55 protein-coding genes (1 of these 55 running past the window's edge) are annotated in these 55586 nt (G+C 73.0%); 16 read left to right on the forward strand and 39 right to left on the reverse strand.

Annotated features, from left to right (window positions below; translation table 11 throughout):
* Positions 1-304: 304 nt before the first annotated feature.
* The 3 genes from AC5L35_RS34120 to AC5L35_RS34130 are packed head-to-tail and all read right to left on the reverse strand — an operon-like array spanning position 305 to position 2813.
* Positions 305-1750: a DUF2252 domain-containing protein gene (locus AC5L35_RS34120; RefSeq protein WP_495063876.1), complete on the reverse strand. Its 1446-nt coding sequence runs from the start codon at positions 1748-1750 to the stop codon at positions 305-307.
* Positions 1751-1779: 29 nt separating this feature from the next.
* A complete protein-coding gene (locus tag AC5L35_RS34125) occupies positions 1780-2388 on the reverse strand; it encodes a LysE family translocator (RefSeq protein ID WP_495063877.1) in 609 nt (202 codons plus the stop codon).
* Complete coding sequence (locus AC5L35_RS34130) at positions 2385-2813, reverse strand: DUF2000 domain-containing protein (RefSeq protein WP_495063878.1); 429 nt, start codon at positions 2811-2813, stop codon at positions 2385-2387. Before AC5L35_RS34130 ends, AC5L35_RS34125 begins: the two co-directional genes overlap by 4 nt.
* Before the next feature lie 60 nt (positions 2814-2873).
* On the opposite strand from AC5L35_RS34130, the gene AC5L35_RS34135 reads away from it, so the two are divergent.
* Positions 2874-3374, forward strand: coding sequence for an Lrp/AsnC family transcriptional regulator (locus AC5L35_RS34135; RefSeq protein WP_495063879.1), 501 nt, complete (start codon positions 2874-2876; stop codon positions 3372-3374).
* 84 nt (positions 3375-3458) lie between these two features.
* On the opposite strand, the gene AC5L35_RS34140 is transcribed toward AC5L35_RS34135, so the two are convergent.
* The 13 genes from AC5L35_RS34140 to AC5L35_RS34200 form a co-directional block, all read right to left on the reverse strand.
* Positions 3459-4343, reverse strand: a complete 885-nt coding sequence (locus tag AC5L35_RS34140) for an ABC transporter substrate-binding protein (protein WP_495063880.1) — start codon at positions 4341-4343, stop codon at positions 3459-3461.
* Between the two features lie 54 nt (positions 4344-4397).
* Entirely contained in the window at positions 4398-5618 is a 1221-nt protein-coding gene (locus AC5L35_RS34145) for a multidrug effflux MFS transporter (RefSeq protein WP_495063881.1), read from the reverse strand.
* A 99-nt stretch (positions 5619-5717) separates the two neighbouring features.
* The gene (locus tag AC5L35_RS34150) at positions 5718-6860 is read right to left on the reverse strand and encodes an acyl-CoA dehydrogenase family protein (RefSeq protein ID WP_495063882.1); all 1143 of its coding nucleotides are present in this window, start codon (positions 6858-6860) and stop codon (positions 5718-5720) included.
* Positions 6853-8034 (reverse strand): acyl-CoA dehydrogenase family protein, encoded by a 1182-nt coding sequence (locus AC5L35_RS34155; protein ID WP_495063883.1) that lies wholly within the window; start codon positions 8032-8034, stop codon positions 6853-6855. The genes AC5L35_RS34150 and AC5L35_RS34155 overlap by 8 nt, the downstream gene beginning before the upstream one ends.
* Before the next feature lie 164 nt (positions 8035-8198).
* Positions 8199-9596 (reverse strand): rhamnulokinase, encoded by a 1398-nt coding sequence (locus AC5L35_RS34160; RefSeq protein WP_495063952.1) that lies wholly within the window; start codon positions 9594-9596, stop codon positions 8199-8201.
* A 47-nt stretch (positions 9597-9643) separates the two neighbouring features.
* The gene (locus tag AC5L35_RS34165; protein WP_495063884.1) at positions 9644-11098 is read right to left on the reverse strand and encodes an arabinose isomerase; all 1455 of its coding nucleotides are present in this window, start codon (positions 11096-11098) and stop codon (positions 9644-9646) included.
* A gap of 26 nt (positions 11099-11124) precedes the next feature.
* Entirely contained in the window at positions 11125-13161 is a 2037-nt protein-coding gene (locus AC5L35_RS34170) for a bifunctional aldolase/short-chain dehydrogenase (protein ID WP_495063885.1), read from the reverse strand.
* A gap of 89 nt (positions 13162-13250) precedes the next feature.
* Positions 13251-14438 (reverse strand): L-rhamnose isomerase, encoded by a 1188-nt coding sequence (gene rhaI, locus AC5L35_RS34175; protein WP_495063886.1) that lies wholly within the window; start codon positions 14436-14438, stop codon positions 13251-13253.
* Positions 14435-14824, reverse strand: coding sequence for an L-rhamnose mutarotase (locus tag AC5L35_RS34180; protein ID WP_495063887.1), 390 nt, complete (start codon positions 14822-14824; stop codon positions 14435-14437). The genes rhaI and AC5L35_RS34180 overlap by 4 nt, the downstream gene beginning before the upstream one ends.
* Positions 14825-14854: 30 nt before the next feature.
* A complete protein-coding gene (gene rhaS, locus AC5L35_RS34185) occupies positions 14855-15952 on the reverse strand; it encodes a rhamnose ABC transporter substrate-binding protein (protein ID WP_433280565.1) in 1098 nt (365 codons plus the stop codon).
* 13 nt (positions 15953-15965) lie between these two features.
* Positions 15966-17030, reverse strand: a complete 1065-nt coding sequence (locus AC5L35_RS34190) for an ABC transporter permease (protein WP_495063888.1) — start codon at positions 17028-17030, stop codon at positions 15966-15968.
* Positions 17017-18072, reverse strand: a complete 1056-nt coding sequence (locus AC5L35_RS34195; protein ID WP_495063889.1) for an ABC transporter permease — start codon at positions 18070-18072, stop codon at positions 17017-17019. The genes AC5L35_RS34190 and AC5L35_RS34195 overlap by 14 nt, the downstream gene beginning before the upstream one ends.
* Positions 18069-19583: a sugar ABC transporter ATP-binding protein gene (locus AC5L35_RS34200; RefSeq protein WP_495063890.1), complete on the reverse strand. Its 1515-nt coding sequence runs from the start codon at positions 19581-19583 to the stop codon at positions 18069-18071. Before AC5L35_RS34200 ends, AC5L35_RS34195 begins: the two co-directional genes overlap by 4 nt.
* A gap of 266 nt (positions 19584-19849) precedes the next feature.
* Here AC5L35_RS34200 and AC5L35_RS34205 point away from each other — a divergent pair, with 266 nt between their 5' ends.
* From AC5L35_RS34205 to AC5L35_RS34220, 4 genes are read left to right on the forward strand one after another with little or no spacing between them, the layout of a single operon-like run.
* A complete protein-coding gene (locus AC5L35_RS34205) occupies positions 19850-20866 on the forward strand; it encodes a LacI family DNA-binding transcriptional regulator (protein WP_495063953.1) in 1017 nt (338 codons plus the stop codon).
* A 19-nt stretch (positions 20867-20885) separates the two neighbouring features.
* Positions 20886-21698, forward strand: a complete 813-nt coding sequence (locus tag AC5L35_RS34210; RefSeq protein ID WP_495063891.1) for a (Fe-S)-binding protein — start codon at positions 20886-20888, stop codon at positions 21696-21698.
* Positions 21695-23164 (forward strand): LutB/LldF family L-lactate oxidation iron-sulfur protein, encoded by a 1470-nt coding sequence (locus tag AC5L35_RS34215; protein ID WP_495063892.1) that lies wholly within the window; start codon positions 21695-21697, stop codon positions 23162-23164. The genes AC5L35_RS34210 and AC5L35_RS34215 overlap by 4 nt, the downstream gene beginning before the upstream one ends.
* Positions 23161-23796, forward strand: a complete 636-nt coding sequence (locus AC5L35_RS34220; RefSeq protein ID WP_495063893.1) for a LutC/YkgG family protein — start codon at positions 23161-23163, stop codon at positions 23794-23796. The genes AC5L35_RS34215 and AC5L35_RS34220 overlap by 4 nt, the downstream gene beginning before the upstream one ends.
* Before the next feature lie 80 nt (positions 23797-23876).
* On the opposite strand, the gene AC5L35_RS34225 is transcribed toward AC5L35_RS34220, so the two are convergent.
* The 5 genes from AC5L35_RS34225 to AC5L35_RS34245 are packed head-to-tail and all read right to left on the reverse strand — an operon-like array spanning position 23877 to position 27672.
* The gene (locus AC5L35_RS34225; protein WP_495063894.1) at positions 23877-24764 is read right to left on the reverse strand and encodes a dihydrodipicolinate synthase family protein; all 888 of its coding nucleotides are present in this window, start codon (positions 24762-24764) and stop codon (positions 23877-23879) included.
* A gap of 37 nt (positions 24765-24801) precedes the next feature.
* Positions 24802-25056, reverse strand: a complete 255-nt coding sequence (locus tag AC5L35_RS34230; RefSeq protein WP_495063895.1) for a hypothetical protein — start codon at positions 25054-25056, stop codon at positions 24802-24804.
* A 30-nt stretch (positions 25057-25086) separates the two neighbouring features.
* Positions 25087-25854 (reverse strand): ABC transporter ATP-binding protein, encoded by a 768-nt coding sequence (locus AC5L35_RS34235; protein WP_495063896.1) that lies wholly within the window; start codon positions 25852-25854, stop codon positions 25087-25089.
* Positions 25847-26635: an ABC transporter permease gene (locus AC5L35_RS34240; RefSeq protein ID WP_495063897.1), complete on the reverse strand. Its 789-nt coding sequence runs from the start codon at positions 26633-26635 to the stop codon at positions 25847-25849. Before AC5L35_RS34240 ends, AC5L35_RS34235 begins: the two co-directional genes overlap by 8 nt.
* Positions 26632-27672, reverse strand: coding sequence for an ABC transporter substrate-binding protein (locus AC5L35_RS34245; protein ID WP_495063898.1), 1041 nt, complete (start codon positions 27670-27672; stop codon positions 26632-26634). The genes AC5L35_RS34240 and AC5L35_RS34245 overlap by 4 nt, the downstream gene beginning before the upstream one ends.
* A gap of 699 nt (positions 27673-28371) precedes the next feature.
* Between AC5L35_RS34245 and AC5L35_RS34250 the strand changes: the two genes are divergently transcribed.
* Positions 28372-28512, forward strand: coding sequence for a hypothetical protein (locus tag AC5L35_RS34250; RefSeq protein WP_169396424.1), 141 nt, complete (start codon positions 28372-28374; stop codon positions 28510-28512).
* A gap of 81 nt (positions 28513-28593) precedes the next feature.
* Here the strand turns inward: AC5L35_RS34250 and AC5L35_RS34255 are convergent, their stop codons facing one another.
* From AC5L35_RS34255 to AC5L35_RS34270, 4 genes are all read right to left on the reverse strand, one after another.
* Positions 28594-29796, reverse strand: coding sequence for an ROK family protein (locus AC5L35_RS34255; RefSeq protein ID WP_495063899.1), 1203 nt, complete (start codon positions 29794-29796; stop codon positions 28594-28596).
* A complete protein-coding gene (locus AC5L35_RS34260; protein ID WP_495063900.1) occupies positions 29793-31268 on the reverse strand; it encodes a sugar ABC transporter permease in 1476 nt (491 codons plus the stop codon). Before AC5L35_RS34260 ends, AC5L35_RS34255 begins: the two co-directional genes overlap by 4 nt.
* On the reverse strand, positions 31268-32041 hold the full coding sequence (locus AC5L35_RS34265; protein ID WP_495063901.1) for an ATP-binding cassette domain-containing protein: 774 nt from the start codon (positions 32039-32041) through the stop codon (positions 31268-31270). The genes AC5L35_RS34260 and AC5L35_RS34265 overlap by 1 nt, the downstream gene beginning before the upstream one ends.
* A gap of 83 nt (positions 32042-32124) precedes the next feature.
* Positions 32125-33240 carry a sugar ABC transporter substrate-binding protein gene (locus AC5L35_RS34270; protein WP_495063902.1) on the reverse strand — a complete coding sequence of 372 codons (1116 nt, stop codon included), beginning with the start codon at positions 33238-33240 and terminating at the stop codon, positions 32125-32127.
* A gap of 320 nt (positions 33241-33560) precedes the next feature.
* On the opposite strand from AC5L35_RS34270, the gene AC5L35_RS34275 reads away from it, so the two are divergent.
* Positions 33561-35240, forward strand: coding sequence for a CocE/NonD family hydrolase (locus AC5L35_RS34275; RefSeq protein ID WP_495063903.1), 1680 nt, complete (start codon positions 33561-33563; stop codon positions 35238-35240).
* A 168-nt stretch (positions 35241-35408) separates the two neighbouring features.
* Here the strand turns inward: AC5L35_RS34275 and AC5L35_RS34280 are convergent, their stop codons facing one another.
* Positions 35409-36233, reverse strand: a complete 825-nt coding sequence (locus tag AC5L35_RS34280; protein WP_495063904.1) for an N-acyl homoserine lactonase family protein — start codon at positions 36231-36233, stop codon at positions 35409-35411.
* A 48-nt stretch (positions 36234-36281) separates the two neighbouring features.
* Positions 36282-36461 carry a hypothetical protein gene (locus AC5L35_RS34285; protein ID WP_495063905.1) on the reverse strand — a complete coding sequence of 60 codons (180 nt, stop codon included), beginning with the start codon at positions 36459-36461 and terminating at the stop codon, positions 36282-36284.
* Positions 36462-36771: 310 nt separating this feature from the next.
* On the opposite strand from AC5L35_RS34285, the gene AC5L35_RS34290 reads away from it, so the two are divergent.
* A complete protein-coding gene (locus tag AC5L35_RS34290) occupies positions 36772-37365 on the forward strand; it encodes a hypothetical protein (protein ID WP_495063906.1) in 594 nt (197 codons plus the stop codon).
* A gap of 283 nt (positions 37366-37648) precedes the next feature.
* Here AC5L35_RS34290 and AC5L35_RS34295 read toward each other — a convergent pair whose 3' ends face one another.
* Positions 37649-38524 carry an EamA family transporter gene (locus AC5L35_RS34295; protein ID WP_495063907.1) on the reverse strand — a complete coding sequence of 292 codons (876 nt, stop codon included), beginning with the start codon at positions 38522-38524 and terminating at the stop codon, positions 37649-37651.
* Between the two features lie 288 nt (positions 38525-38812).
* Between AC5L35_RS34295 and AC5L35_RS34300 the strand changes: the two genes are divergently transcribed.
* Positions 38813-38998, forward strand: coding sequence for a DUF7455 domain-containing protein (locus AC5L35_RS34300; RefSeq protein ID WP_169396434.1), 186 nt, complete (start codon positions 38813-38815; stop codon positions 38996-38998).
* Between the two features lie 117 nt (positions 38999-39115).
* On the opposite strand, the gene AC5L35_RS34305 is transcribed toward AC5L35_RS34300, so the two are convergent.
* Positions 39116-40831, reverse strand: a complete 1716-nt coding sequence (locus AC5L35_RS34305; protein WP_495063908.1) for a DEAD/DEAH box helicase — start codon at positions 40829-40831, stop codon at positions 39116-39118.
* A gap of 430 nt (positions 40832-41261) precedes the next feature.
* On the opposite strand from AC5L35_RS34305, the gene AC5L35_RS34310 reads away from it, so the two are divergent.
* The gene (locus AC5L35_RS34310; protein ID WP_495063909.1) at positions 41262-42977 is read left to right on the forward strand and encodes a PHA/PHB synthase family protein; all 1716 of its coding nucleotides are present in this window, start codon (positions 41262-41264) and stop codon (positions 42975-42977) included.
* A gap of 13 nt (positions 42978-42990) precedes the next feature.
* On the opposite strand, the gene AC5L35_RS34315 is transcribed toward AC5L35_RS34310, so the two are convergent.
* The 4 genes from AC5L35_RS34315 to AC5L35_RS34330 form a co-directional block, all read right to left on the reverse strand.
* Positions 42991-44214 (reverse strand): alpha/beta fold hydrolase, encoded by a 1224-nt coding sequence (locus tag AC5L35_RS34315; protein WP_495063910.1) that lies wholly within the window; start codon positions 44212-44214, stop codon positions 42991-42993.
* Between the two features lie 64 nt (positions 44215-44278).
* Complete coding sequence (locus tag AC5L35_RS34320) at positions 44279-45070, reverse strand: SDR family NAD(P)-dependent oxidoreductase (RefSeq protein WP_495063911.1); 792 nt, start codon at positions 45068-45070, stop codon at positions 44279-44281.
* Positions 45071-45092: 22 nt separating this feature from the next.
* Entirely contained in the window at positions 45093-45740 is a 648-nt protein-coding gene (locus AC5L35_RS34325; RefSeq protein ID WP_495063912.1) for a class I SAM-dependent methyltransferase, read from the reverse strand.
* Between the two features lie 26 nt (positions 45741-45766).
* Complete coding sequence (locus AC5L35_RS34330) at positions 45767-46015, reverse strand: DUF3039 domain-containing protein (protein ID WP_169396440.1); 249 nt, start codon at positions 46013-46015, stop codon at positions 45767-45769.
* Positions 46016-46025: 10 nt separating this feature from the next.
* Between AC5L35_RS34330 and AC5L35_RS34335 the strand changes: the two genes are divergently transcribed.
* Positions 46026-46988 carry a pseudouridine-5'-phosphate glycosidase gene (locus AC5L35_RS34335; protein WP_495063954.1) on the forward strand — a complete coding sequence of 321 codons (963 nt, stop codon included), beginning with the start codon at positions 46026-46028 and terminating at the stop codon, positions 46986-46988.
* Positions 46985-47875: a carbohydrate kinase family protein gene (locus tag AC5L35_RS34340; protein ID WP_495063913.1), complete on the forward strand. Its 891-nt coding sequence runs from the start codon at positions 46985-46987 to the stop codon at positions 47873-47875. Before AC5L35_RS34335 ends, AC5L35_RS34340 begins: the two co-directional genes overlap by 4 nt.
* Here the strand turns inward: AC5L35_RS34340 and AC5L35_RS34345 are convergent.
* The 3 genes from AC5L35_RS34345 to AC5L35_RS34355 form a co-directional block, all read right to left on the reverse strand.
* On the reverse strand, positions 47862-48176 hold the full coding sequence (locus AC5L35_RS34345; RefSeq protein ID WP_495063914.1) for a DUF3099 domain-containing protein: 315 nt from the start codon (positions 48174-48176) through the stop codon (positions 47862-47864). The genes AC5L35_RS34340 and AC5L35_RS34345 overlap by 14 nt on opposite strands.
* Before the next feature lie 150 nt (positions 48177-48326).
* Positions 48327-48755, reverse strand: coding sequence for an ArsR/SmtB family transcription factor (locus AC5L35_RS34350; protein ID WP_495063915.1), 429 nt, complete (start codon positions 48753-48755; stop codon positions 48327-48329).
* Between the two features lie 51 nt (positions 48756-48806).
* The gene (locus tag AC5L35_RS34355; RefSeq protein WP_495063916.1) at positions 48807-49406 is read right to left on the reverse strand and encodes an HhH-GPD-type base excision DNA repair protein; all 600 of its coding nucleotides are present in this window, start codon (positions 49404-49406) and stop codon (positions 48807-48809) included.
* A 57-nt stretch (positions 49407-49463) separates the two neighbouring features.
* On the opposite strand from AC5L35_RS34355, the gene AC5L35_RS34360 reads away from it, so the two are divergent.
* A complete protein-coding gene (locus AC5L35_RS34360; RefSeq protein WP_495063917.1) occupies positions 49464-51032 on the forward strand; it encodes a DUF7782 domain-containing protein in 1569 nt (522 codons plus the stop codon).
* The gene (gene dtd / locus AC5L35_RS34365) at positions 51029-51454 is read left to right on the forward strand and encodes a D-aminoacyl-tRNA deacylase (RefSeq protein ID WP_495063918.1); all 426 of its coding nucleotides are present in this window, start codon (positions 51029-51031) and stop codon (positions 51452-51454) included. The genes AC5L35_RS34360 and dtd overlap by 4 nt, the downstream gene beginning before the upstream one ends.
* Before the next feature lie 165 nt (positions 51455-51619).
* On the opposite strand, the gene AC5L35_RS34370 is transcribed toward dtd, so the two are convergent.
* Both AC5L35_RS34370 and AC5L35_RS34375 read right to left on the reverse strand, forming a co-directional pair.
* Positions 51620-52018 (reverse strand): hypothetical protein, encoded by a 399-nt coding sequence (locus AC5L35_RS34370; RefSeq protein ID WP_495063919.1) that lies wholly within the window; start codon positions 52016-52018, stop codon positions 51620-51622.
* A gap of 97 nt (positions 52019-52115) precedes the next feature.
* Complete coding sequence (locus AC5L35_RS34375) at positions 52116-52571, reverse strand: helix-turn-helix domain-containing protein (RefSeq protein WP_495063920.1); 456 nt, start codon at positions 52569-52571, stop codon at positions 52116-52118.
* A 211-nt stretch (positions 52572-52782) separates the two neighbouring features.
* Between AC5L35_RS34375 and AC5L35_RS34380 the strand changes: the two genes are divergently transcribed.
* Positions 52783-54084, forward strand: coding sequence for an alpha/beta fold hydrolase (locus AC5L35_RS34380; protein WP_495063921.1), 1302 nt, complete (start codon positions 52783-52785; stop codon positions 54082-54084).
* Positions 54085-54228: 144 nt separating this feature from the next.
* Positions 54229-55284, forward strand: a complete 1056-nt coding sequence (locus AC5L35_RS34385) for a sigma-70 family RNA polymerase sigma factor (protein ID WP_495063922.1) — start codon at positions 54229-54231, stop codon at positions 55282-55284.
* Between the two features lie 80 nt (positions 55285-55364).
* Here AC5L35_RS34385 and AC5L35_RS34390 read toward each other — a convergent pair whose 3' ends face one another.
* Positions 55365-55586: the 3' portion of an amidase family protein gene (locus tag AC5L35_RS34390; RefSeq protein ID WP_495063923.1), read on the reverse strand. 1911 nt of this gene lie beyond the right edge of the window; 222 of the gene's 2133 nt are visible here — the last part of the coding sequence; its start codon lies beyond the right edge, outside the window; its stop codon occupies positions 55365-55367.

Here is a 55586-nt window from a genome sequence, read left to right on the forward strand (position 1 = left end):
CAAACTGGCATAAAACCAATTCATGATAAAGCTCGACACACTGTTGAGTTCTCAAAAGACACCCGCACACCATCCACAACCACAAAAGGCCATGATCTGGGGCGTGTTTCCCACAGTACACCCACCCGATCTAGCGAGATCCGGGGGCCCCTGTGAGGGGCGATCAGCGAGCCCTGTTGACCGGGGCCTCTAGGGCCTTCGTTCTGTCCGGCGTCTCGCTGACTTGTAAGAGATTACACGGGCTGTCGAGGGGGTTTCACCCGGGGGGGTGTTTCGCGTTTCCCCTGGTAGGCGCCCTGCACGGCTAGATCCCCCGTTCGATGGGCAACGCGCCCCGCGCGACGGCCGCGACGAGCGCGGCGTGGTCGGCCTCGGTCTGGTCGGCGTACGCCTGGGCGAACCGGCACATCGCATCGTCCAGGTTGTCTCCGCGCCCGACGTAGCCCGCGATCATCGACGCCCCGCTGGTGCGCGCATGCCCCTTCCCGAGCAGGTGCCCGACGACGCCCCCGTAGTCGGCGAGCGCGGCAGGGTCGATCGCGTCGATCGCGACGGTGCCCTTCATGTTGCGGAACTGCCGGACGTAGTACTGGTGCACGTCGTCGTGCTGACCCGGCGCGGTGGCCCAGCCCAGCAGCGGGTCGCTGACGGTCTGCAGCGCCTGCTGGTACTCCACGACCCGCTGCCCCTGGTGGGCGTGCCAGGCCGACTCGCCGTGCACGTACCGCGCCAGTACCGATCGGCGCGCCTGCTTGAGCTGCAGGAACACCACGTCCTCCGGCGAGGAGCCCTCGAGGAGGGCCACGTACGCACGCAGGCCGACGCTTCCCACGCCCACCACCTTGTTGGCGATGTCGACCACCGTGTAGCCACCCAGCACGCGGCGCCAGTGCGGGGCGAGTGTCTCCAGGTACTCGTCGAGCGCGGCGGCCAGTACCTCGGCCTCCCCGTCGGGCACCCGCGTGATCAGCGGTGGTTCCTCGACGATCCGGCGCCTGCCCGCGATCTCCTCGGTGAAGCGCGGCAACGCGCGGTCGCTGGTGCGCTGCCGGGCCCGCTTGGCGGCCCGCTCCACCTCGGACCGCAACGGGCCCGAGCTCTCCTGCACGAGCCGGTCGACGTCGAGGCGCTCGTAGGAGCGCGCCAGCAGCGGCAGGTCGGCGAGGTAGCGCACCTCCTCGCGGTAGGCCGTCACACACGACCGCACGGCGTTCTCGCAGTCGTCCTCACGGGCGCCGTTCTGCCGGCCTGCCACCCAGATGCTCGCGACGAGGCGACGCAGGTCCCACTCCCAGCACCCCGGGTGGGCCTCGTCGAAGTCGTTGAGGTCCATCACGAGGTCGCGCTCCGGCGAGGCGTAGAAGCCGAAGTTGCCCAGGTGGGCGTCGCCGCAGACGACGGGGGTGATGCCGGTGGCCGGCAGGTGGGCGACGTCTTCGGCCATGACGACCGCCGTGCCGCGCAGGAATCCGTAGGGCGAGGCGGCCATCCGGCCGACCCGGATCGGCACCAGCCGGCCTACCCGGCCCTCGTGGCTGTCCATGATCTGTTGCACCGGGTCGGGCCGGTCGCTCGGCGCCTTCCAGTCACCCAGCGAGGAACGCGGGACGCGCTTGCGGATCGCCTTGCCGAGCGCGTACCGCTCGGCTCGAGCCACGGGCCGCTGCCGCAACGAGGCGTACGGGGTGCCGTCGGCGTCGGCGAGAACGGTGTGCGGGCGGACCCGTCCGAGGTCAGCGGGGCCGGTCACGAGATGGATGCTACGCCCGGGAGGCCGCGTCAGCCGAGTATGACGGCGACGGCGACCGCGACCAGCGCGGTCCCGGTGACGGCGTTCACGGCCCGTCGACCACGCGCGTGGCCCAGCCTGCCCCGGCTCCGCCCGGCCAGACCGATCACAAGGGTCCACCACAGCACCGCGATGACGACGACGGTGGCCGCCAGCAGCAGGATCTGCCCGATTACGCCGCGATCCGGCACCACGAACTGCGGGAGGAGGCCGAGGAACAGCAGCAGCGCCTTGGGGTTCAGCAGGTTCCCGGCCAGCCCGTCGACGTACGGACGGCCGGAGCGCTGCGGCGTGGCGTGGGCCTCGCGGGACGCCGGGAGCGCGGACCACAGGGCCTGGAGTCCGAGCAGGACCAGGTAGACCGCACCGGCCACCCGGATCCCGGTGAGGACGCCCGGGTGTGCCGCGACCAGCGCCGACAGGCCGACGGCCGCCGCCGTGGTGTGCACGGCCAGACCGGTGACGATCCCGCAAGCGGCACTGACACCGTGGCGCGGGTCCACCAGTGCGTGCCGCACCACCACGGCGAAGTCCGGCCCCGGGGTGCACACCAGCACGAGCAGGACCCCGACGAACGCGATCCACCGCTCGAACGTCATCGGACGGCCTCGGTCACGGGGTCGCCCAGTGGGCGCAGGCCACGGGTGAGCCCGCGGACGAGGCGGTCCGGGCCGAGCAGGGCCAGTCCGTGAATCTGCACCTCGGCCGCCGGGGTGGCGGCCATCTCCGCGGCGAACTCGGAGTAGGTGCCAGCCACCCTGGCGAGGTCGGGAAAGGCCAGCGCCGTCACGCCGACGGCGTGGGCGGCTGCCCGCAGCTCGACGAGCTCGGCCGCCGGAGCCGCCAGCACGGGCACGACGATCTCCGCGATGGCGGCCCAGCGGGATCCCGTGGCATCGACGAGGCCAGGGCCGAGCTCGACATCGCCCCGGGCGCCGATCGAGGCGCCCAGCACGGCCGAGGCGTTCGCGATCAGCCACCGCGGGGCAGCGGGGTCGAGGACGAGCACACAGCGTGAGGTCATGCCCGAGAATCTCGTGCTCTGTCCGCGCTACGGCAAGCTCGACCGGATAATGTCCGGGCCATGCCCCAAGAACTGTCGCTCGATCCGGTGGATTGGCGGATCCTGCACCATCTGCAGGACGACGCGTCGATCACCAACAAGGAGCTCGCCGAGCGCGTGCGCCTGCCGACGTCGTCGTGCCACGAGCGCGTCCGGCGGCTGCGCGCGCTCGGTGTCGTCACCGCCGTCCGCGCGGTCGTCGACCCGGCAGCGGTCGGCCGGGGCCTGCAGGCGTTCATCGCCGTACAGCTCCGGCCGCACCGGCGCGAGCTCGTGGAGGCCTTCACGAACGCCGTCCTCGCGCTCCCCGAGACGCTGGCGCTCTACAACGTCTCGGGACCGGAGGACTTCTTCGTGCACGTGGCCGTGGCCGACAGCGGCCACCTGCAGCGGCTCATCGTCGACCACCTCGCCACCCGGCCGGAGGTCGGGCACGCCCAGACGCACCTGATCTTCGACCGGCCACTGGTCGCGCCCGTCCGCCCGACAGCGGCCGAGCAGAGCAGGCGCAGTGGCGGGTAGCCGAGCCGGCGCAGGTTCAGGAAAGCCACTTTGCTGCCCTGTGCGGGCCGGAAAGTGGCTTTCCTGAACTTCCCCCGGGGCACCTCAGCGGAGCAGGGCCACCCGGCCGGGGGGTGGGTCGGGGACCTTCTCCGGGTGCAGCACCCACGCCAGTGTCTCGACGCCGTCCACGAGCCGCGGCCCGGCCCGCACGACGTAGGACGCGGAGTCGATCGCCACGACCGGTCGTCCCGGGAACCGGTCGCGCACGGCAGCGGCCTGCTCCACGGCCGCGTCGAGGCCGAATCCGCACGGCGCGACGACCACGACGTCGGCCGCCAGGGCGGTCACCTCGTCCCAGGTCGCCTCGGCCGACCGGCCTCCCGCGGTTCCGCCCACCGGCTCCCCTCCGGCGAGCCGCACCAGCTCCGGCACCCAGTGGCCCGGCAGGTAGGGCGGGTCGACCCACTCGAGCACGAGCACGCGCGGCCGTGGGCATCCGGCCACGGCGCGGGTCACCGCCGCGAGGCGGTCGCGCAACGAGCCGACCAGCGCCGTGGCGCGGTCCGTGGCCCCGATGCACCTGCCGACCTCGGTGATCGCGTCGAGCACGTCGTCGACGCCGTGCGGGTCGATCGAGAGCACCTCGGCGGTGCCGCCGATCGCTGCCAGCGCCTCGTTCAGGGCGCCGGCGGGCAGGGCGCACACCTGGCACAGGTCCTGGGTGAGGACGAGGGTCGGGGCCAGCGCCGCGAGCCTGCCCCGGTCGAGCTCGTAGATAGGGAGCCCGCGAGCGCTCCGGTCGCGGACCACCGCGTCGATCGTGGCGGGCGGGAGGCCCGGCGGCAGGACCGTGTCCACCACGACGGCGGCCCGGTCCCGGATGCCGGCCGGCTCGTCACACTCGAACGTCACGGCCACCAGATCGTCGACGCGGCCGAGCGCCGCCACCATCTCGGTGGCCGCCGGCAGCAGCGATGCGATCCGCATCGGCCCACCGTAAGCCGGTGCTCGCCACCCGGCTCACCGGCGCGAGCCGGGGTGTCAGACCGCCCCCTCGGGCACGGGGACGTGGGCCCGGCGCATCGCGAGGAACACGAGGGCCGCGGCCAGCGCCGTCGCGAGGATCGTCAGGGCCATCACCGCCGCCGTGACCCCGCCCAGCGACGCCAGCGGCGGCACGACCGCGGCGAAGGTGAACTGCAGCAGGCCGAGCAGCGCCGAGGCGGTGCCTGCGCGGCCGCCCTGACCGGCCAGGGCGAGCGCGGTGGCGTTCGGCAGGAGCAGCCCGGTGCACGACACCAGCACGAGGAGCGGCACCAGCAACGCCCACACCGACCGCGAGGCGAGCGCCCCCACGAGCAGCGCCACAGCGGCGACGAGGGCGATCACGACGCCGGTGCCCACCAGCCTGCGGGGCCCGACCCGGCCGACCAGCGCCGCGCTCACCCGCCCGGCGACCACGATCCCCAGCCCGTTCACGGCGAACACCACGGCGTAGGTCTGCGGGGACAACGCGCCGTCGAGCGCACCGGCGTCCTGCAGGACGAAGCTGCCCATCGCGATGTAGGTGAACATCGCGCACATCCCCAGCCCCAGCACGAGTGACGGGAGCAGGAACGTCCGGTCCCGGCTCACCTCACGGAGCACCACCGCCGTGGCGCGCAGACCGCCCGCGCGCCGGTCGGGGGGCGCCAGCGTCTCGCGTTGCGTGAGGGCCGCGACGAGCAGCACCAGTCCGATCACCGCGAGAGCAGCGAACACCCCGCGCCAGTCGGTGAACCGCAGCAGCTGCCCTCCCAGCACGGGACCGACGATGGGCGCGGTTCCGTTCACGAGCATGAGCAACGCGAACACCCGCGCGGCCGCGTCGCCGTCGTAGAGGTCGCGGACCATGGCCCGGGCGACCACCAGCCCGGCCCCACCCGCGAGGCCGGTGAGCAGTCTCAGCACCAGCAGCGTCTCGATCGACGGGGCGAGCGCGCACAACCCGGTGGCGACCACGAACAGCGCGACGCCCACGAGCAGCGGGCGGCGCCTGCCCACCCGGTCGGTCAGCGGTCCGACCAGCAGCTGCCCCAGAGCCAGACCGATCATGCACACCGACAGCGACAGCTGCGCCGACGCATCCGGCACGCCCAGCTCGTCTGCGAGCTGCGGCAGCGCCGGCAGGTACAGGTCGAGGGCGAGCGGGCCGAACGACGACAGTCCGCCGAGGGCGAGCACCCGTCCGATCGGTACCCGGATGCGGGGAACGGTGGTCATCAGTACTTCCTACGGCCTCGTCCCTCTCGTGGCGCCGTTCGGTGGTCCGGCTCACGCCGGGTGATGTTCGCCCGACGAGGAGGGCCATCGGAACCGGCCTCAGCCGGTGGCCACGCGGACGCCTCCCGATGCGGATGCCACGTCGAGCACCAGCTCCGCGATCCGCTCCCGGTGCTCCGCCGCGCTGCCCAGCAGGGCCGCGTCGGTGACGGCGCGTTTGAGGTACAGGTGCGCGGCGTGCTCCCACGTGAAGCCGATGCCACCGTGCAGCTGCACGCTCTCCTGCGCCACCCGCTGGTAGGCCTCCGAGCACGTGGCCTGCGCGACGGCGACGGCGAGATCCGGGTCGTCGATTCCGTCCTGCAGCACCCATGCCGCGTGGTAGGCCGTTGACCTGGCGTGCTCGACGAGCACCAGCATGTCGGCGCACCGGTGTTTCACGGCCTGGAACGAGCCGATCGGGCGGCCGAACTGCAGGCGGGTGCCCGCGTAGGCGACCGTGCGGTCGAGCATCCGCTGCGCGCCCCCCACCTGCTCGGCGGCCAGCAGCGCGCCGCCGACCCGGAGTGCGGTGGTGATCGCCTGCTCGGCGGCTGCTCCCACGGCGAGCGCACGCGCGGGCGTGGCCGAGAACCGCACGCCGGCCTGCCGGCGCGTCCGGTCCAGAGTGGACAGCGGGATGCGCTCGCCGCCGTCGACGAGGAAGAGCCCGACCTCCTCGCCTGTACGCGCCGCGACGAGCAGCACGTCCGCCGTGCCGTCGACGACCTGCCGCACCTCGCCGGTGAGCGCACCGTCCGCCTCGGTGACCGTCAGCAGTGCGGGGTCGAACCGGCCGCCGCGGTCGGGCACGGCGAACGCCGCCGTCCGCGTGCCCTCGACGAGCGACGCCAGCAGGTCCTCGTCGAGCCCCGACCCGGCCAGTGCCACGAGCGCGGGCACCGCGAGCCCGACGGTGCCGAGCAGCGGGCCGGGCACCAGCGCCGCCCCGAACTCCTCGGCCACCACGGCCTGGTCCACGAGGCCACCACCCGCCCCGCCCAGCTCCTCGGGCACCGCCAGCCCGAGCACCCCCAGCTCGGCGCCGAGCCGCGCCCAGAGCGCCGGGTCGTGGCCGGTGTCGGACTCCGTCAACCGCCGCACCGTGTCCTCGCCGAGGCGCTCGGCGCAGAACTGGCGGACGGCCCGCCGGAGGTCGTGCTGCTCCGGGGTGAGAACGAACTCGGCAACCGCGTCAGCCACGCGGCACCTCCTTCCACGGCTTGCCGGCATCGGCTCGCAGGTCGCCGGGCAGCCCGAGGATCCGCTCGCCCAGAATGTTGCGGAGCACCTCGGAGGTGCCGCCTTCGATCGTGTTCGCCCGCGAGCGCAGGAAGCGCTGCTGGACCGGGCCCCGGTAGTCGTCGTCCCGCTCGGCGTTGCGCTGTGTGTAGTCGCCGTACAGCGTGGCCTCCGGGCCGATCAGCTCCATGCAGAACTCGTAGACGTGCTGGTTCAGCTCGGCCGACACGAGCTTGGCGATCGAGCCCTCCGGGCCGGGCGAGCCGGACGTCGCGGAGCGCCGGGCGCGCTCGTCGGTGAGCCGCTGGGCCTCGGCGCGGGTCCACAGCGCCGCCAGCTTGTCGCGGAGCACGGGGGTGTGCCGCTCCGGGTACCGCGCCCACAGCTCGACGGCGTCGGCGATGGCCCCGGCGCCACGGACGGACGACGACCCGCCGATGGCCGACCGCTCGTTCATGAGCGTGGTCATCGCGACCCGCCAGCCGTTGCCGACCGCACCGAGCCGGTGGGTGTCGGGGATGCGGGCGTCGGTCAGGTAGACCTCGTTGAACTCGGCCTGCCCGGTCATCTGCCGCAGCGGCCGCGTCTCGACGCCGGGAGCGTGCATGTCGAGCACGAAGTAGGTGAGGCCCTTGTGCTTGGGCTGGTCGGGGTCGGTGCGGGCGATCAGCAGCGCGTAGCGGGCCCGGTGGGCGAAGCTCGTCCACACCTTCTGCCCGTTGACCACCCACTCGTCGCCGTCGAGCACCGCGGAGGTGGCGAGCCCGGCCAGGTCGGAGCCCGCACCCGGCTCGCTGAACAGCTGGCACCAGATGTGCTCACCCGTCGCCAGCGGGGGTAGCAGTTCCTGTGCCAGCTCGCGGGACCCGTGTTCGAGCACCGTGGCCGCGGCCATGCCGTGGCCGATCGGGTTGAGGAAGAACGGGTTGGGGCCCCCGGCGCCCTGCAGGATCGCGTTCGCCCGTGCCTGCAGGCCCCGCGAGACGCCGAGCCCGCCCAACCCCTCGGGGAAGTGCACCCAGGTGAGCCCGGCTGCGAAACAGGCGGCGAGGAACTCCCGGGCGTCCACTCTGCGCGGGTCGTGCTCCTCCACCACCTCGTGGGCGGCCTTCTCGACGCGCGCCCTGTCGTCCATGACACCTCCGTGCGGAGCAGCGAGACGGTCAACGCTGACCGTAACGGATGCGATCGCGCGGCACAGCGACTCCCGACCCCGACCCCGACCCCGTTGCAGCAAAGCCACTTTCATGCAACGTCGTTGCGTGAAAGTGGCTTTGCTGCAATCCCGGGCCCCGCGCCCTACTGGTGGACGCGGCGTTCGGCGGCCGCCCACGCGGACTCGTCGCCGCTCGGCTCGTGGCGGACAAGCGGCTGCGTGGCGCGCAGTAGCCTTCGCAACTCCGCGAGGCCGCCCTCCACCGCGCCGAGCGCGCGGGCCTGGACCAGGACGTTGCCCAGCGCCGTGGCCTCCACCGGCCCGGCGACCACGGGGAGACCGCACGCGTCGGCGGTCAGCCGGCAGAGCAGCGCGTTGCGCGCGCCCCCGCCCACCACGTGCACGACGTCGACGGCGCGGCCCGAGAGCTCCTGCGCGTCGCGCACCGCCCGCCGGTGCGCGAGGGCGAGGCTGTCGAGGATGCAGCGCACGATGGCCGCCCGGCCCTGCGGTGGGGTCTCGCCGCGCCGCGCGCAGGCCTCCGCGATGCGCGCCGGCATGTCCCCCGGCGGCAGGAAGGCGGGGTCGTCGGCGTCGACCAGCGCCGCGAACGCCGGGACCTGCGCCGCCTCGGCGAGGAGGGCGGCCAGGTCAGCGCCGGGCCACGCCCGCAGGCACTCCTGCAGCAGCCACAGGCCCATGACGTTGCGCAGGTAGCGCACCGAGCCGTCGATGCCCAGCTCGTTGGAGAAGTTCGCCGCGCGTCCGGCCTCCGACAGCACCGGGGCGTCGAGCTCGACGCCGACCAGCGACCAGGTGCCGCAGGAGACGTAGGCGAAGCGCTCGCCCGTGGCCGGCACCCCCACCACCGCCGACGCCGTGTCGTGCGACCCGACCGCGATCAGCGGCACCGGCCCGGCCAGCCCGGTCTCGGCGAGCACGTGTGGCGCCAGCTCCCCGACCCGCTCCCCCGGCTCGACCAGGGGTGCGAACAGCCCGGCGTCGATTCCGGTCCGGGCCATCAGGTCCGACGCCCAGGTCCGAGCCTTGACGTCGAGCAGGCCGGTGGTGGAGGCGTTGGTGAGCTCGGCCCGGCGGACCCCGGTGAGCCAGTACCCGAGCAGGTCCGGCATCAGGAGCAGGTCACGGGCCGCCGCGAGCTGCGGTGAGCCGGCCGCCGCGACGAGCTGGTAGATCGTGGTGAACGGCAGCTCCTGCACACCGTTGGTGGCGTACAGGTCGGCGGCCGGGACCGTGGCGTGCACCCGGGCCGCCACGCCGTCGGTGCGCGCGTCCCGGTAGTGCACCGGGTTGCCCAGCAACGAGCCGGAGGCGTCGAGCAGGCCGTAGTCGATGGCCCAGGAGTCGATGCCCACGGCGTCCAGCGGCGCCTGCGCCCCGGCGGCGCGCAGGCCGTCCAGGATGCCCCGGTAGAGCGCCGGCGCGTCCCAGTGCAGGGTGTCGCCGAGGCGGACGGGGCCGTTCGGGAACCGGGCCGCCTCCGTGAGCTCGAGCCGGTCGGGACCGACCTCGGCCGCCATCACCCGGCCGCTCGACGCCCCGAGGTCGACGGCGGCCACGCGTGCGTTCACCAGAGCCGCACCTCGACGAACTCCAGCCCCACCAGGTCCGCCACGGCGGCGAGGTCGGGCACCCGGTGCCCCGTGCCGAGAGCCCAGTGGTGGTCGACGCCCGAGGCGCTCCAGACGTCGGTCCACTCTCCCGGGTCGCCCCCGAAGTCGACCCGGGAGGTGGTGTTCCCGATCTGGAGCAGCGGGCCGGCCACCACCTCGCCCTCCGCTGCCACCAGTACGTACCGCCCGTCCGGGCGCTGCCCGAGCCCGCACAGGGTGACCGGCCCGTGGCGCACGTCGAACTCGACGGACACCCCCCGGCCCCGTTTGCCGTGGTACACCCCGAGCCCGCGCAGCAACGGCCGGCGCGCGCTGATCGCCAGGTGCGCCGGGCCGTCGTGGCCCATCTCCACCACGCCGTCCACGAAGTCCAGCGCCTGCAGCTCGGTGAACGAGCCGCCCGCCCCGAGGCGGTCCATGACGAGCATGGCGATCGAGTTGCGCAGCTCGTACTCCCCCGCCGTCGGCACGCCGCGAGCGGTGAGCAGCGAGGCGCCGAGGATCAGACCGGCGCCGAGCGTCTCGTGCTGCTCGCCGCCCAGGCCTCGGTGGTAGTAGGCGAGCGAGTCGAGCGCGAAGTCCTCGACGAGCCGGTCGAGACCGACCGAGACCCGCGCGCCCCACTCCAGGTCGGCGGGCTCGACGGAGGCGTCGACGTCGAACACCTCCCGGGCCAGCGCGACCCGGTCCCGGGTCTGCTCGTCGGTGACGTCCTCGACCCGTACGCGCAGGTCGTCGAGCTCCAGCACCTCGACGTGACCGCCCAGCTGCCCCGACACCGACGTGAGGTCCGTGGCGACGTCGAGCATGCCCGGGTAGAGATGGCCCATCAGCCCGTGCCGCCCGTTGCGCAGCGCCCCGCGCACCCCGGCCGCCGAGACCCAGCGGGCGATCCGCGCCCAGGCGCGCTCGTCCTCCAGGTAGCCCGACACCGACCGGAAGTCGACGCCTGCGCGGTCGAACGCGTTGGCCATCTCCGGCAACGGGCAGGCCCCGCAGTAGGCCAGCCAGGCCCCGGTGTCGAAGGTGGCGTGGTCCATCCGCGCCGTGGGCTGCAGGTTGATCAGCAGCACCGGCGCCCCGCTGCGCTGCGCGACCGGCACCAGCATGGAGGCCGTCATGTAGGTGGTCAGGAAGCCGACGATCAGATCGCAGCCGGCGACCCGCAGCTTCTCCGCGGCCACCGCGCCCTCCTGCGCGTCGGAGATGAAGCCGACGTCGACCACGTCCACCTCGTCGCCGAGCCCCCGCAGGCGCTCCGACACGCGCTCGGCCGACCTGCGTAGCTGCGGGAGCAGGTCGGGGAACTGCGGCCAGTACGCGCCGAGCCCGCCGGCCACGAGCCCGACGGTGGTGCGGCGCGAGGTGGTCCGCACGAGCCCGGTGGGGGTCTCGAGCACCGAGGTCATGACATTTCCTCCTGGGTCGGCCTGCGTCAGCGCAGGAACGCCGCGGCGACGCCGGCGTCGACGGGGACGTGCAGGCCCGTGGTGTGGGAGAGGTCGCCGCCGGTGAGCACGAACACCGCGGCGGCGACGTGCTCGGGCAGCACCTCGCGCTTGAGCAGCGTGCGCTGCGCGTAGAACTCGCCGAGTTTCTCCTCCGGCACGCCGTACACCGCGGCGCGCTTGGCGCCCCAGCCACCCGCGAAGATCCCCGAACCGCGGACGACGCCGTCCGGGTTGACGCCGTTGACCTTGATGCCGTGCTCGCCCAGCTCGGCGGCCAGCAGCCGGACCTGGTGGGCCTGGTCGGCCTTGGCCGCCCCGTAGGCCACGTTGTTGGGGCCGGCGAAGACCCCGTTCTTGCTCGCGATGTAGACGATGTCGCCGCCCATACCCTGCGCGATCATCGCGCGCGCCGCCGTGCGGGCGACGAGGAACGAGCCCTTGGCCATGACGTCGTGCTGGAGGTCCCAGTCGGCCTCGGTGGTGTCGAGCAGCGGCTTCGAGATCGACAGCCCGGCGTTGTTCACCACGAGGTCGACCCCGCCGAACGCCAGCGCGGCCGCGTCGACGGCAGCGGCCACCGCCTCGGCGGAGGTGACGTCGGCCGTCACCGGCACCGCGACGTCGGTGGTGCCGAGCTCGGCGGCCACGGTGGCGGCGGACGGGCCGTCCCGGTCGGCGACCACGACGCACGCGCCCTCCGCCGCGAGGCGCCCCGCGATGGCACGGCCGATCCCGGAGCCCGCCCCCGTCACGAACGCCACCCGGCCGGCGAGCGGCTTCGGCTTCGGTCGCCGCGCGAGCTTGGCCTCTTCCAGCGCCCAGTACTCGATGCGGAACTTCTCCGCCTCCGGGATGGGCGCGTAGGTGGAGACGGCCTCGGCGCCGCGCATCACGTTGATCGCGTTGACGTAGAACTCGCCTGCGACGCGGGCGGTCTGCTTGTCGGCGCCGAAGCTGAACATGCCGACCCCGGGCACGAGCACGATCGCGGGGTCGGCCCCGCGCATCGCCGGGCTGTCGGCGGTGGCGTGCCGCTCGTAGTAGGCGCGGTAGTCCTCGCGGTAGGAGGCGTGCAGCTCGCGCAGCCGCGCGATCGTCTCGTCCAGCGGCGCCGCCGGGGGCAGGTCCAGCACCATCGGCCGGACCTTCGTGCGCAGGAAGTGGTCGGGGCAGGACGTCCCGAGGGCGGCGAGGGGCTCCAGCTTCTCGCGCGCGAGGAAGTCGAGCACCGTGGCGCTGTCGGTGAAGTGGCCGACCTGGCGGCGGTCGGTGGAGGCGAGCCCGCGGACCACCGGGGCCAGCGCGGCGGCCCGCGCCCGGCGCTCGGCCTCGGGCAGCGGCCCGTACCCGGGGCGGATCGCTCCGAACGGCTCCGCGGCCCCGCGCTCGTCGATGTAGCGGGTGGCGGTGGCGATGATGTCGAGGGAGTTGGCCTCGCACTCCTCGCTGGTGGCACCCCATGCCGTGATGCCGTGCCCGCCGAGGATCACGCCGACCGCCTGCGGGTTGGCCCGCTTCACGGCGGCGATGTCCAGGCCGAGCTGGAAGCCCGGGCGCCGCCACGGCACCCACACGACCCGGTCGCCGAAGATCTCCTTGGTGAGCGCCTCGCCGTCGGCGGCGGTGGCGATCGCGATGCCGGCGTCGGGGTGCAGGTGGTCGACGTGGTCGGCGTCGACGAGGCCGTGCATCGCCGTGTCGATCGACGGCGCCGCGCCGCCCTTGCCGTGGGCGCAGTAGTCGAAGGCGGCGACCATCTCGTCCTCGCGCTCGACGCCGGGGTAGACGTCGACGAGCGCGCGCAGCCGGTCCAGGCGCAGCACCGAGAGCCCCGGCTCGGTGAGGGTGCCGAGGTCTCCCCCCGAGCCCTTGACCCACATGAGGTCGACCGGCGCGCCGGTGACCGGGTCCTCGGCGGTGCCCTTGGCGGAGGTGTTGCCACCGGCGTAGTTGGTGGTGGTCGGGTCGGCGCCCAGCCGGTTGCTCCGAGCGAGGAGCGCCTGGACGGTGGGGTGAGTCATGGTCCCTTCCGGGGTCGACGGGGTTGCAGCAAAGCCACTTTCACGCAACCTGGTTGCCGCAACGTGGCTTTGCTGCAACCAGGCAGGGCCTACGCGCCCCAGCCGGCCTGCCGGCCGCCGACCCGGTCACGCTCGATCTGCTGCTGGTAGCCGGAGCGGTGGTAGGCGGCGATCGGGTCGGGGTCGAGGCCGGACTCCTCGCGCAGCTGCGCGAGCAGGGGCCGGACGTCGGTGTTGTAGGCGTCCATCAGCACGGCGTTGGCCGCGAGCACGTCGCCCGAGAGCTGGGCGGCGGCGAGCGCGTCGGCGTCCACGAGCAGGGCTTTCGCGGTGGCCTCCTGCACGTTCATCACCGAGCGGATGATCGCCGGGATCTTCGTCTCGATGTTGTGGCACTGGTCGAGCATGTACGCGATCCCCAGCGCCGGATCGAGCGCGCCGCCCTGCACGATCTCGTGCAGGATCCGGAAGAGCTGGAACGGGTCGGCCGCGCCCACCATCAGGTCGTCGTCGGCGTAGAAGCGCGAGTTGAAGTCGAACGCGCCGAGCTTCCCGGCCCGCAGCAGGAACGCCACGATGAACTCGATGTTCGTGCCGGGGGCGTGGTGGCCGGTGTCGATGCAGACCTGCGCGCGCGGGCCCAGCTCGAGGCAGTGCGCGAACGCCGTGCCCCAGTCCGGCACGTCGGTGGTGTAGAACGCCGGCTCGAAGAGCTTGTACTCGAGGATGAGCCGCTGGCTCTCGCCCAGCCGGTCGTAGGTCTCCCGCAGTGCCTCGGTGAGCCGGTCCTGCCGCGCCCGGATGCTGTCCTGGCCCGGGTAGTTGGTGCCGTCGGAGAACCACAGCTTGAGGTCGCGCGAGCCCGTGGCGTCCATGATGTCGACGCACTCGAGCAGGTGGTCGATCGCCTTGCGCCGCACCCGCGGGTCGGGGTTGGTGACGCTGCCGAGCTTGTAGTCGTCGTCCTGGAAGACGTTGGCGTTGATCGTGCCGAGCGCGACTCCCTGGTCGGCGGCGTACGCGGCGAGCGCGCGGTAGTCGTCCACCCGGTCCCACGGGATGTGCAGCGCGACGCTGGGCGCGGCGCCGGTGAGGCGGTGCACCACGGCGGCGTCCGCGATCTTCTCCTCGGGCGAGCGCGGCACGCCCGCCTGCGCGAAGACCTTGAACCGGGTGCCGGAGTTGGCGTAGCCCCAGGACGGGGTCTCGATCCGGAGCTGCGCCAGCCCCTGCTTCACCCCGTCCGCGACGGCGGGACGGCTGGCGGTGCTGGTCATGGTGTGGTCTCCGATCCGGAACGGCGCGCAGGGGTGGGCGCGGGGTTGCCGTGGTGAGCGAGCTGGTCCTCGAGGTGGAAGATCTCGTCGAGCAGGAGGAAGCCCTCGTCCGGGCCGCGGCCGTCGAGCCCGGTGAAGAACTGCTGCATCTCGGCCTGCCACCGCGCGTTCACGTCGGTGGCCGCCATCGCCTGCTGGGCGGCGGTGAGGTCGTCGGCCTCGACGTAGCCGATGAGCAGCCCGTCGGGCCGCAGGAAGAGCGAGTAGTTGTGCCAGCCGGCGTCCCGCAGTGCGACGAGCATGTCCGGCCACACCGCCCGGTGGCGCTCCCGGTACTCGTCCAGCCGGTCGGGCCGGACCTGGAGCTGGAAGCAGTAGCGCGGCACCGGACGGTCCTCTCGTGGCCGGGATGCGGGTCAGAAGTTGAACTGGTCGATGTTCTGGGCGTTGAACACCGTGGGCGGGCCCAGGACGATCTCGCCGTCGGCGCCGATCGTGTACTTGCCGAGCTTGCCCGCGGTGAACGTCTCGCCCTGCTTGCCGGTGATCTGTCCCGACGCGAGGGCGGCCCCGGCGTAGCCGGCGAGGTAGCCGATGTCGGCGGGGTTCCACAGGGCGAACTGCGACACGGTGCCGTCCTTGACGAACTCCCGCATCTGGTTGGGCGTGCCCAGCCCGGTGACCGCGACCTTGCCCTTGTAGCTGGAGCTGCTGACGTACCGCGCGGTCGCGGCGATGCCGACCGTGGTGGGCGAGACGATCGCCTTCAGGTTCGGGTAGGTCTGCAGCAGGCCCTGGGCCTCCTGGAACGACTTCTGGTCGTCGTCGTTGCCGTACACGGTGGCCACCAGCTTCATGCCGGCGTTCTCGGGCTTCTTGAGCTCCTCCTGCACCACCGCGATCCAGGCGTTCTGGTTGGTGGCGTTCGGGGTGGCGGACAGGATCGCGATGTCACCCTGGCCGCCGGTGAGATCGTGGGTCATCTTGACGAGCGTCTCGCCGATGCCCTGCGTGGTGGCCTGGTTGACGAAGACGTCGCGGCACTGCTTCGCGGCGTCGGAGTCGAAGGCGACGACCTTGATGCCGGCGTCCCGGGCCTGGTTGAGCGACGGGCACACCGCGTTCGGGTCGTTGGCGGCGATGCCGATGACGTCCTGCTGCTGCTGGATGAGCGTGTTGATGTAGCTGACCTGCGACGACGCGCTCGCGTCGTTGGGGCCGACGAGCTTGTAGTCGCCCTTGAGCTCCGTGACGGCCGTCTGACCGCCGCCCGCCTCGATGTCGGAGTACGGGTTGTTCAGCTGCTTGGGCAGGAAGGCGATCTTGAGTCCCTCGCGGATCGGCGCGTCCGGGTTGGCGGTGGCCGCCGCGGCGCCGGTGGAACCGCCGGTGTCACCGGCGGACGAGTCGCGGGTGGTGCCGCCGCAGGCCGAGAGGCCGACGGCGAGCACCAGCCCGACCGCGACAGGGGCGAGCCTGCGGACGGAGCCCGGTCTGGTGGAGCGCAGGGACATGGTGGTTTCCCTTTCAGGAGGACCGGACGGCCGGCGTCGGTGACGGTGCGGGGTCGGGATTCGGGGAGGCGGGCGGCGGCGGGTCGGGCCGCCTGCGTCGCCGCAGGGCGGCTTGCGCGTTGCTCGCCAGGTTGGGCGCGAGGACGGAGACGATGAGCAGCAGACCGGTGACGACGCTGAGCGCCTCGTTGGAGACGTCGGCCAGGCGCAGCGCGTTCTGCAGCGAGGTGAGCAGGAGCGCACCGGCGATGACCCCCCAGAGGGTGCCCCGGCCGCCGAAGATCGAGACCCCGCCGAGCAGCACCGCCGCGACGACGGCCAGTTCGAGGCCGGTGCCGTTGTCGGCACGGGCGCTGGAGTAGCGCAGCGTCCACAGCACCCCGGCGAGCGCCGCGACGGCGCCGCTGACGACGTAGAGCCAGAACTTGACGCGGGTGACGCGGGTGCCGGAGAACCGGGCGGCTTCGGCGTTGGCGCCGATGGCGAACAGTGACCGGCCGAACGGGGTCACGTGCAGCACGATCGCGAAGACGAGCCCGAGCACGACGAGCGGGATGAGCAGCAGCGGGATGCCCGTGTCGCCGATGCGACCGGTGACCAGGTCGGTGTAGCTCTCGGGGAACTCGGCCACGGCGCGGTCTCCGAGTACGACGAACGCGAGGCCGCGGTAGAGGGCCAGGGTGCCGATCGTGACCGCCAGCGACGGCAGCCCGAACACGGTGACGAAGGTGCCGTTCACCGCGCCGAGCACCGCGCCGAGGAGCACGCAGACCGGGATGATCGTCTCGATCGGGAGGCCGCCCTCCCACATCGCGCCCATCACGGCGCTGGCGAGCCCGAGCGTGCTCGCCACCGAGAGGTCGATCTCCCCGGTGACGATGATCAGGGTCATCGGGAGGGCCATCAGGGCGATCGGTGCGAGGTCGAGCACCAGGAAGGAGAAGTTGCGGCTCGACGCGAAGTTGTCGACCGTGAACGACGTGATGATCACGAACAGGATCAGCACGCCGATGATCGCGGCGTCCCAGGAGGTGAGCCTGCCGAGCAGGCGCCGGGCGGACAGGTCAGGAGACGACATGGGATTCCCTCCGGCGCAGCGAGGCGGCGATGCGGGCGGCCACCACCCGGTCGGTGCCGATGGCGAGCAGGATCAGCGCCCCGACGATGGCCTGCTGCCAGAACTGGTCGATGCCGAGCACGGGTAGCGCGCTGCCGATGGTGGTGAGCAGGAGCGCGCCGATCGCGGCACCCCAGATCGTGCCGCTGCCCCCGAAGACGGCCACCCCGCCGACCACGACGGCGGCGACGACGTTGAGCTCCATGCCGGTGCCCGCGGAGGCGTCGATCGTGCCGAAGCGGGCGGCGAACAGCACCCCGGCGAGCCCGGCGAGCGCGCCGCTCACCACGAACGCGGCCAGGGTGCGGCGCCCGACCGGGATCCCGGCCAGCCGCGCGGCCTCGGGGTTCGAGCCCATGGCGTAGAGCTCCCGCCCGGCGCGGTAATTGCGCAGGTACAGCCCCGCCACCACGACCACGACGAGCGCGATGAGGATGAGCCACGGCACCCCGAGCACGCCTGCGGTGCCGAAGGCCAGGAACCCGGGCGGCAGCTTGTCGGCGTTGATCTGCTGGCCGCCCGCCCAGAAGAAGCCGATCCCGCGGTAGACGTACAGCGTGCCGAGCGTGACGACCAGCGCGGGGACGTTCCCGAACCGCACGAGCACGCCGTTGACGAGGCCGCAGACCGCCCCGAAGGCCAGCCCGACCAGCAGCGCGACCACCACCGGTACACCGGGAGCCGCCTGCAGCAGCGACCCCACCGCGAACGCGGAGAGCCCGAGCACGGAGCCGACCGAGAGGTCGATGTTGCGGGTGATCACGACGACGGCCTGCCCGACGGCGAGCACGACGATGATCGCCGCGGCCAGCACGAGGTCGCGGATGCTCTGCCCGGAGAGGAACCGGGGGTTGACCACGGCGGTCACCACCACGAGCGCGGCGAGCGCGATGACGATGCCGAGCTCGCGGGCCCGCAGGATGAGCCCGACACGCGACTCGGCGGCCTTGTCGTGCTCGACGGACGGCGCCGGGCCGGTGGACGTGGGTGGCGCGGTGGTCATGCCGCCGCCCCCTGCCCGGTGGCCGCGAACATCACGGTCTGCTCGGTGGCCTCCGCGCGCGGTAGCTCGGCCACCAGTTCTCCCTCGCGCATCACGAGCACGCGGTCGGCCATGCCGAGCACCTCGGGCAGTTCGGAGGACACCATCACGATCGCGACGCCCTCGGCCGCGAGGTCCGACAGCAGCCGGTGCACCTCGGCCTTGGTGCCGACGTCGATGCCGCGGGTGGGCTCGTCGACGATCAGCACGCGCGGCTGTGTGGAGAGCCATTTGGCCAGCACGACCTTCTGCTGGTTGCCGCCCGAGAGCCGGCCGGCGGGGTCGGTCAGGTGGGAGTACTTCGTCTGCAGGCGCGCCGCCCAGTCGCGGGCGAAGCGCCGCTCCGCTCCCCCGACGAGCAGGCCGAGCTTGGCGAGGCTGCCCAGCCGGGTGGAGGTGATGTTGCGCTCGATCGAGGCGTCGAGAACGAGGCCCTGCTGCCTGCGGTCCTCCGGCACGAGCGCGACGCCGGCGCGCATGGCCGCCGCGGGCGACCCGCCGCGCAGCGACTTCCCGTCGACCCGCACCTCGCCGGAGTCCCGCGGGTCCACCCCGAAGACGGCCTGCACCACCTCCGAGCGCCCGGCCCCGACCAGGCCCGCGAGCGCGACGATCTCGCCGGCGCGCACCTGGAACGACACGTCGGCGAAGACACCGGCGCGGGTGATGCCCTCCACCTCGAGCACGACGTCCCCTGGGACGACGTCGTGCTTGGGGAAGAGGGTGTCCAGCGGCCTGCCGACCATCCGGCGCACCATCTCGTCGACGGTCAGCTCGGCGAGCGGGTCGGTGGAGACGTGGGCCCCGTCGCGCATGATCGTGACGCGCTGGCACAGGGCCGTGATCTCCTCGAAGCGATGGGAGATGAACAGCAGCGCCGCGCCGCCCGCGCGCAGCGACTCGGCCACGGCGAACAGGCGCTGCACCTCCACGCCCGTGAGCGCGGCGGTCGGCTCGTCCATCACGATCACGCGGGCGTCGAGCGACAGCGCCTTGGCGATCTCGACGATCTGCTGGTCGGCGATGGACAGGCCGCGGGCGGGCCGGTCGGGGTCGATGGCCACCCCCAGCTGCGTGAAGTAGGCGGCGGCGCGGGCGTTCATCGCGCGGCGGTCGATCCGGCGCCCCGAGCGCAGCGGCTGGCGGCCCATGAAGATGTTCTCGGCCACCGACAGGTCGGGGAAGAGCGCCGGCTCCTGGTAGATCACCGCGATGCCGGCGGCCAGCGCGTCGGCGGGCGAGTGCAGCTCGACCGGCTGCCCGTCGAGCTCGATCGTTCCCGTGTCGGGGCGGTGCAGCCCGGCGAGCATCTTGACGATCGTCGACTTGCCTGCGCCGTTCTCGCCCACCAGCGCGTGCACCTCGCCGCCGTACAGGGGGAAGGACACGTCCCGGACGGCGGAGACGGCGCCGAAGGACTTCGCCACCGAGCGCACCGCGAGCAGTGGCCTGCCCGGCTCTGGGCTCGCCATGCGGCCCCCTTCAACGTCGTTGGTGAAACGTTTCAAAACGTGAGCCGGGCGACCGTACGACCGTCGGCAAGAGAGTGTCAAGACCGAACCGCCAGTACAAGCGCCTGCTCACATCCGGCCCGTTCTCCTCACCCGTCCGGATTACGGACCACCCCACTGACCCCGACCTGCCGCACTTGTACGTTTCAGAAGCGCACGGCATGCTGCGCGCAGCAAGGACGAGGATCGGAGCTGACAACGTGGTGGCGGGATCGAGCACGCCCAGCATGAAGGACGTGGCGGCTCACGCCCGCGTCTCGCTGGGCACGGTCTCCAACGTGCTGAACCGGCCGGAGCTGGTGAGCGAGCGCACCCGCAAGCGCGTGCTCGCGGCCATCGCCGAGCTGGGCTTCGTGCGCAACGAGTCGGCACGCCAGCTGCGGGGCGGCGGCAGCCGCACGCTGGCCTACGTCGTGCTCGACGCCACCAACCCGTTCTTCACCGACGTCGCACGCGGGGTGCAGGAGGCCGCCGACGCGGCCGGGCTCGCGCTCTTCCTGTGCAACAGCGGCGAGGACCGCGAGCGCCAGGCCGCCTACCTCGACCTGCTCGAACAGCAACGCGTCGAGGGGGTGCTCATCACCCCGGTCGACGCCGCCGACCCCCGGATCGGTGAGCTGGCCGCCCGCGGCACGCCGGTCGTGGTCGTGGACCGGGCCGCGGGGCCCGGGCACTGCTCGGTCACCGTGGACGACCTGCTCGGCGGCGATCTCGCGGTCACCCACCTGCTCGACAGCGGGCACCGCAGGATCGCCTTCGTCGGTGGCCCGCGCACGATCGGCCAGGTGCGCGACCGCATCTCCGGGGCCGAACGGGCGGTCGCCCGAGCCGGCACCGGCGAGCTGACCGTGCTCGAGACCGCCCGGCTCGACGTCGCCCAGGGCAGGCGTGCCGGGGAACGGATCGCCGGGCTGCCCGCCGCGCGCCGGCCCACGGCGGCCTTCTGTGCCAACGACCTGCTCGCCCTCGGGCTGCTGCAACAGATGGTGCGGCTCGGCCTGCGCGTGCCCGAGGACCTCGCGATCGTCGGCTACGACGACATCGAGTTCGCCGAGGCCGCCGCGGTGCCCCTGACCTCGGTGGCGCAGCCGCGCCACCGGCTCGGGCGGACCGCAGCCGAACTGCTCCTCGCCGAGGCCCGCAGCCCGGACGGGCACGAGCACCAGCAGGTGGTGTTCGCTCCGGAACTGGTGGTGCGGGCGTCCACCGGGATCGGGCCCCTGCGATCGAGCACTGTGGCCTGAGGTGGAGTAGGGAGAACGCATGAGGATCGCCCTGTTCGTGACGTGCTTGGCCGACGCCCTGTACCCGCAGGTAGGCCGGGCCACCGTCACGCTGCTCGAGCGGTTGGGCCACGAGGTCGTCTTCCCGACCGCGCAGACCTGCTGCGGGCAGATGCACGTCAACACCGGCTACCAGCGCGAGGCGCTGCCGCTGGTGCGCCACCACGTGGAGGTGTTCGAACCCTACGACGTGATCGTCGCGCCGTCCGGCTCATGCGTCGGCTCGGTGCGCCACCAGCACGCGATGGTCGCCCACGGGGGCGGTGACGACGCGCTGGCCGAGCGGGCGGAGCGGGTGGGCGCCCGCACCTACGAGCTGTCGGAGCTGCTGGTGGACGTGCTCGGCGTGGAGGACGTCGGCGCCTACTACCCGCACCGCGTCACCTACCACCCCACCTGCCACTCGCTGCGCATGTTGCGGGTGGGCGACAAGCCGCTGCGGCTCCTGCGCCACGTGCGGGGCATGACCCTGCTGGAGCTGCCCGAGGCCGAGCAGTGCTGCGGTTTCGGCGGCACGTTCGCGATCAAGAACGCCGACACGTCCACCGCCATGCTCGCCGACAAGATGCGCAACGTGCTGGACACCGGCGCCGAGGTCACCACGGCGGGCGACGCGTCGTGCCTCATGCACATCGGCGGCGGGCTGTCCCGGCTGCGCAGCGGGACGCGCACGGTGCACCTCGCCGAGATCCTCGCCGGCACCGAGGTCGGAGCCACCAGCGAGCTCGCGAGCGAGACGCTGGCACCGCGCCTGCTCGAAGCACCCGCCGCAAGCAGTGAGGGGGACCGATGAGCACGGATCTGGGCATGCCGGCCGTCGCCCCGCCAGGGGTCGGCCACCTGCGAGGCACCCAGTCGTTCCCGGACGCCGCCCGCGGCGCGCTGGCCGACTCCCAGCTGCGCCGCAACCTCGGGCACGCCACCCGCGTCATCCGCACCAAGCGCGCGTCGGTCGTGGCGGAGCTGCCCGACTGGGAGCAGCTGCGGCTGGCGGGCGAGGCACTCAAGACCGCGACCATGGCGCGTCTCGACGAGCACCTCGAGCGCCTGGAACGGGAGGTCACCGCCCGCGGCGGGGTGGTGCACTGGGCGCGCGACGCGAACGACGCCAACGCCATCGTCACCCGGCTCGTGCAGGAGACGGGCGAGACCGAGGTCGTCAAGGTCAAGTCGATGGCCACCCAGGAGATCGGGCTCAACGAGGCGCTCGAGGCCGCCGGGATCACCGCGCACGAGACCGACCTCGCCGAGCTGATCGTCCAGCTCGGGCACGACCAGCCCAGCCACATCCTGGTGCCGGCGATCCACCGCAACCGCGCGGAGATCCGGGAGATCTTCCTGCGCGAGATGCCCGGTGTCGACCCGGCGCTGACCTCCGAACCCCGCAAGCTCGCGATGGCCGCGCGGGCGTTCCTGCGGGAGCGGTTCCTGCGCGCGAAGGTGGCGATCTCCGGGGCCAACTTCGGGGTGGCCGACACCGGCACGCTCCTCGTGGTGGAGTCCGAGGGCAACGGCCGGATGTGCCTCACCCTGCCGGAGACGCTGATCACGGTGATGGGCATCGAGAAGGTCGTGCCCACCTGGCAGGACCTCGAGGTGTTCCTGCAGCTGCTCCCCCGCAGCTCCACCGGCGAGCGGATGAACCCCTACACCTCGGCGTGGACCGGGGTGACCCCCGGGGACGGGCCGCAGACCTTCCACCTCGTGCTGCTCGACAACGGGCGCACCGCCACGCTGGCCGACGAGGTGGGCCGCGCCGCACTGCACTGCATCCGGTGCTCGGCCTGCCTCAACGTGTGCCCGGTGTACGAGCGCACGGGCGGGCACGCGTACGGCTCGGTGTACCCCGGGCCCATCGGCGCGGTGCTCTCGCCGCAGCTCACGGGCGTGGAGGACAACGCGTCGCTGCCCTACGCGTCGAGCCTGTGCGGGGCCTGCTTCGACGCCTGCCCCGTGCGGATCGACATCCCCTCGCTGCTGGTGCGGCTGCGGGCCCAGCACGTCGACGCCCAGCGCGCCCGCTCGGTCCCCAGCGCGGAGGCCCTGTCGATGGCGGCCGCGTCGTGGCTGATGTCCTCGCCCGGACGGTTCGCCGCCGCCGAGAAGGCGTCCCGGCTCGGCCGCCTGCTCGGCCGGTCCGCGGGCCGGATCTCGACGCTCCCGCCACCCCTGTCCGCCTGGACGGGGAGCCGGGACGCCCCCCGTCCGCCGTCGGAGACCTTCCGCGAGTGGTGGGCCCGCGAGCGGGGCACGTCATGAGCGCCCGGGAGGACGTGCTGGCCCGCATCCGGGAGGCCAACCGCGGGGCGGGCGCCCCGCCGCCACCGGACGTCCCGCGCGACTACCACCGCAGCGGCGACCACCCGCCCGGCGCACCCGAGGTGCTCGCGCTGTTCCGCGACCGGCTCGTCGACTACAAGGCCACGGTGATCGACGCCCCCGCCGACGGCGTGCCTGCCGCGATCCGCGGCGCGCTGGCGGAGCTGACCGGACCCGTCGTGGTGCCGTCCGGCCTGCCGGGCGACTGGGTGCCGGGAGCCGTCGTCGACGGCGCCGACGGGGTGGGTACCCTCTCCCCCGCCGACCTCGACGCATCCGCCGCCGTGGTCACCGCCTGCGCGGCGGCGTGCGCCACCACCGGCACGATCGCCCTGGACGGCTCCCCCGACCAGGGGCGCCGGGCGCTCACCCTCGTGCCCGACGTGCACGTCTGCGTGGTGCGCGCCGACCAGGTGGTGCACACCGTGCCGGAACTGGTGGCGGCGCTGCATCCGCCGAGCCCGATCACGTTCATCAGCGGACCGTCGGCCACCAGCGACATCGAGTTGGAGCGCGTGGAGGGCGTGCACGGCCCCCGGACGCTGATCGTGGTGCTCACCGACGGATCGTGAGATCGCGACGAGCCGCACGTCTCGCCCCCCGGGGGGCGCCCACGTACGGCTCGCGGCGATCACCCGGATCCGGCGACGGGTCAGGCCACGGGCGCCCCGGCGGCCGCCACCAGGCGGTCGATCCGTTCTCGCCTCCCGGCGCTCACCAGCGGCGCGGGCATCCGCATGACCTCGGTGCCGATGCCCTGCCGGGTCAGCGCGTACTTGATCGCCTCCGGGCTGCCGGCGAGCGTGGCGGCCACCTCGTCGGCCTCGGCCTGGGCCGTGCGCTCGGCCTCGGCGTCCCCGCGCGCGACGGCGTCCGCGAGCGCGGCGAGCGGCGCCGGGAACGCGGAGGAGAGCCCCGAGACGACGCCCCGGCCCCCGGCCCGGACGGCCGCGGCCAGCGCGGAGTCGTGGCCCGTCCAGAGCGGGGTGCCGGTCGGCAGCGCCGCCACGAACTCGGCCAGCAGGCCGGCCGCGGCACCGCTCAGCTTCGCGCCGGCGAGCCCGGTCTCCGCGGCCGTACGCGCGAACACCTCGGCGTCCGCCGCGACGCCGGTGCGGTCGGGGAACAGGTAGCCGTACACCACGGCGTCCCCGGCGGCAGCGGTGATCGCGGCGAAGTGCCGCGTGACCGCGTCGGTGTCGACGGCCAGGTAGTACGGCGTGATCGCCGCGAGGCGGGACGCCCCGAGTGCCACGGCGTCGCGGGCGAGCGTGACAGCGTCCCGGGTGGCGGCCGCCCCGATGTGGGCCACCACGCGGTCCGGGCCGAATGCCTCGAGGGCGAGACCGACGAGGTCACGGCGCTCGGCGCGGTGCAGGGCCGGGAACTCGCCGGTCGTGCCGGCGACGAAGACGCCGTCCACACGGCCCACCAAACCGGTGAGCAAGGCCCTGTTGGCCGCGGTGTCGATCTCACCTGACTCGTCGACGAGCGTGGGGACCGCGGCCAGCACGTCGGCGCGGGGGGTGTGAGCGGGCATGCCCGCGACTGTAATCGGGAGGTGCTCCCCGGTGGCGCTACGACGGCCCGCCGGAACGGGCCGGGGCCGGCCAGGTGAGGTACCGGTAGTTCGCGGGCCGCAGCCGCATCGCGTGCAGCACGATCACGGGGTCCCCCGGCGCCACCACCACCTCGATCAGGTCGCGGGCGTCCGTCAGGCCGATGTGCAGTTCGACGTCGCCCTGCACGACCGTGCGCAGCGGCGCTGCGAGTACCCGGCGGATGTCGTCGGCAGCCACCCCGTGCTTGCGGGCGCTACGGGTCAGTCGCACTCCCGGCATGCTACGAGGACGTTCTGTCGTTCATCGGGAGCGGTCCCGCAGCACCGCGAGCAACTCCTCCTCGATGGCCGCGAACTCCGAGGAGGTGATCAGCCCGATGTCGCGGGGCCGGGGCAGGTCGACGGTCACCTCGCGCCGCACGCGGGTGGGCCGCGGCCCGAGCACCACCACGCGGTCGGACAGGAACACCGCCTCCCGGATGTCGTGCGTGATCAGCAGGACCGTCCAGCCGAAACGGCCGCGCACACCGTCGAGCCAGGTCTGCATGTCCGTGCGGGTGAGCGAGTCCAGCGCGCCGAAGGGCTCGTCGAGCAGCAGCACCGCGCGGTCCTGCACCACCGTGCGCAGCAGCGCGGCCCGCTGGCGCATCCCGCCGGACAGCTCGTACGGGTGGGCCGACTCGAACCCGTCCAGGCCGAACTCGGCGAACAGCGGCCGGGCCTGCTCCCGGGCGGTCCGCCGCGACATCCCGGCCACCTCCAGGCCCAGCGTCGTGTTGTCGAGGACGGTGCGCCACGGGAAGAGCAGATCCTGCTGAGGCATGTACGCGAACGGCTCGACGTGCCCCGTCGCGTCGTCGCCGTCGACGAGCACGCGCCCGGAGTCGGGGCGTTCCAGGCCCGCGATCACGTTGAACAGCGTGGACTTGCCGCAGCCGCTCGGCCCGATCACGGAGACGAACTCACCGGGCGCGACGTCGAAGGTGACCCCGTCGAGCACCGGTAGCCCCGGATAGACCTTGCGCAGGTCGTCGAGCAGCAGCTTGGTCTCGTGGCCCGTCTCAGGCACGGCGGCGCTCCTTCCCGTGCCAGGGGATCACCAGCCGCTGGACGACGTAGGTGAGGACGAACAGCGTGACCGACAGCAGCGCCGTCACCACCACCGCGGCGAGCACCAGGTCGGTGCGGAAGGAGTTCTTCTGCAGGCTCATGAAGATCCCGAGACCCGCCGTGGCGCCGACGTACTCGGCGAAGATCGCTCCGGTGACCGCGTAGGTGATGCCGATGCGCAACGCCGTGAAGAACGAGGGCATCGCGCCCGGCAGCCGCACGTAGCGGAACTGCTTCCAGCGCGACGCGCCCATGCTGCGCAGCAGGTTGGTGGCCTGCCGGTCGGTGGCGGCGAACCCCTCGATCAGCCCGACGGCGATCGGGAAGAACGTGACGAGCGCGATCACCAGCACCTTCGGCAGCAGCCCGAAACCGAACCAGATGATCAGCAGCGGCGCGATCGCGATGATCGGCAGGGTCTGGGACGCCACCAGCAGCGGTGTGAGGGCGCGGCGCAGCCACGGGGAGAAGTCAACGGCCACCGCCAGCACCCAGCCCAGCGCCAGCGACACCCCGAACCCGACGGCCGTGACCTGCAGGGTCGGCAGCGTGTTCGCCCAGAGCTGCTCGCGGAACGCCCAGCCCTGCGTGGCCACCCGCAGCGGCGACGGCAGGATCTGCGGCCGGACGTCGGCCGCCGTGACGTACCACTGCCAGGCCACGAGCCCGAGCGCGACGAGCACGAGCGACGGCACGACCGCCGAGGCCGTGCGCAGCCCGCCGGCCCGTCGCACGCTCACGGTTTCGCCAGGTACTGGTCGGTGAACCAGGTGGAGAAGTCGGGTCGCTGCGTGAGCGGTTTGCCGTCCGGCCCGGTCAGCGCGCCCGAGTCGAAGACCCACCCCGAGAAGCCTGCCCACTTGTCCAGCGTCTGCGTACCGACCTTGCCGGACGGGTCGCGCAGGTACTGCTCGCTGAGCATCTGCTGACTGCGCGTCACGAGCTCCGGCTCGGTGAACACGCCGGGGTTGGCGTCCATCAGCAGCTGGGCGGCCTTGGCGGGGTCGTCGGCGCCGAGCTGGTAGCCGCGCTGCGCCGCCTGCACGAACTTGGCGGCCAGGTCGGGATGGGCCTGCAGCCAGGGGCTGTTGCCGATGAGCAGCACGTTGTAGGCGTCGGGGAAGCCGTAGTCGGTGTAGGAGAAGGTCTTGAGCGGCTGGTTGTGCAGCTCGGCCTCGATGCCCTCCCACGCCATGAACGGCTCGGTGAAGTCGACCTGGCCGTTGTAGAGCGCCTCGTACGCCGAGGTGCCGAGCACCACCGTCGTGAAGTCGCCCTTGCCGCCCGCGTCGCGGATGACGGCCTTCATCTTGGGTTCCTCGCCCGGGCCGCCGAACCCGCCGTAGGTCTTGCCGTCGAGGTCCTTCGGGGAGTTGATGTCGGTCCGGTCGGCCTTCACGGCGATCCGGGTGGCCCAGTGCTGCAGGATCGCCATCACCGACGTGATGTCCGCGCCGGCCGCCTTCGAGAAGGTGAACGAGTCCTGGAAGCTGATGCCGAAGTCGGCGGCGCCTGCCGACACGAGGGTGTCGGGCGAGGTGTTGTTGTACGGGAGGAACTGCACGTCCAGCCCCGCGTCGCGGAACCAGCCCTCCTGCTGCGCCACGTAGAGGCCGGTGTGGTTGGTGTTCGGCGTCCAGTCCAGTGCGACGCGGATCGTCTGGAGGCCTGCCGGGGTCGACCCGCCGCCGCCCCCGGTGCTGGCACACCCGGCCAGCAGGACCGCCAACACGGCGAACAGGACGATGGCGGGCCGATACGGGCGTACGCCGCTCACGAGGGTTCCTCCCTACGCCGGTACTAACCGGGTCAGGTGCGAACGGTCGGCGGCCGGTCCTGCCGCCCTCTCAGCCTCGGAACGCGGGCTCCCGCGGGTCGCAGGAAGGATACGCAACCACGGCGACCGGTGCAGCGCCCCGGGGTCTGCATCCCCGCCACGGCGCGATCCCGTGTACGCCCGCTCCCACAGCCCGCTGAGCAGCCGCGCCGGGCGCAGCCGCGGGTGCGCGTTGATCACGGGGCCGGGCCAACCGGCCGATCGCGCGCCTGCGCCCGCCGAGTCGCTGCTCGGTGACCGTGATCGCCCCCGCCCGCGAGTCGCCCGGTTCGCCCCCGCGAGTCGCCCGATTTCCGTGCGCGAGTCGCCCGGAATCCGCGGGCCGGCGTGGACGACCGCGCGAACCGCACGTGAGCGCCCTTTGGCGGGCCGAGAAGCGCGGTTCACCGTGATCTTCAGCCAGCCCCGGGTCCTTGATCGCCGCGAACCGCACGTGGGCGCCCTTCGAGGGGCCGTGGCGTGCGGCTCGGAGCGGTCTCCAACCGGCCGCGCGGCGGGCGGGGAACCGGGGTGCGGACGGTCGGTTCGGTCACCACCTGCTGCCGCCCACCGACACGATCGCGCCGCCCAACTCCTCCGCAGTATGACGCGTAACACACTGATCGCTCTCTGCGAGCAGGCTCTCACTGGAGGTGACATATGACGACTGCAATGTGGCTCATCCTGGCGGTAGGGGTGTTCGCCGGGATGTTCATCGGGCGCTGGTGGGCAGAGGTCAAGAGGGCCAACTACGACATGGACAAGACCTGGCAGGCTCGCCGCAACTACCGCGACGGCTGACAACCCGACGGCTACGAGAACGACCGCGAGAACAAGAACAACCGCTACCCCTGACGCCGCGCCTGCTCCCCCCGGAAGCGCTCAGACGGTGCCGAGGATCGGTTCGAAGGCCAGCTCGGCCGCGCCGACGAGCTTCGCGTCGCGGCCGAGCGGGCTCGTCTCGATCCGGGTGCCGCCCACGGCACGGCTCACGAGGCTGCGCTCGTGCACCATCGCGCGGACCTCCGCCACCACGGCCGGTGGCAGCGCGGTGAACAGGTCTCCGAGCACCACCAGCTCCGGAGCCATCATGTTCACCACGGTGACGAGCCCGGTGGCGAGCCACTCGGCGAACTCGTCGAGCGGGCCGGGGAGCGGGACGGTGGCGAGCGACCGGAGCTCCGCCACCACCACGCCACGCGGGGTGTCCTCGGCGAGCCCGAGGGCGCGGCACAGTGCCGCCTCCCCGACCTCCGTCTCCCAGCAGCCCCGGGACCCGCAGTAACAGGGCCTGCCCCCGGGCCGGACGACGAGGTGGCCGAGCTCGCCGACGTACCCGCGCGTGCCACGCAGCGGCACCCCCGCGGAGATCACGCCGCCGCCCACGCCCTTGTCCGCCGAGATGTAGACGAGGTCGTCCACATCGCGGGCGTCGCCGCGGACGTGCTCGGCGAGCGCTCCGAGCTCGGCGTCGTTCGCCACCTGCACGGGCACCTTCAGCACCGTGACCAGCCGCGCGCCGAGCGCGATGTCGCGCCAGCCCAGGTTGGGTGCCTCGTGGACGAAGCCGTCGTCGCGCCGGACCACGCCCGGCACCGACACCCCCACGCCCAGCGCGGTCACCGCCAGCTCGTCGGCGAGCAGCTGAGCCGACTCCGCGACGTGGGTGATCACCTCGCCGGGGGTCCGGGTGCGGTTGTGCAGGTTCCAGCTGTGCCGTCCGAGCACCTGCCCGCCGATGCCGACCATCGACATCGCCACCTGCTCGACCCGGACGTCGACGGCGAGCACCACGGCCGCCTCCGGCTCGGGCAGCACCATCAGGGAGGGCCGGCCCGCGCCGTTGCGCTGGGCAGGCAGCGCCTCGGTGACGACCCCGCTCTCCGCGAGGCCGTCGACCACCGCCTTGATCGTGCTGCGGTTGAGTCCGAGCTCGCTGGCGAGGGTGGCCCGCGTACACGGGCCGTCGACGTGCAGTCGTCGCAACAGTGCTGCGCGGTTGTGCCGCCTGGCCTCGTCGGGCCGGGCACCCGCGGTGGCGGCGGACGGGCCGCCGCCACCGTCGCCACCCCAGGTGCGACTCACCTGCCGGCGACCGCCGAGCGCCGCCGCGACAGCACGTCCACCCCCGCAGCCAGGAGCAGCACGATCCCGTTGACGAGGAAGACGACGGACGCGGGCTGACCGAGCAGGCCGAGACCGTTGTTGACCATGGCCAGCACCGCACCACCGATCACGGCGTTGCTGATCCGGCCGCGGCCGCCGAACAGCGACGTGCCACCGATGACGGCGCCACCGACCGCGAACAGCAGGGTGTTGCCACCACCCGCGCTCGGCGACACCGACCCGACCTTCGACGAGTAGACGATGGCGCCGATCGCCGCGAACGCCGTGGAGATGACGAACACGGCGGCCCGGATGCGGACCACGTCGATACCGGCGCGGCGCGCGGCCTCCCGGTTGCCGCCGACGGCGTACACGTGCCGGCCGAAACGGGTGCGGTCGAGCACGTAGGTGCCTGCCACGAGGAGCACGAGCACGAGCGGCACCACGTACGGGACGCCCGAGATCGGCAGCTGGCCCGGGGAGCGGTTCACCGTGAGCAGGTAGGTCGCCACCGCGGCGAGCACCACCACGGCGATGGTCTTGATCAGCACCAGACCCGTCGGCTGGGCGACGAGCCCGAGCTTGCGCCGCGAGACCTGGCGGTTGAGCATGACCGCCGCGTAACCACCGGCGGCCACGACGAACAGGATCCAGCTGCCGAGCGTGGAGAGGTTGCCGTTGGCCACGGCGGCGATCACGGGGTCGCGCAGACCCAGCGTGCCGCCGTCACCGATCAGCTGCAGGATCACGCCCTGCCAGGCGATGAACAACGCCAGCGTCACGACGAACGACGGCATGCCGACTTTCGCGACCAGGAAGCCGGTGAGGCAGCCGATCACCACGCCGACCAGGACGGCGAGCAGCATCTCGAGCCACGGGTTCGGCGGGAACCCGATGAGCAGGAGCAGCAGCGCTCCCGCGGAGGCGATCGCGCCCGCCCAGATCCGCAGCAGCACCGCCAGCACGATCGCGACGACGATGACCGCCGCGAAGAGCAGGAAGACGGGGGTGCCCATCGCACCGAGCAGGTTGCCGCTGCTCACGAGGTGCAGCGCCATCACCGAGGCGGTGAGGCCGGACGCCGTGCCCGCCGCGAGGTCGATCTCGCCGGTGAGCAGGACGAACACCAGACCCATCGCGATGATGGTCTGCCCGGCGCCCTGCTGGAGCAGGTTGGCCAGGTTCAGCAGGCTGGGGAACGTGTCCGGCGCGAGCGCCGTGAAGAGGATGAACAGGGCCAGCAGGCCGAGCAGGGCGGGCAGGGCGCCGAGGTCGCCGCTGCGCAGGCTCATCAGGTAGCCGCGGATCGCCTCGCCCGTGGACTTCGCGGTGGTGTCGATGCCGAAGTCGGCCGAGCGCGCGGACGCCGGTGCCGCACGCTCGGCCGCGCTCGTCTCCTGGGCCTTCTGCTCCGTCTGGGCCTTCTCGGGGCCCTCGGTGGGTGCCGTCATCAGACCGTCACGCTTTCGGGTCGCTGCAGGCCGAGATCCCCGGAACGGCCCGCGGTGATCAGCTCGACGGCCTGCGTGTTGGTGATGTCCTTGGTGGGCACCTGGGCCACCATCCGGCCCAGGTACAGGGTGGCGATGCGGTCGGAGACCTCGAAGACGTCAGCCATGTTGTGGCTGATCAGCACGACACCGAGGCCCTGCTCGGCGAGTCGCCTGATGAGGTCGAGCACCTGACGGGTCTGGGCGACGCCCAGCGCAGCCGTCGGCTCGTCGAGCAGCACCACCTTGGAGTCCCAGAGCACGGCCTTGGCGATGGCGACGGTCTGCCGCTGCCCGCCGGACAGCGCCGCGACGGGCATCCGGACGGACGTCACCGTGCGCACGGACAGCGACGCGAGGGTCCGCCGGGCGGCCTGCTCCATGTCGGCCTCGTCGAGCAGCCACGACTTGCCGCGCTCCCGGCCGAGGAACATGTTCTGGACGATGTCGAGGTTGTCGGCCAGCGCGAGGTCCTGGTAGACGACCTCGATGCCGAGCTTCGCGGCGTCGGTGGGCGCGTTGAGCGTCACCGGGTTGCCGTTGAACACCACGTCGCCGCTGTCGATCGGGTGGATCCCGGCGACGCACTTCACGAGCGTCGACTTGCCGGCGCCGTTGTCCCCGACGAGTGCGGTGACCTCGCCGGCGCGGACGGTGAGGTCCACGTCGTGCAGCACCTGGACCGCGCCGAAGCTCTTGTTCACCCCGCGCAGCTGCAGGATCGGGTCAGTCATGCGGGCACCTCCGGTGCCCGTGCGCGGGTGCCGCCACCCGGTGCCACTACCGGACGACGGCACCCGCGCACGAGGGTCGAGTGTTACTTGATACCGAGCTGGTCGCAGGCGGCCTGAGTGGCGGGCACGCAGATCTCCGAGGCCTTGACGGCACCGGCGTCGACCACGGTCTTGACGTTGTCCTTGGTGATGAGCTGCGGCGTGAGCAGCACCGACTTGACGTCGCGGTTGCCCGTCGGGTCCTTCTCGGTCTGCGTCGCGATCGCGTCGGCGGCTGCCGTGTCGCCCTTCGCCAGCGCGGCGGCGAGCTTGGCGGTGGCCTCGGCCTCCTGGTCGATCGGCTTGTAGACCGTCATGTACTGGTCGCCGCGCAGGATGGCCTGGAGGCCGTCGGGGGTGGCGTCCTGGCCGGTCACCGGGACCTTGCCGTTGAGGCCGTACTTGGTGAGCACGGTGATGATGGCGCCCGCGAGGCCGTCGTTGGCGGCGACGACGCCGTCGACCTTGCCGCCGTTGCTCGTGAGGATCTGCTCGAACGTGGTGCCGCCCTGCTGGTTGTCCCAGTTGTCGATGGGCTGCGACTGCACCAGCTTGAGGGTGCCGTTGTCGTACAGCGGCTTGAGGATGTTCTCCTGGCCGTTGTGGAACAGGGTGGCGTTGTTGTCGGTGGGAGCGCCCTCGATCTCGATCACCTGGCCGCCCTGCTTGCCCGTGAGCGCCTGGGCGAGACCCTGGCCCTGCAGCTCACCGACCTTGGTGTTGTCGAACGAGACGTAGTAGTCGCTGGTGCCGCCGAGGTTGAGGCGGTCGTAGTCGATCACGGGGATGCCCTGGGCCTTGGCCTTCGCGGCGACAGCGGCACCGGAGTCGCTGCTGATCGACGCGATGACCAGCACCTTGACCCCGCTGGAGATCATGCCGTCGGCGAGGGTCGAGAACTTCTGCTCGTCACCCTGCGCGTTCTGGATGTCGGCGTCGAGGCCCTGGGCCTGCATCGCCGCCGTGAGGAGCGGCTTGTCGAAGCCCTCCCAGCGGGCGGAGCTGGCGGTCTCGGGGAGGATCACGCCGACCTTGACCCCGCCGGCCGGAGCAGAGCTCGCGGACGGCGCGGACGGGGCGGCGGCGTTCTGACCGCACGCGGCGAGCGTGAGGGCGAGCCCCAGCCCCGCGGCCGCGATCGCGGCTCTCCTGATGCGCATTGATCGTCCTTCCACAGCGTCGGGGATCCCCGCGGGTGCGGGGGAATGTTGTGACGGACAACGTATGTCCCCCAACGGAGTGGCGCCAAGCACACTGGATCGTTCAAGTCGTCACTGTGTGGTCACGATTTCGTGACGACCACCCGAGTTTGTTGTCGCGGTCACCCTGTGTGGCAGAAAACAGCTTCATCCGGGACGACGCGTCCGTCCGGATTGCGGCAAAGTCACGTTCCCGCCGACCCGTTGCGGGAAAGTGGCGTTGCTGCAATTCCGGCGCCGGCCCTCCCGGCCCGCGCCCCGGCTCAACGACGAGGAGAGCGATGACGACGACGGTCGAGCCGAGCCCGGACACCAGCCCGCCCGGCCGTGCCGCGCGGCTCGTCGACCGGATGGTCTCCGCGCTGGTGCTGCGCCGGCCCGAGGAGTCGGGGTACACGGTCACCCGCGGGCTGCGGGTCCCGATGCGCGACGGCACCCACCTCGTCGCCGACCTCTACTCGCCGACCACCACACCCGCGCTCGGCACGGTGCTCGTCCGCGGCCCGTACGGCCGGGGGTCGGTGTTCGCGCTGTTCTCCGCACGGCTGTACGCGGCACGCGGCTACCACGTGCTGCTGCAGAGCTGCCGGGGCACGTTCGGCTCCGGCGACGTGTTCACCCCGATGCGGCACGAGATCGACGACGGCCACGACACGGTGGCCTGGATGCGGGAGCAACCGTGGTTCGACGGGCAGTTCGCCACGCTCGGACCGTCCTACCTCGGGTTCACGCAGTGGGCGCTGCTCATGGATCCGCCGCCGGAACTGCGCACGGCGGTGCTGAGCGTGGCCCCGCACGACTTCCACCGCGCGGTGCACGGAGCCGGCGCGTTCTCCCTCGGCGACTTCTTCGGGTGGAGCGAGATGGTGGCCCACCAGGAGGTCGCCACCGGCGGACAGGCTCTCCTGCGCGCCGCCACGGCGGCCCGGCGCCTGCGGCCGGCCTTCCACGACCTGCCGCTGGTATCCGCCGGGCAGGCGCTGCTCTCCGGCCGCGCACCCTGGTACCCGGACTGGGCGTCACGACCGGACGCGGACGACCCGTTCTGGGAGAACATGCGCCTCGACGCCGCGCTCGACCGGGTGCAGGTCCCGGTACTGATGATCGGCGGCTGGCAGGACCTGTTCCTCGACCAGACCCTCGCCGGGTACGAGCACCTGCACCGCCGCGGCGTCGACGTCGGCCTGACCGTCGGTCCGTGGACCCACACCGACGTGGCCGGGAAGGCGAGCGGTGTCGTCGCGCGCGAGACCCTCGACTGGCTGGGCGAGCACCTCGCCGGCCGTCCCGGCACGCGCCGACCGGCCCCCGTCCGCATCCACGTCGGCGGTGCCGACGGTGGCTGGCGCGGCCTGCCGGAGTGGCCGCCACCAGCAGGCCACCAGGTGCTGCACCTGCAGCCCGGAGGCGCGCTGGGCAGCGACGCACCGGCCGCGAGCGCCGTACCCGCCATGTTCACCTACAACCCCGACCACCCGACCCCGTCGGTCGGTGGCCGGGTGCTGGCCGGCGGCAGCGGCGTGCAGGACAACCGCGCGCTCGAGGCCCGGACGGACGTCGTGACGTTCACCGGGGAGCCGCTGCCCGCGGACCTGGAGGTCGTCGGGAGCCCCGTGGTGGAGCTCGCCCACACCAGCGACAACCCGCAAGCCGACCTGTTCGTCCGCATCTGCGACGTGGACGCGAAGGGCCGTTCCCGCAACGTCTCCGACGGCTTCGTGCGCCTCGTCGACGCGGACCGGGCCGATCGGGTCGTGCGGGTGGACCTCGACGCGATGGCCCACCGGTTCGCGGCGGGGCACCGGATCCGGCTGCTCGTGGCAGGCGGCGCGCACCCGCGCTTCGCCCGCAACCTGGGCACGGACGAACCCCCCGCCAGCGGCACCCGGACGCAGCCGTCGCACCGGACGATCGCGGTGGACGGCCGCTCACGCCTCCTGCTTCCCGTGGCAGCCCCCTGACGGGGCGTCCTCGCGGCTGTAGGCGTGCTCGGCGGCGGCGGCTCCGCTCATGACGTTGAGGTACTTGCGGCCGATGCTCCGCGGCCGAGACGGGTGATCAGCTCGTCCAGCTGCGCGGTCGCCGGCGCCCTGCAGGCCGCGACGGTGGCCGCAGTGTGAGCGCCGCGTTCACCGGGCCGGCGTCCGGCCGAACCGTGTGGACAGCTCGCTGGTGAGCGCGGGCCAGACGACCGGGTCGTGGCCGGGGATCAGCGGGTAGCCCCGCTCGGCCGCGATGGCCTTCAGCCTGCGGACCTGCTCGATGCACTCCTCCGGCGTCGCGTCCACGCGCCCGCCGATCGAGACCTCCTGCTCGATGTTCTCGGTGAGGTCGGCGGCGTCGAACGCGAAGACGAAGCCGCCGCCTCCGACGCTCTCGTCCAGGTCCACGACGAAGCTCTGATGGCCCGGGGTGTGCCCGGCGGTCAGCACCGCGGTGACACCGGGAGCGATCTCCACGTCGCCGTCGGCCAGGTGCCAGTCGTGGGCCGGATCGTCGTAGTCGACCCGGCACATCGCGTGCCGCTCGGCCTCGGCGGTGAGCCCGAACTCCAGCTCGCGGCGCTGGCAGTGCACCGGCACGCCGGTGAAGTGCCGCAGGCCGCCCGCGTGGTCCACATGCAGGTGGCTGAGCCCGACCGCGCGCACCTCCGAGATCTCGATGCCGGCGTGCGCGAGCGCCTCCTCCAGCGGCTCCCCCGGCCCCGGGAGGATCGCCCGGTACGTGGGGCGGCCGTGGAAGCGCCTGCGCAGCGCGGCGTCGTGCAGGAGCGCGGTGTTGAAGCCGGTGTCGAGCAGCAGCCAGCCGCCGTCGGCGTGCAGCAGGATCCCGGGGACGGGCTCGCGCATCCGCTCCTGCGCAGGCGCGCCCTCGATCGACACGGCGCGGGGCAGGTCCTCCCAGCCGAGGGTGAGCAGGACGATCTCGCGGATTCCGGATCCACCTCGGGACATGAGTGCTCCAGGCGTTCGTGGGCGGGAGAGGACAGGTACGACGACGGGTCAGGCCGACGGGCCGGCGATGCGCGGCTCCGGGCCGTAGGCGACGCCGGTCCGGCATCCGGTGGCGCCGGCCGTCTCCCCGATCTTCGCGAACACGGGCCGGCGCGACCACGGCGTCCGGCGCTCGGTGTCCTCCCGGGCAGGGGCGCTGCCCCCACGGCTGTCCGTGCGGTCGTACACCGGCCGTCCCGGTTCGTCGACACGATGTCCTGGCGACAACCGGTGAGAGCCTGGGAGCGAGATGCGGGCGAACAACCGGCCATCGGATCGGCCGAGCAGCTGGAGCAGGCCCGCGCCCGGCACCCCGGCCCGGCCCGGGCCGCTCCCTCGCCGCCGGTTCGAGGGCCGGACGCGATCCTGATGCTGCAGCGCGCGGTGGGAACCGCGCGGTGGCCGACCTGCTCAGGGGCGACGCGACGACGCAGCAGGGCACAGCGGTGCAGCGCGTCCCCACGCTGCGGCCGGACACACACGCGTCCCGGCCCGCGCGGTGGACCAGCAGCGGATCTGGAGCGTCCACTTCGGCGCCTCCGACCCTCACCGCGGCGCGAGCAGCGTGCTCGTGGAGCTCGGTCCCGGGATCGACACTCCCGGTGTGTACGGATCCGTTCCCGGTCCGCGCGAGAACACGGCCGTCAACGACCTGAACGCCGGCGGCTCGGCGGCGGTCGACGCGCTGACCGGCCGGTACGGGACGCGCTTCATCAAGGAGCACCTGTTGAACGCCGACCTCGGCGGCCCCGGGGTGAGCGCGAACCTCACGCCGATGACGCTGCAGGGCAACGCGCAGTTCCACGTGCAGGTCGAGCGTCCGCTGAAGGCGGCACGCCGAGTTCTACCAGCGGGACGCCGACCACTGGCTCGGCGTCGGGTACACCGCATACGTGAGAGGCAGAAGTTCCCGCACGGATCCGCCGCGGAGCGGGCCGTCGCCGATGACATCGACGTCTTCGCGAACTGGATCACGAAGCCGAAGTACGGCGGGGACACCGACTTCCTCTCACCGAGCGCGCAGGACCGCCTCGGGCTTCCCGACCTGCCGAACGGCCGCTTCGACCCGGTGACCGGGGCGCGCCTGTTCTGAGCCAGGGTCACGAGGCACCGCCGGCGTGGTGCGCCTCCTGGCTCCTGGCGTGGTCGACCGGTCTCACAGACGTCATCTCCCGCGCGTGTCAGGCCGGCCGCCGGAACATGACGTTCAGGTAACGGGGACACCGTCCACCGGCGGCTCCAGGAGGCCGCAACGGGCCGCAGACGATCCTCGGGCGTGTCGCAGCCGAATCATCCATTCGGCTGCCGAACACACCATTCGGTACAAATCACTCACCGTCTGTGACCGTTCGTCGATTCACTCTCCGTAACCAGCTTTAGGGTGGCGCCGACGCCTCCGGTTCATCCCCTTCGCGGGTCCGGAGGGCGACGGCAACGATCACCGCAGCCGTCCCCACGGCCTCCAGCACGCCCGGGACCTGCCGTAACGCGATCAGACCGACCGCTGTGGCAGTGACCGGCAGGAGCGCCAGCAAGATCGCGAAACGAGCCCGGCCGACTCTCCGCAGCACGATCTGGTCCAGAACGTACGGAACCGCGCTCGACAGCACCCCCAGCCCGAGTCCGAGCGCGAGAACCGCGGGGTCGGCCAGCGCGGTCACCGCTGCCGGACCGCCGGCTACCAGGAGCGGTGACAGCACCACGGAGGCCACCACGAACCCCACCGCAAGATCGTCCAGACCGTTGCCCGCCGTCGCCAACCGCTTCCCGAGCAGGATGTAGACGGCCCACAGCGCCGCGGCCGCAAGCGCCCACAACATCCCCGCCCGGCTGCCTGACCAGCGGACATCCACGATGAGCAGCACCCCGACCGTGGCCAGCACCACCGCACAGACATCGCGCGGCCTGCGCGACGCCACCGCTGCCACCACCACCGGTCCGCAGAACTCCAACGCCACCGCCGTGCCGAGCGGGATCCGGGCGATGGCCTCGTAGAAGGCGATGTTCATCAGCGCCGTGGCCAGTCCGAATGCCACGGCCTGCACGAACCGGGGCCCCTGCCACGCACTGCGGGAGGGGCGCCGCCAGGCGATGAGCACAGCGGCGGCGCCCACCATGCGTAACACCGCCACTGCCGACGGCGACAATCGGGCGAAGAGCTCAACAGCGAGGGCTGCACCGACATACATCGAGGTGGAGCCCACGACGAACAGGGCGGGGGCCGGAACCCGGTCCCGCATACTGACCGTCATGTTGCGGAGCGTAGTCACCCTGCCGAGACTGTTAACACAAGCCATCTTGCGGTGTCACGGCGGGCGCCGCATCATTCACTCCAAGTCAACTGAATCTGCGATTGTCACCGGGGAGCACCACCGCAAGGACCACTCACCGACCACGCTCGGTCACGTGACGGTCGTTGCGGCCCGATCCGGGAACACGTGCAGGGTTCTGTACGTCTGAGAGTGTGGACGCACCGCGCGAGCGGTCGTCGCAGCAAGCGGCGCCGGAGCTATCCGGCGTCGAGACGGAGGGAGACCGCTATGCAGCCAGGAACCCTGACCCGGCCCGAGTTGACCGCCGCTGACCGCTGTGACAGGTGTGGAGCGGCCGCGAAGGTTCGTGCCGTGTTGCCGTCGGGCGGCGAGTTGCTGTTCTGCGGTCACCACGCACGGGCTCACGCAGACAAGCTCCGCGAAATGGAGATCGACGTGCAGTCGGGCAGTTGACGGGGGCCGGCGCAGCCGGCCCTTACCCCAACCGGACCCAGAGCGGGGCGGAGACCTTCGGTCTCCGCCCCGCTGTCATGTCCGGCCCTTCCCGGGCTCGTCAGCCCCAGGGACTCGTCAGCGCCAGGATCGCAGGGTGGCGATCCGCTCCTCGAGCTGTTCGATGCTGGCCATCGCGGTGGGCGGCCCGCCGCAGAGCGTGCGGAGCTCGTTGTGGATCATGCCGTGCGGCTTGTTCGTCCGGTGGTGGTGCAACGCCACCAGCGTGTTGAGCTCCTTGCGGAGTGCCCCCAGCCGCTCCCGGACCGACAGCTGCGGCCGGGCGGCAGGCGGCTCGGGTGCCACGGGAGCCTGCGCGGCGGGCGCCTTGCTCTTCGAGCGGCTCAGCCACTCCTTCTGCCGCTGGCTGAGCAGGGTGCGCACCTGGTCGGGCTCGAGCAGCCCGGGCAGCCCGAGGTAGTCCTCCTCGTCGGCGGAGAACGACCTGCCCTCGTAGATCAGCTGGTCGAGCTCGGCCTGCGCGCCCAGCGCGGTGAACGACTTCTCGTCCTCCCCCGGCTCGTCCTCCTGCCGCTGCGCCTGGGCGAGCAGTTCGTCGTCCCACTGCTCGTCGGCGCGGTGGGGCTTGCCGAGCACGTGGTCGCGCTGGGCCTCCAGCTCACTCGCCAGGCCCAGCAGCACGGGGACACTCGGCACGAACACCGAGGCCGTCTCCCCCGGCCGCCGCGACCGGACGAACCGGCCGACGGCCTGGGCGAAGAACAGCGGTGTGGACGCGCTGGTGGCGTAGACGCCGACCGCGAGCCGCGGCACGTCCACGCCCTCGCTCACCATCCGCACGGCCACCATCCAGCGGTCCTCCGAATCGGAGAACCGGGCGATCCGTGCGGACGCGCCGGGCTCGTCGGACAGCACCACGACGGGGGCGGTGCCCGTCACCTCGGTGAGGATGGCGGCGTAGGCGCGGGCGGTGGTCTGGTCGGAGGCGATCACCAGGCCGCCGGCGTCGGGCATCCCGCCGGCGCGGTGCCCGGTGAGCCGCTTGTCCGCGGCGGCCAGCACGGCGGGGATCCACTCGCCGCCGGGGTCCAGCGCGGTGCGCCACGCGCGCGCCGTCTGTTCGGCCGTCATCGGCTCGCCGAGCCGCGCGGTGATCTCCTCCCCCGCGCTGGTGCGCCAGCTCGACAGGCCCGAGTAGGCCATGAAGACCACCGGCCGCACGACGCCGTCGGCGAGCGCCTCCGCGTAGCCGTAGGAGTGGTCGGCCCGGCTGCGCAGGGCTCCCTCGGCGTCGGGCAGGTAGTCGACGAACGGGATGGGGTTGTCGTCGCTGCGGAACGGGGTGCCGGTGAGCGTCAGCCGGCGGACGGCCGGGTCGAACGCCTCTTTGACCGCGTCGCCCCACGAGCGGGCGTCGCCCGCGTGGTGCACCTCGTCGAGGATCACGAGCGTGCGGCGGTTCTCCGTGCGCGCCTGGTGCAGCAACGGCTGGGCGGCCACACCGGCGTAGGTGACGGCGATGCCGGTGTAGTCCGAGGACGTGCCGCCGGTCGAGTTGCGGAAGTCGGGGTCGATGGCCAGGCCGACCTGGGCGGCGGCCCCGGACCACTGGTGCTTGAGGTGCTCGGTGGGGGTGACGACGGTGATGGAGTCGATCACCCGGTCGGCCAGCAGCTCCGAGGCGACCCGCAGTGCGAACGCCGTCTTGCCCGCGCCGGGGGTCGCGACCGCGAGGAAATCGCGGGGCGCGCCCGCCAGGTACCGGGCGAGTGCGCTGCGCTGCCAGGCCCGGAGCGGACGCGATGAAGGAGCGATCTGCTGGGCCTGGGACACACATCTCCCTCAACGTCGCGCATGCTGGTGCTCGGGATCCGGCCCGTGCGCGAGCCCCGCGTCGGCGCGGGCCCCGGGGGCGGGATCGCGGCGGGTCCTGGGCCGCCGGCGGTCATGGTCAGGGTAACCGGGCGGGGTCGTGTGGCCCGCCATGCCCCGCACCCGCGGGAGCGGCGTGTCGGGTGGTCCATCCTGTGTGCGCGATGACCTCCGACGAACTTCGCGGACCGGGATCCGAAGGGCCCCGGTGGCCCCTCCGGACACTGCGCCGGCGGCGTGCGGACACCCGACTTGCCCTCGGAGCCCCGGCCCGCCCATGCTGCCGGGAGCCGCTCGAGGGACCCGGCGGGCAGAGTGCCGGAGCAGCCCGGGTGACAGGGTGCAGAGTGGGCGGTGTGGTTCAGGACGGCGGAGCCACGGAGGAGTGCAGATGACGAGCGGGCACCCGGGCGGTCGCGGCTCAGGCGGCGCAGGCCTCGATGCCGCCGAGGCCGCACTCGGGCTCGAGCTACTGCTCACCGGCAGCCCCATCGGCCCGCTGGGCCGGGTGCTCCCGCTCGCGCCCGCGGCGCGGCTGGCGGCGGCGCTGGCCGGCAGGCCACTGACCGTGGCCCGGCGGGGCACGGGCCTCGCCGTCGAGCTGGCCCGGATCGGGCTGGGCCGCTCGTCGCTGGCCCCCGCTCCGCAGGACCTGCGGTACACCGATCCCGGGTGGGACCACCCCCTGCTGCGCCGGATCGTGCAGACCCACCTGGCGGCAGGCGCCACGGTGTCCGAGCTCATCGCCGACGCCGAGCTCGACGGCCCCGACGACGAGCGCGTCCGCTCGGCCGTCGGCACCCTCGCCGACGCACTCGCCCCCAGCAACACACCGCTCAACCCGCTCGCGTGGCGCTCCGCGCTCGGCACCGGTGGGGCGAGCATCGTCCGCGGGGCGGCGCGTTTCGTCGGCGATCTCGGCTCGCCACCACGGCTGCCGGCCACCGCCGAGCCCGGCGCGTTCGAGGTCGGCACCGACGTCGCCGCGACGCCGGGCGCGGTCGTGCTCCGCACGCCCGTGTTCGAGCTGATCCAGTACCTGCCGCAGACGGAGGAGGTACGCGACCTCCCGCTGCTCGTGGTGCCGCCGATGGCCACCCGGTACTACCTGGCCGACCTCGCGCCCGACCACAGCGTCGTCGAGCACCTCGTCCGCGGCGGCCAGCAGGTGTTCCTCCTGTCCTGGCGCAACCCCGGCCCCGAGCACTCCTCCTGGGATCTCGACACCTACGGGCAGGCCGTCCTCGACGCGATGGACGCGTGCGAGCACATCACCCGCACCCACCGCACGTCGCTGATGGCCTTCAGCTCATCGGGCGGGACGGTCACGGCGATGCTGCTGGCGCATCTCGCCGCGATCGGCGCGCAGGAGCGGGTGGCGTCGGTGACCTTCGTGGTCGCCGCGCTCGACCGGGAGGAGGCCGACGCCCCGCCCTCCCCGGCCGCCCGACAGGCGGCCGAGGCGGCTGTGGCCGCGTCGCAGCGCCGGGGTCATCTCGACGGCGCCGCGCTGGTCGAGGCCCACGCCTGGGCGCACCCGAACGACCTCGTCTGGCCGTACTGGGTGCACAACTACCTGTGCGGCCAGGCGCCCCCGGCGTCCGAGGACCTGTTCTGGCTCGCCGACACCGTGCGCCTGCCCGCGGGCCTGCATCGCGATCTGGTGGCCGTCGCCCTGGGCAACGCCCTCGCCACCCCGGGGGTGGCCGGCATGCTCGGCACGGCCGTCGACCTCTCGAAGGTCGACAGCGACGCGTACGTGGTGGCCGCCCTGGGTGGCCACTCGGCGGTGTGGAGATCCTGCTACCGCACCACCGGGCTGCTCGGGGGCACCACCCGGTTCGTGCTGGCCACGAGCGGCTCCACCGCCTCGGTGATCGGCCCGCCCGGCACGCCCGCCGCGGGGTTCCGCGTCGCGGACACCACACCGCCTGCCGCCGAACGCTGGCTCGCCGCTGCGCGGCCGGTGCCCGGCTCCTGGTGGTCCGACCACCTGGCGTGGCTCGGCGAGCGCAGCGGCCCGGTCCGGGACGCTCCACCCGAGCTCGGCGGGCGCGGGCTGCACGCGGTGGCCCCCGCCCCCGGGGAGTACGTGTTGCAGCGCTGACCCGGGACCCGCTCTAGCCCTGCCGGCGAGCGGGCAGGGCGAGTTCGAGCGCGAGGGCGGCCCGGATGAGGGGGCCGACCTTGCCCGACGCGCCCCTGCGCGGGAGTGCCGCGATCCGGGGCGTGAGATCCGGCAGCCGTTCCAGACCGCCCGCGGCCAGGACGTGGGCGACGTTGAGCGCGGCGAGCTGGTGGGTGTCCATCGCGCTGTGCCCGAGATCCGGGAGCGGCACGAGCACGGCGCCCGGGATCAGCTCGACGATCCGCTCGGCGATCGGCCGGGGTGTGCGCAGGTCGCGCTCGCCCGACACGATCGCCGTGGGCCAGGCGAAGTGCGGCAGCGCCGCCGGCAGGTCGACGCGCTCGCCCGTGAACGGCGGCGTGTCGGCCGTGTAGTGGGCGAACAGTTCCTGCGGGTCGAGCGGGAGGCCGTCCGGGGCCTCGCCGTAGCCGAGCTCGCCGTGGGTGATGCCCGCGACGAGATCCGGCTCCATCACGAACCGCGTGCCCGGCCCCTCGATCTCCCCGGCCCCCAGCTCGGCGATGCGCCGCCAGGTGCGCAGGGCCCGCCCCGCCAGCCGGGCGGCGAGCAGCCGTTCGAGGACCTCGGGCCCGGCGAACTCGTACACGACCTGCACGACGTGGCTCGCTTCCGGGACCGGGACCTGCTCCGCGTCGAGCAGCTCGCGGAACAGCCCGGCGGCCCGGCCGGTGCCCTTCCACAGGAGGTCGCGGCGGAAGGCACGGATCGTTGCGACGTCGTCCACCGCGGACAGCATCGGGGAGTCGAGCACCATCCCCGCGATCCGTCCGGGATGCCGCACGCCGAACAGCTGCGCGAGGTGGGTGCCGTAGGAGCTGCCGTAGACGACGGCCTGGTCGACGCCGGTCGCGTCGAGTACGGCCGCGAGGTCGTCGGCCGCCGCTTCGGCGGTGACGGCCTCGATCGCCAGGTCGGCGCCGGTGATGTCGCTGCGGGAGAGCCCGACCCCCCGGTGCTCCATCATGATCACATCGAGGCCGCGCTTCACGGCTCGGCGGCGCAGCGCCCGGTAGGGCAGGGCGGACGCCACCCCGGGGCCGCCGGGCACGAGCACGATCGGTGTCCCGCCCTGCCGTCGCGGGCGAAGGTAGGCGATGTCGACCTCACCGTTCCCCGCCGGGCGGCGGACCCAGCCGCCTGCCCCCGCACGCACCTGCTGCTCGGCCAGCGCGCGCACGCCCCTTTTCTCCCCCATGTCCGGACCACGAACGGAAGCCGCGCAGAGTTCCCGGCCGGGCGCGCGACGGGGCCACCACCCCTCAGGGGTTCCCCTTCTCGCGCGCCGCCAGCCACTCCTCGAAGTCGCGGGCGACGATCCGCTGGTCGTGGACCCCGGCGGCGTCCGGGGACGCGAGCCACACGATCGGCGCCCCCATGACCGACGGGTCGAGCAGGTGGCCCCGGAGCTCGTCCGCCGTCCCGGCGGGGATCATCCCGGTGGCGGTCGCCCCACCGGGCAGCAGCATGTTGGACGTGACCGCGGTGCCGGCCAGGTCGGCGGCCATCACCCTGGCCAGCGCCTCCACGGCGGCACCGGAGGGGCCGTAGGGCACGAAGCCGCGGCGGGTCATCGTCTGCTCGTTCATGGAGATCGTGACGATCCGGCCGGCGCCGGCGTCCAGCATCCGCGGCACCACCGCCCGGGCGACCAGAAACGTTCCGGTCGCCTTGGTCTCCAGCACGTCGCGGAAGCCGGCGGGGGTCACGTCCCAGAACGGCTGCGGATCGGTGACGAACCGCGGGTTGACGGTCCGCATCCCGATCCCGGCGTTGTTGACCAGCAGGTCCAGCCCGTTCAGCACCGCATAGGCGCGATCGACCGCCGCCGACACCGAGCCGGGGTCGCGGACGTCGAGCCCGACCCCCGCGGCGCCGGCGCCCAGCTCCGCGGCGGTGGCCTGGGCCCGTTGCGCGTCGCGGCTGGTCACCGCCACCCGGGCACCCGCCTGCACGAGCGCCTGAGCCATCGCCCGGCCCAGGCCGCTCGTGCCACCGGTCACCAGGACCCGGGTGCCGCTCAGCGCGGCCGTCGACTGCTCCGAAGCACTCATGGAACCAACGCTAGGCCGAGCCCTACGCCGCCGAGCAGCCCCGCCCGTCGCCGTGGTCGCCGACCCGGGCCACCGCCAGCCGGTACGACGAGCGCCGCGTGCCACTCATGGTGGTGAGCTCCATCAGCTCGACCCCGGCATCCGCGAACGCCCGGCGGAACTCGTCCTCGTAGGTCACCCGCCCGAACTCGATCGTCGTGAAGTGCCGGACGAGCGGCTTCGCCCGCTCCAGCAGCGCCGAGCGGCGGTGGTGGAAGGTCTGGGTGGCGAACACCCGCCCCTCCGGCGTGAGCTGCGCCGCCACGTGCGCGATGGCCGCCACGGGGTCGGGCAGCAGCATCAGGCTGGCGCTGAAGTACGCCGCGTCGTACGGACCGCCCTCGTGGTCGTAGACCGACGACAGCACCGGCGCCACCTGAGCCGTCAGGTTCGCGTTGGCCATCTCGGTGCGACACCGCTCGAGGTAGTCGGCGTCGATGTCGAGGCCGACGATGTCGAGCCGCTTGGCGCGTACGACATCGGCGCAGCGGGCGAGCGCGGCACCCGTGCCGATCCCGACGTCGAGGAGACGTGCCCCGTCCGGCAGCCGGACCAGTACCTCGCGGTACCAGTCCGTGGTCATCCCGGCCACCAGGCGGTCGTACAGCCATCCGCGCAGGACCCTGCGCACCGGCACCTTGCCCACTGGTCAGCCGCTCAGGCGTCGCTACCGGGGCGCAGCCCCTCGTAGATCTTCTTGCAGTCCGGGCAGACGGGCGAACCAGGCTTCGGGGATCGCGTGACCGGGAACGTCTCGCCGCAGAGCGCCACCACCATGTTGCCCAGCACGGCGCTCTCCGCGATCTTGTTCTTCTTCACGTAGTGGAACATCTTGGGCTCGTCGTTGCCCGTGGTGTCGGTGCCCTCTGGGCGGGTCTCGACGTCGGGCAGCACCTGGGTGGCCATGTCGTCCATGATGCCGCACGTGCCCGTTCCCGTCTCCTCGCACGCCCAGCTCCCTCCCGCACCGACCGTGATGTCCGAGGAGGTCGCCACCGCCGTGGCGGCCGGGCGTCCCGTCGTCGCGCTGGAGAGCACCCTGCTCGCGCACGGGTTGCCCAGTCCACAGAACCGTGCCGCCGCCGACGATCTGGAGGCCGCCGTCCGGGCCCACGGTGCGGTGCCGGCCACCGTCGCCGTCCTCGACGGGGTGCCCCGGGTCGGGCTCTCCCCCGCCGAGCTGGACCGGGTCTGCGGCGGCGGCCTGGTCAAGCTGTCGGTGCGCGACCTCGGAGTGGCCGTCGGCCTCGGCCGCGACGGCGCGACGACCGTGGCGGCGACGGCCGCGCTGGCCCGCGCGGTCGGGGTGCCGCTGTTCGCCACCGGAGGCCTCGGGGGCGTGCACCGCGGGGCCCGCGACAGCTGGGACGTCTCCGCCGACCTCGCCGCGCTCGCGGTCACCGGCGTGCTCGTCGTGTGCTCCGGGGTGAAGTCGATCCTCGACGTGCCCGCGACGCTCGAGGTGCTCGAGACCGGATCGGTACCGGTGCTCGGCTACCGCACCGATGCGTTTCCCGGCTTCTACCGGCGCGACTCCGGGCATCCCGTGCCGTGGCGGGTGGAGACCCCGGTGGAGGCCGCCGCCGTGTGGCGGGCCCACCGCTCGCTCGGCTCCCCCGCGGGAATGGTGCTGGCGCAGCCGGTCCCGGCCGCCGACGAGCTCGACGCCGTGGTGCACGACCGGCTGCTCGACGAGGGCATGGCGCTGGTGGCCCGGCGCGGCATCACCGGCAAGGACGTCACACCGGCGCTGCTGGAGCACTTCCACGCCGCCAGCGGCGGGGCGAGCCTGCGCACCAACCTCGCGCTCGTGCGGGCCAACGCCGAACTGGCCGCGCAGGTCGCCGTGGCGCTCGCCGACGCGGCCCAGCCATCGTGAGCGGCGGGCGCAGGCCGCGCGTGGTGGTGGTCGGCGACGTCGCGGTCGACGTGCTCGTCGCACCGTCCGAGCCCGCGGTTCGCGGCGCTGACGTCGTGGCCCGGATCCGGACGGCCGCCGGGGGCGCCGGGGCCAACACCGCCGCGTGGCTCGCGTACCTCGGTGCGGAGGTCACACTGGTGGCGCGGGTGGGCGACGACGCACCGGGCCGCGCCGCCGCGGCCGACCTGGCCACGGCGGGGGTGCTCCCGGCGCTGACCGTCGACCCCGACGAGCCGACCTGCACCGTCGTGGTGCTCCTGGACGGTGCCGAGCGCACGATGCTGTCCGACCGGGGCGCGGCGGGCCGGCTCGAACCCGCCGACCTGCCCGCGCTCGACGGCGCCGACCACCTGCACCTGTCCGGCTACGTGCTGCTGGGGCCGTCCTCCCGGGGCGCCGGGCTCGCGGCGCTCGCCGCGGCCCGCGAGGCCGGGCTGAGCACGTCGGTCGACCCGCAGGCGGCGCCCGCGCTCACCGAGGAGTTCCGGCACTGGGTGCGCGGCGTCGACCTGCTCCTGCCCAACGCCGACGAGCTCGCCGCCCTCGGCGGTTCGGAGCCGGACCTGCTGGCGGAGACCGGCCCGGACGGCGCGGTGGCCGTCACGGACGGACCCCGCGGAGCCCGCTGGGTGGATCGCCACGGTCGCGTCGACGCTCCCGCACCGGCGGTCGACGTGGTCGACCCGACCGGGGCGGGCGACGCGTTCGATGCCGGCCTGCTCGTCGCCCGGCTGCGCGGGGCGAGCCCGGCGGAGGCCTTGCGCGCGGGGTGCGCGGCGGCCGCCACCGCGGTGGGCCGCCTGGGCGGGCGGCCGCCCGGGCCGGCCGCGGTCAGCCCTCGATGACCGGGTGGTCGCGTGGCTCGATCTGGGGCCGCTCGGCCTGGTAGCGGTTGACGGGCTCGGCCTTGAGAGGCAGTCGGTCGTTGGCGATCAGGACGGCGATCCATGGCAGCGGGATGGACAGCACGAGCAGTGTCACCGCCAGCCACGGGATCGAGTAGAAGACGGCTGCGAGCACCATGCAGGGGATGCGCAACCCCATCATGATCTTGTAGCGACGTTTGCGCGTGGCCAGCTCTTCCTCGTAGGAACGAGCGGCATCGGTGATGAGAACAGGCTCCTCCGCGCGGTGCGGATCTGCCACGGGAACTCCCTCGTTGGCCGCGACGGCGCCGGCACCCGGCGGTGCTGACGCTGAGCGGTGGCCCGGCCGTTGGCCCTTCGTCCGCCTCCGTGGTCATCGTGCCACTGCCGGGGCACCCGCGCCTGTCGACCCCACGGGCGCAGCCGGACGTCAGTCCTGCGGCACGGCCACGACGTCGAGATGCGCTCCCGCGCGGCCGTGCGCGTGCAGCACGACGTCGCCCACGACGCCCTCGGACACCACGTCGAGCAGCCGCGTGGTGAGCCCGACGACCACGTGGTACCGGACGAGCCTGCCCTCACGATGCGCGGCGACCATCCCGTGCGCCCGCAGCAGCCGCAGGGCGTGCGACACCGCGCTGTCGCTCATCCCGACCGCGAACGCCAGGTCGGAGACGCACAGGTCACCGGCATGGTGCAGCGCGAGCAGGATGCTCAGGCGGTGCACGTCGCCGAGCGCGTCGAGCACGACTGCTGCCTGCTGGAGCTGCTCGCCGTCGGCGAGGACGGCGGTGGCGTCGCACACCTGGTCGGGGTCGACGACGCGGACGCCACGACGCGCGGAAGGCACCTGGTGCACGAGGTCGATGTTAGTGCCCTGGGCCGTGGGCGCCGTGGAACGTGGCCGGGCTCAGCCCTTCGGTGATCCGGCGGCAGGCTTGCCCGCTCTGGCTTCGGCCTTCTTCGCCTGCTTGTACTCCCGGACGCGCACGAGCGAGCCGGCGTCGACGACGTCGGCGACCGAGCGGAAGGAGCCGTGCTCGCCGTAACCGCCTGCGGCCTCGCGCCAGCCCTGCGGTGTCACCCCGCGCTGCTTGCCGAGCAGCGCGGTGAAGATCTGCGCCTTCTGCGTGCCGAAGCCGGGCAGGGCGGCGAGCCTGCGGAACAGCTCACGGCCGTCCTCGACATCGCGCCAGATGAGCCCGGTGTCGCCGTCGTACTGCCCCACGACGGCGGCGGCCAGCGCCTGTACGCGCGCGGCCATCGAACCCGGGTAGCGGTGGATCGCGGGCGGCCCGCGGAAGATCTGGACCAACGCGTCGGGGTCGTAGGACGCGAGCTCGCGGGGGTCGAGCTCGGCGCGGCCGAGGCGCTGCGCGAGCACCGCGGGCCCGGCGAACGCCCGCTCCATCGGGAACTGCTGGTCGAGCAGCATCCCGACCAGCAGCGCGAACGGGTCGCGGTCGAGCAGCGCGTCGGCGTCGGCGTCCTGGCTCAGACAGAGGGGCACACCGGAAAGGGTAGCGCCGCGGCAGCGGCCGACGGGCCTCTTGGGAGGATCGACGCCGTGCTGCCCCACCTCTCCCCCGCCACCGCCGACGCGCTGCGCACCGCCCTGCTCCGGGCCGGCTACACCACCGACGGCGTCCGGGCCCTGCTCGGGCAGTCGGCACACGCCGCGCTCGGGCGCGGCGAGGTGGAGCCCGCGTTCCGCTCGACCCGCGACGGCGGGGAGCTCGGCGTGCTGGTGCGGCTGCTGCTGCTCGGCGCCGTCGCGCCGGACGCGGCGGTGGTCGCCGCTCTCGCCCCGCTCGCCCCCGCCGACGCGGCCGCGGCCGGTCTGCTCCGGGCGGTGCCCGGGGGCTGGGCGGCCGCCCTCGACCTGCGCCCCTACGGCGACACCTCCGACTCCGACATCTCCGGCGGGACGCACTCCGACGGCGCCGCGGACGGGGGCGCCGACTGGTGGGTGCTCTCCGACCTCGACCAGCGGCGCCAGGAGCGCGACCACGTCACGGGGGTCGGTGCGGCGTCGCTGACCCTGGCGGCCGCGACGCCCCGCCGCGCAGTCGGGTCCCTGCTGGATCTGGGCACCGGCTGCGGCGTGCAGGCCCTGCACGCCACCCGGCATGCGCGCGCCGTCACCGGCACGGACCTCGCGCCGCGCGCCCTCGCGATGGCCCGCGCCACGTTCGCACTGAACGGTCTCGACGTGGAACTGCTGGAGGGGCCGTGGCTGGAGCCCGTGGCGGGGCGCCGGTTCGACCAGATCGTGTCGAACCCGCCGTTCGTGCCGGGCCCCGCGCGGGTGGACTACGTCTACCGCGACTCCGGCCAGGACGGGGACGCCGCGCTCGCCGCGCTCCTGCGGGCGCTGCCCGAGCACCTCGAACCGGGCGGGGTGGCGCAGCTGCTCGGCTCCTGGCTGCACGTGCGCGGCGAGGACTGGCCCGACCGGGTGCGGTCGTGGCTGCCCGCCGGTGTCGACGCCTGGGTCGTGCAACGGGAGGTGGCCGATCCCGCGCTGCACGTCGGCACCTGGCAGCGCGACGCCGGGCTCGACCTCACCTCGCCCGCGGCCCGCGAGCAGGCCTCGGCGTGGCTCGACTGGATGGAGCGCGCGCGGGTGGAGGCCGTCGGCTTCGGATTCGTGACCCTGCGCCGACCGGGTGGGGGCCGACCGGACGGGGCACGCCGGAGCGGCGAGTCGACCGTGGTGTTCGAGGACCTGCCCGGCGACGTCGAGGATCCGCTGGGCCCTGAGGTCGAGGGCTGGCTGGACCGGGTGGACTGGCTGCACGCCCACGCCGGTGACCGCGCGCTGTTGGGCGCGCGCCTCGCGGTGGCGCCGTCGGTGGTGCTGGAGACCTACGCCGAACCCGGCTCGGACGGCTGGACCGAGGTCGGGTCCGCGGTGGCGAGGCTGGACGGTCCGCGCTGGCGCCACGAGGTGGACGGACCGGCCGCCGCCCTGTTGGCCGGATGCCAGGGCGCATTGCCGCTCGGCGAGCTGGTGGAGCTGCTGTCGTTCGCCCACGACCGGCCCACCGACGAGCTTGTCGCGGCCGCACTGCCCGCGGTGCGCGAGTTCGTCCGCCACGGCGTGCTGCTGCCCGCGCCGGAGCCGGGCCGGTGAGAGCGGTGGTGTCGCGGGTGAGCCGGGCCGCGGTGCGGGTGGACGGCGAGGTCGTCGGCCGGATCGACGGGCCGGGGCTGCTGGTGCTGCTCGGGGTGGGCCGTGACGACGGCCCGGACGCCGTGCCCGTGATGGCCCGCAAGCTCCACGAGCTGCGCATCCTCGCGGGCGAGCGGTCCTGCGCCGAGCTGGGGGCGCCGTTGCTGGTGATCAGCCAGTTCACCTTGTACGGCGACACGCGCAAGGGCAGGCGGCCCTCCTGGTCGGCGGCGGCTCCGCCGGCGCAGGCCGAGCCGCTGGTCGAGGCCGTGGTGGACGCGCTGCGGGAGCGCGGCGCCGAGGTTGCCACCGGCGTGTTCGGGGCCGAGATGGCCGTGGAGTCGGTGAACGACGGCCCGTTCACCGTGCTCGTGGAGGTCTGAGCGGGCCCAGGTCAGGTGACGCTGCCGGTCCGGGAACGGCAGAAGCCCCGGCCGGCGGTACCGGGCGGGGCTCCTTCGTCGCCGGGCTGCTGCGACCCGGTGGGGTCGTGGCTGCTCCGAGCTGTTCTGTCGTCGCTACTGCGGTGAGCCCGGAACGGGCTCACATCACTTGCCGGTGGCCTTCGCGGCGCGGGCGTTGGCTGCGGTCTGCTCGCCTGCGGCCTTGGTGACGTCGGCGGCCTTGTTCACCGCGGTCTCGGTGACGTTCACGGTGCGCGCGGCGACGGACTCGGCGGTGCGGGCGGCCTGCTCCGTGACGGTCTCGGCGGCCTGGGCGCCTGCGGTCAGGACGGTCTTGGCGAGGCGGCGCTGGTTCTCGAGCACCTGCTCGGCGAAGTCGAAGTACCGGTCGACGGCGACCTGGGCGTCGGGCAGCGCGGGGCGCGAGCCGGTGACGCTGCCGGTGAAGGTGGTGACGGTGTCGGCCCACGTGCGGACGGCGCTGGTGAGGGCGTCCTGCGTGCGCGAAGCGATCTCGAGGAACTGGTCGGTCGGGGCGCTCATGTTCGGCCTCTCTCCTACTGGTTGTTGCGTGCCTGTGCTACCTAGACTGCGCAACAGCGTTAAGTATGTCAAGCAGACCGGGTGTGATCCCGCCCTCTCACTCCGTGGCGCCCCCGACGAAGCTGCGGTACACCCCCAGCAGCGCGGTCCGCTGCTCCGGGGACAGCCGGGGGTCCTTGCGGATCGCGTCCTCGGTGCTGGTCGTCTCCGCCGCGGGGGAGCCCCCCGAGGTGGCCCCGGCGGTGGAACCCGTCGCGGTGGCCCAGCCGGCCTGGGAGAGCAACTGCTCGGTGGACAGCTGCAGCGCGTCGGCGATCGAGCGCAGCACCTTCAGCGACGGCTGGTGCAGCCCGCGCTCCACCTGGCTCAGGTACGCGTTGGACACGCTCGTCATCGACGCCATCTCGCGCAGCGACAGGTTGGCGAGCTGACGTTGGGCCCGGATGAAGTCGCCCAGCATGTTCATCTGGGCCGTCCACGCCGTGGCGGGAGGGCCGTCGCCCGTCGGGCCGTCACCCGTGGACTCATGGGACGTGGGCCGCGCTGCACTCATGGCGTCCATCATCGCGCGTGCCGCTACGCCGGGCGAGAATCGCCCATCTGCCGCTTGGTTTACCAGACCGGACGTGCGTGTTGCCGGGGATGACAAGCAGGAGCTACCGTCGGGTAACCGATTGTCCGATCAACCGACAGTCGGGAACCGTCACTGCCGATGGGAGTCCGACTTGACTGCGGCGTCGCAATCCGTGCCCTCGAACCCTGTGATGTCGACCACGCGAGGCGCGAACGCCGCCCCGCCACGGATGCCCGACATGGCGGCCGCACTGGCCCATCTCGCCGGCTACAGCACGGCGGCGGCCGCCAACAGCCTGGCCGAACTGACCCGGGCTAGCGGTGCCGTGTGGGCGGACGCGATCACCCGCACCACCACCCCGCTCGGCATGGCGGACCGCGGGCTGCGGTGGTGGCGGGAGATGCGCCGACGCAGTGAGCCGAGCTGGCACCTACCCAACGAGATCGTGCTCAGCACACCGTTCGCACACCTGCGCGACTTCACCGCGCCGGTCGACCGGGCGGCGGACGTCGTGCCGACGCTGGTGCTGCCGCCACAGGCCGGGCACTCCTCGAGCGTGGTCGACTTCTCGCCGACGCAGAGCCAGCTGGCCGTGATCAGGGCGGCGGGCCTCGCCCGGCTCTTCGTGCTCGACTGGCGCGCCGCGACCCCCCGGACCGCAGGCGTCACCATCACCGACTACCTCGACGTCATCGACCGGTCGATCGAGCAGATGGGCGGGCGGGCCAACCTCGTCGGGGACTGCCAGGGCGGCTGGCTCGCGGCGATCTACGCCGCACTGCACCCCGAGCGCGTCCACACCCTGACGCTGGCGGGAGCACCGATCGACTTCCACGCCGGAGAGTCGGTGATCGCGTCCTCCACACGTACGCTGACCAGCGCATTCGGTCTCGCCCCCTACCGCGCGCTCGTCGCTATGGGTGGCGGCAACATGCCGGGCCGAGCGGTCCTCACCAACTTCATCGCGATCCAGCCGCAGTCGGAGATCGCCCGCCAGATGCAGCTGCTCGAGAACATCGACGACCGGGCCCACGTGGAGCGCTACCGCGTCTTCGAGGACTGGTTCAAGCACACCCAGGACATCCCCGGCGCGTTCTACCTCTGGCTCGTGGAGCACCTGTTCTGGCGCAACGAGCTGATCTCGGGAGAGCTCGTCGTCGACGGTCGCCGGGCCCACCTGGCGAACATCACGTGCCCCCTGTTCCTCCTCGCCGGATCGACCGACCACATCACCCCGCCCCCGCAGCTGTTCGCCGCGGCCGAGGCCGTCGGCACCCCACGGGACCGGATCCACCGGCGCACCGCGAACGGTGGACATCTGGGTCTGTTCATGGGCCGGGAGGCGCTGCGGACCGACTGGCCGCCGTTGATGGAGGCCGTCCGCGCGCTCTCGGTGGCGGGTCCGGAGGGAGGGGGCGCGGACCGTCGCGAAACGCACGCGGGTGACGTTGTTGCTGATCCAGGCGGTACGCCGGAGGTGCCCGCGCCCTGATGCCCGGTCTGAGGGCCCGCTGAGAATGAAGCGCCGACCACATTTCAGCGGGAACGTTCTGCCGCATGCAGGCGTTCAACCCCATGAGAACCCCGGCGGCGGCGCTCCGACACCGCCCCGCCGGGTTGCGGCAGGGGAGGAAAGATGACAGCGCCCACCATGAACGGGCCGACGAACGCGGCCGGTCCTGGCATCCCAACACAGCGTACCGACTTTGACCACTCGGAGGCCACCTCCGAGCGTCCGGAGCTGTCCGCCGAGGACCTCGACGCGCAGAGCCCTGCGGCGGACCTGGTGCGCGTGTACCTCAACGGCATCGGTAAGACCGCGCTGCTCTCCGCAGCGCAGGAGGTCGAACTGGCGAAGCGGATCGAGGCTGGCGTCTTCGCCCAGCACGTACTCGATGCGGCCGCCGAAGAGGGCACCGAGCTGGAGCACCGGTACGCGGCCGATCTGCGGGCAGTCGTCCGCGACGGCATGCGGGCCCGCAACCACCTGCTGGAGGCCAACCTCCGGCTCGTGGTGTCGCTCGCCAAGCGCTACACGGGCCGTGGGATGCCGCTGCTGGACCTGATCCAGGAGGGCAACCTGGGTCTGATCCGCGCGGTCGAGAAGTTCGACTACGCCAAGGGCTTCAAGTTCTCCACCTACGCCACCTGGTGGATCCGGCAGGCGATCACGCGCGGCATGGCCGACCAGGCCCGCACGATCCGGCTGCCCGTGCATCTCGTGGAGCAGGTCAACAAGCTGGCCCGCATCAAGCGCGATCTGCACCAGAAGCTCGGACGCGACGCCACTCACGAGGAGCTGGCCACCGAGTCCGGTATCGCCGAGGAGAAGATCGCCGACCTGCTCGACCACGCACGCGACCCGGTGAGCCTGGACATGCCGGTGGGGTCCGAGGAGGAGGCGCCGCTCGGCGACTTCATCGAGGACGGCGAGGCCACCGACGCCGAGACCACGGTGATCTCCCACCTGCTGCACGACGACCTGCGCCGGGTGCTGGCCACGCTGGACGACCGCGAGCAGCAGGTCATCCGGATGCGGTACGGCCTCGACGACGGACAGCCGTGCACGCTCGACCAGATCGGCCGCCGCTTCGGGCTCTCCCGCGAGCGCGTCCGCCAGATCGAGCGCGAGGTCATGGCCAAGCTGCGCATCGGGGAGCGGGCTGACCGCCTGCGCGCCTACGCCAGCTGACCAGCGGTGATGCTCGCCGCGAGCCGTACCGGCCGCCCTCCCCGGGGCTTTGACGTACGGCTCGCAGCGATCAAGGGGGGTTAGGCGAGCGCTACCTCGACTGCGGCCGCCACCCGCAACAGCCCGGCGTCATCGCCGTAGCGCGCCGCCAGCTGCAGACCGACCGGCAGCCCGTCGGCGGTGAGCCCGCACGGCACGACGATCGCCGGCTGCCCGGAGACGTTGTACGGAGCGCTGAAGATCCGCTCGATCTCCCCCTCCGGGGTGTCGATCGGCGGGGTCCGCTCGGGCGCCGCGTACGG

The sequence above is a fragment of the Pseudonocardia sp. OZ21 genome, from assembly GCF_059359135.1.

Bases quoted from the DNA above. Each gene is read 5' to 3' on its own strand.
- AC5L35_RS34190 (WP_495063888.1), bottom strand. From the start codon at position 17,030: ATGTCGTCTCCTGACCTGTCCGCCCGGCGCCTGCTCGGCAGGCTCACC.
- AC5L35_RS34260 (WP_495063900.1), bottom strand. From the start codon at position 31,268: ATGACGGCACCCACCGAGGGCCCCGAGAAGGCCCAGACGGAGCAGAAG.
- AC5L35_RS34315 (WP_495063910.1), bottom strand. From the start codon at position 44,214: ATGGGGGAGAAAAGGGGCGTGCGCGCGCTGGCCGAGCAGCAGGTGCGT.
- AC5L35_RS34140 (WP_495063880.1), bottom strand. From the start codon at position 4,343: ATGCGGATCGCATCGCTGCTGCCGGCGGCCACCGAGATGGTGGCGGCG.
- AC5L35_RS34200 (WP_495063890.1), bottom strand. From the start codon at position 19,583: ATGGCGAGCCCAGAGCCGGGCAGGCCACTGCTCGCGGTGCGCTCGGTG.
- AC5L35_RS34165 (WP_495063884.1), bottom strand. From the start codon at position 11,098: ATGACCTCGGTGCTCGAGACCCCCACCGGGCTCGTGCGGACCACCTCG.
- AC5L35_RS34160 (WP_495063952.1), bottom strand. From the start codon at position 9,596: ATGGCGGCCGAGGTCGGTCCCGACCGGCTCGAGCTCACGGAGGCGGCC.
- AC5L35_RS34295 (WP_495063907.1), bottom strand. From the start codon at position 38,524: ATGACGGTCAGTATGCGGGACCGGGTTCCGGCCCCCGCCCTGTTCGTC.
- AC5L35_RS34145 (WP_495063881.1), bottom strand. From the start codon at position 5,618: ATGACCACCGTTCCCCGCATCCGGGTACCGATCGGACGGGTGCTCGCC.
- AC5L35_RS34335 (WP_495063954.1), top strand. From the start codon at position 46,026: ATGCCGCACGTGCCCGTTCCCGTCTCCTCGCACGCCCAGCTCCCTCCC.
- AC5L35_RS34215 (WP_495063892.1), top strand. From the start codon at position 21,695: ATGAGCACGGATCTGGGCATGCCGGCCGTCGCCCCGCCAGGGGTCGGC.
- AC5L35_RS34270 (WP_495063902.1), bottom strand. From the start codon at position 33,240: ATGCGCATCAGGAGAGCCGCGATCGCGGCCGCGGGGCTGGGGCTCGCC.
- rhaS (WP_433280565.1), bottom strand. From the start codon at position 15,952: ATGTCCCTGCGCTCCACCAGACCGGGCTCCGTCCGCAGGCTCGCCCCT.
- rhaI (WP_495063886.1), bottom strand. From the start codon at position 14,438: ATGACCAGCACCGCCAGCCGTCCCGCCGTCGCGGACGGGGTGAAGCAG.
- AC5L35_RS34385 (WP_495063922.1), top strand. From the start codon at position 54,229: ATGACAGCGCCCACCATGAACGGGCCGACGAACGCGGCCGGTCCTGGC.
- AC5L35_RS34155 (WP_495063883.1), bottom strand. From the start codon at position 8,034: ATGGACGACAGGGCGCGCGTCGAGAAGGCCGCCCACGAGGTGGTGGAG.
- AC5L35_RS34210 (WP_495063891.1), top strand. From the start codon at position 20,886: ATGAGGATCGCCCTGTTCGTGACGTGCTTGGCCGACGCCCTGTACCCG.
- AC5L35_RS34275 (WP_495063903.1), top strand. From the start codon at position 33,561: ATGACGACGACGGTCGAGCCGAGCCCGGACACCAGCCCGCCCGGCCGT.
- AC5L35_RS34280 (WP_495063904.1), bottom strand. From the start codon at position 36,233: ATGTCCCGAGGTGGATCCGGAATCCGCGAGATCGTCCTGCTCACCCTC.
- AC5L35_RS34195 (WP_495063889.1), bottom strand. From the start codon at position 18,072: ATGACCACCGCGCCACCCACGTCCACCGGCCCGGCGCCGTCCGTCGAG.
- AC5L35_RS34130 (WP_495063878.1), bottom strand. From the start codon at position 2,813: ATGACCTCACGCTGTGTGCTCGTCCTCGACCCCGCTGCCCCGCGGTGG.
- AC5L35_RS34330 (WP_169396440.1), bottom strand. From the start codon at position 46,015: ATGGCCACCCAGGTGCTGCCCGACGTCGAGACCCGCCCAGAGGGCACC.
- AC5L35_RS34370 (WP_495063919.1), bottom strand. From the start codon at position 52,018: ATGAGCGCCCCGACCGACCAGTTCCTCGAGATCGCTTCGCGCACGCAG.
- AC5L35_RS34125 (WP_495063877.1), bottom strand. From the start codon at position 2,388: ATGACGTTCGAGCGGTGGATCGCGTTCGTCGGGGTCCTGCTCGTGCTG.
- AC5L35_RS34220 (WP_495063893.1), top strand. From the start codon at position 23,161: ATGAGCGCCCGGGAGGACGTGCTGGCCCGCATCCGGGAGGCCAACCGC.
- AC5L35_RS34300 (WP_169396434.1), top strand. From the start codon at position 38,813: ATGCAGCCAGGAACCCTGACCCGGCCCGAGTTGACCGCCGCTGACCGC.
- AC5L35_RS34170 (WP_495063885.1), bottom strand. From the start codon at position 13,161: ATGACTCACCCCACCGTCCAGGCGCTCCTCGCTCGGAGCAACCGGCTG.
- AC5L35_RS34205 (WP_495063953.1), top strand. From the start codon at position 19,850: ATGAAGGACGTGGCGGCTCACGCCCGCGTCTCGCTGGGCACGGTCTCC.
- AC5L35_RS34225 (WP_495063894.1), bottom strand. From the start codon at position 24,764: ATGCCCGCTCACACCCCCCGCGCCGACGTGCTGGCCGCGGTCCCCACG.
- AC5L35_RS34310 (WP_495063909.1), top strand. From the start codon at position 41,262: ATGACGAGCGGGCACCCGGGCGGTCGCGGCTCAGGCGGCGCAGGCCTC.
- AC5L35_RS34375 (WP_495063920.1), bottom strand. From the start codon at position 52,571: ATGAGTGCAGCGCGGCCCACGTCCCATGAGTCCACGGGTGACGGCCCG.
- AC5L35_RS34380 (WP_495063921.1), top strand. From the start codon at position 52,783: ATGTCGACCACGCGAGGCGCGAACGCCGCCCCGCCACGGATGCCCGAC.
- AC5L35_RS34250 (WP_169396424.1), top strand. From the start codon at position 28,372: ATGACGACTGCAATGTGGCTCATCCTGGCGGTAGGGGTGTTCGCCGGG.
- AC5L35_RS34135 (WP_495063879.1), top strand. From the start codon at position 2,874: ATGCCCCAAGAACTGTCGCTCGATCCGGTGGATTGGCGGATCCTGCAC.
- AC5L35_RS34265 (WP_495063901.1), bottom strand. From the start codon at position 32,041: ATGACTGACCCGATCCTGCAGCTGCGCGGGGTGAACAAGAGCTTCGGC.
- AC5L35_RS34320 (WP_495063911.1), bottom strand. From the start codon at position 45,070: ATGAGTGCTTCGGAGCAGTCGACGGCCGCGCTGAGCGGCACCCGGGTC.